Annotated in this window: 64 protein-coding genes and 1 tRNA gene (2 of these 65 only partly in view); 13 read left to right on the forward strand and 52 right to left on the reverse strand. The window is 57.6% G+C overall.

Annotation, left to right across the window (positions count from 1 at the left end; translation table 11 throughout):
* On the forward strand, positions 1–307 hold the end of the coding sequence (locus KO536_RS16940) for a class II 3-deoxy-7-phosphoheptulonate synthase (RefSeq protein ID WP_133077870.1). The gene continues 1,040 nt to the left of window position 1, outside the view; only the last 307 of its 1,347 coding nucleotides appear in the window; the start codon falls outside the window, past its left edge; its stop codon occupies positions 305–307.
* Between the two features lie 76 nt (positions 308–383).
* Here the strand turns inward: KO536_RS16940 and KO536_RS16945 are convergent, their stop codons facing one another.
* On the reverse strand, positions 384–563 hold the full coding sequence (locus KO536_RS16945; protein WP_133077871.1) for a DUF1127 domain-containing protein: 180 nt from the start codon (positions 561–563) through the stop codon (positions 384–386).
* A gap of 96 nt (positions 564–659) precedes the next feature.
* On the opposite strand from KO536_RS16945, the gene KO536_RS16950 reads away from it, so the two are divergent.
* Positions 660–1,517: a LysR substrate-binding domain-containing protein gene (locus KO536_RS16950; RefSeq protein ID WP_133077872.1), complete on the forward strand. Its 858-nt coding sequence runs from the start codon at positions 660–662 to the stop codon at positions 1,515–1,517.
* Here KO536_RS16950 and KO536_RS16955 read toward each other — a convergent pair.
* The 3 genes from KO536_RS16955 to earP all read right to left on the reverse strand — a co-directional run bounded on the left by KO536_RS16955 (position 1,507) and on the right by earP (position 4,149).
* Positions 1,507–2,259 (reverse strand): sulfite exporter TauE/SafE family protein, encoded by a 753-nt coding sequence (locus KO536_RS16955; RefSeq protein ID WP_133077873.1) that lies wholly within the window; start codon positions 2,257–2,259, stop codon positions 1,507–1,509. The genes KO536_RS16950 and KO536_RS16955 overlap by 11 nt on opposite strands.
* 134 nt (positions 2,260–2,393) lie before the next feature.
* Positions 2,394–2,966, reverse strand: coding sequence for an elongation factor P (locus KO536_RS16960; protein WP_016780001.1), 573 nt, complete (start codon positions 2,964–2,966; stop codon positions 2,394–2,396).
* A gap of 49 nt (positions 2,967–3,015) precedes the next feature.
* Positions 3,016–4,149, reverse strand: a complete 1,134-nt coding sequence (gene earP, locus KO536_RS16965) for an elongation factor P maturation arginine rhamnosyltransferase EarP (protein WP_219262505.1) — start codon at positions 4,147–4,149, stop codon at positions 3,016–3,018.
* A gap of 124 nt (positions 4,150–4,273) precedes the next feature.
* On the opposite strand from earP, the gene KO536_RS16970 reads away from it, so the two are divergent.
* Positions 4,274–4,756: a GreA/GreB family elongation factor gene (locus KO536_RS16970; protein WP_219262506.1), complete on the forward strand. Its 483-nt coding sequence runs from the start codon at positions 4,274–4,276 to the stop codon at positions 4,754–4,756.
* Positions 4,757–4,788: 32 nt separating this feature from the next.
* On the opposite strand, the gene KO536_RS16975 is transcribed toward KO536_RS16970, so the two are convergent.
* Positions 4,789–5,040, reverse strand: a complete 252-nt coding sequence (locus tag KO536_RS16975; protein ID WP_133077876.1) for a hypothetical protein — start codon at positions 5,038–5,040, stop codon at positions 4,789–4,791.
* Positions 5,041–5,218: 178 nt separating this feature from the next.
* Here KO536_RS16975 and KO536_RS16980 point away from each other — a divergent pair, with 178 nt between their 5' ends.
* The 3 genes from KO536_RS16980 (at position 5,219) to KO536_RS16990 (ending at position 7,289) form a co-directional block, all read left to right on the forward strand.
* Positions 5,219–5,536 carry a YqjD family protein gene (locus KO536_RS16980; RefSeq protein ID WP_133077877.1) on the forward strand — a complete coding sequence of 106 codons (318 nt, stop codon included), beginning with the start codon at positions 5,219–5,221 and terminating at the stop codon, positions 5,534–5,536.
* 147 nt (positions 5,537–5,683) lie between these two features.
* The gene (locus KO536_RS16985; RefSeq protein ID WP_219262507.1) at positions 5,684–6,886 is read left to right on the forward strand and encodes an MFS transporter; all 1,203 of its coding nucleotides are present in this window, start codon (positions 5,684–5,686) and stop codon (positions 6,884–6,886) included.
* Between the two features lie 106 nt (positions 6,887–6,992).
* Positions 6,993–7,289, forward strand: coding sequence for a DUF6388 family protein (locus tag KO536_RS16990; protein WP_133077879.1), 297 nt, complete (start codon positions 6,993–6,995; stop codon positions 7,287–7,289).
* 62 nt (positions 7,290–7,351) lie between these two features.
* Here the strand turns inward: KO536_RS16990 and KO536_RS16995 are convergent, their stop codons facing one another.
* Positions 7,352–7,870, reverse strand: coding sequence for a DUF4142 domain-containing protein (locus KO536_RS16995; protein ID WP_219262508.1), 519 nt, complete (start codon positions 7,868–7,870; stop codon positions 7,352–7,354).
* 210 nt (positions 7,871–8,080) lie between these two features.
* Between KO536_RS16995 and KO536_RS17000 the strand changes: the two genes are divergently transcribed.
* Positions 8,081–8,416 carry a hypothetical protein gene (locus tag KO536_RS17000; protein WP_133077881.1) on the forward strand — a complete coding sequence of 112 codons (336 nt, stop codon included), beginning with the start codon at positions 8,081–8,083 and terminating at the stop codon, positions 8,414–8,416.
* A gap of 102 nt (positions 8,417–8,518) precedes the next feature.
* On the opposite strand, the gene KO536_RS17005 is transcribed toward KO536_RS17000, so the two are convergent.
* From KO536_RS17005 to KO536_RS17030, 6 genes are all read right to left on the reverse strand, one after another.
* Positions 8,519–9,730, reverse strand: a complete 1,212-nt coding sequence (locus KO536_RS17005) for a ThiF family adenylyltransferase (protein WP_219262509.1) — start codon at positions 9,728–9,730, stop codon at positions 8,519–8,521.
* 64 nt (positions 9,731–9,794) lie between these two features.
* Positions 9,795–10,586 (reverse strand): hypothetical protein, encoded by a 792-nt coding sequence (locus KO536_RS17010; RefSeq protein WP_133077883.1) that lies wholly within the window; start codon positions 10,584–10,586, stop codon positions 9,795–9,797.
* Positions 10,587–10,632: 46 nt separating this feature from the next.
* The gene (locus KO536_RS17015; protein WP_219262510.1) at positions 10,633–10,908 is read right to left on the reverse strand and encodes a MoaD/ThiS family protein; all 276 of its coding nucleotides are present in this window, start codon (positions 10,906–10,908) and stop codon (positions 10,633–10,635) included.
* A 2-nt stretch (positions 10,909–10,910) separates the two neighbouring features.
* Positions 10,911–12,086: an acyl-CoA dehydrogenase family protein gene (locus KO536_RS17020; RefSeq protein ID WP_219262511.1), complete on the reverse strand. Its 1,176-nt coding sequence runs from the start codon at positions 12,084–12,086 to the stop codon at positions 10,911–10,913.
* A 363-nt stretch (positions 12,087–12,449) separates the two neighbouring features.
* Complete coding sequence (locus tag KO536_RS17025; RefSeq protein WP_133075617.1) at positions 12,450–12,968, reverse strand: hypothetical protein; 519 nt, start codon at positions 12,966–12,968, stop codon at positions 12,450–12,452.
* A 164-nt stretch (positions 12,969–13,132) separates the two neighbouring features.
* Positions 13,133–13,222 (reverse strand) — tRNA-Ser (locus KO536_RS17030).
* Positions 13,223–13,529: 307 nt separating this feature from the next.
* On the opposite strand from KO536_RS17030, the gene KO536_RS17035 reads away from it, so the two are divergent.
* The 3 genes from KO536_RS17035 (at position 13,530) to KO536_RS17045 (ending at position 16,277) form a co-directional block, all read left to right on the forward strand.
* Positions 13,530–14,219, forward strand: coding sequence for a crotonase/enoyl-CoA hydratase family protein (locus KO536_RS17035; RefSeq protein WP_133075618.1), 690 nt, complete (start codon positions 13,530–13,532; stop codon positions 14,217–14,219).
* 220 nt (positions 14,220–14,439) lie between these two features.
* On the forward strand, positions 14,440–15,222 hold the full coding sequence (locus tag KO536_RS17040) for a 1-acyl-sn-glycerol-3-phosphate acyltransferase (RefSeq protein WP_219262512.1): 783 nt from the start codon (positions 14,440–14,442) through the stop codon (positions 15,220–15,222).
* Positions 15,223–15,305: 83 nt separating this feature from the next.
* Positions 15,306–16,277, forward strand: a complete 972-nt coding sequence (locus KO536_RS17045; RefSeq protein ID WP_133075620.1) for a magnesium and cobalt transport protein CorA — start codon at positions 15,306–15,308, stop codon at positions 16,275–16,277.
* A gap of 110 nt (positions 16,278–16,387) precedes the next feature.
* Here KO536_RS17045 and KO536_RS17050 read toward each other — a convergent pair whose 3' ends face one another.
* The 11 genes from KO536_RS17050 to KO536_RS17100 all read right to left on the reverse strand — a co-directional run bounded on the left by KO536_RS17050 (position 16,388) and on the right by KO536_RS17100 (position 25,503).
* Entirely contained in the window at positions 16,388–17,110 is a 723-nt protein-coding gene (locus KO536_RS17050) for an amidotransferase (RefSeq protein ID WP_133075621.1), read from the reverse strand.
* Between the two features lie 642 nt (positions 17,111–17,752).
* Positions 17,753–18,094 carry a ribonuclease E inhibitor RraB gene (locus KO536_RS17055; protein ID WP_019827425.1) on the reverse strand — a complete coding sequence of 114 codons (342 nt, stop codon included), beginning with the start codon at positions 18,092–18,094 and terminating at the stop codon, positions 17,753–17,755.
* 264 nt (positions 18,095–18,358) lie between these two features.
* A complete protein-coding gene (locus tag KO536_RS17060; RefSeq protein WP_133075622.1) occupies positions 18,359–18,967 on the reverse strand; it encodes an START domain-containing protein in 609 nt (202 codons plus the stop codon).
* Between the two features lie 47 nt (positions 18,968–19,014).
* Positions 19,015–19,269: a YkgJ family cysteine cluster protein gene (locus KO536_RS17065; protein ID WP_133075623.1), complete on the reverse strand. Its 255-nt coding sequence runs from the start codon at positions 19,267–19,269 to the stop codon at positions 19,015–19,017.
* A gap of 153 nt (positions 19,270–19,422) precedes the next feature.
* On the reverse strand, positions 19,423–19,896 hold the full coding sequence (locus KO536_RS17070; RefSeq protein ID WP_219262513.1) for a translation initiation factor 2: 474 nt from the start codon (positions 19,894–19,896) through the stop codon (positions 19,423–19,425).
* A 71-nt stretch (positions 19,897–19,967) separates the two neighbouring features.
* Positions 19,968–21,440, reverse strand: coding sequence for a PLP-dependent aminotransferase family protein (locus tag KO536_RS17075; RefSeq protein ID WP_133075624.1), 1,473 nt, complete (start codon positions 21,438–21,440; stop codon positions 19,968–19,970).
* Between the two features lie 247 nt (positions 21,441–21,687).
* Entirely contained in the window at positions 21,688–22,503 is an 816-nt protein-coding gene (locus tag KO536_RS17080) for an OmpA family protein (RefSeq protein ID WP_133075625.1), read from the reverse strand.
* The gene (locus KO536_RS17085) at positions 22,500–22,856 is read right to left on the reverse strand and encodes a DUF4398 domain-containing protein (RefSeq protein ID WP_133075626.1); all 357 of its coding nucleotides are present in this window, start codon (positions 22,854–22,856) and stop codon (positions 22,500–22,502) included. The genes KO536_RS17080 and KO536_RS17085 overlap by 4 nt, the downstream gene beginning before the upstream one ends.
* Positions 22,857–22,865: 9 nt before the next feature.
* Positions 22,866–23,684, reverse strand: coding sequence for an ABC transporter substrate-binding protein (locus KO536_RS17090; protein WP_219262514.1), 819 nt, complete (start codon positions 23,682–23,684; stop codon positions 22,866–22,868).
* Positions 23,685–23,821: 137 nt separating this feature from the next.
* Positions 23,822–24,751, reverse strand: coding sequence for an electron transfer flavoprotein subunit alpha/FixB family protein (locus KO536_RS17095; RefSeq protein ID WP_133075628.1), 930 nt, complete (start codon positions 24,749–24,751; stop codon positions 23,822–23,824).
* A 2-nt stretch (positions 24,752–24,753) separates the two neighbouring features.
* Complete coding sequence (locus KO536_RS17100; RefSeq protein WP_133075629.1) at positions 24,754–25,503, reverse strand: electron transfer flavoprotein subunit beta/FixA family protein; 750 nt, start codon at positions 25,501–25,503, stop codon at positions 24,754–24,756.
* 547 nt (positions 25,504–26,050) lie between these two features.
* Here KO536_RS17100 and KO536_RS17105 point away from each other — a divergent pair.
* Complete coding sequence (locus KO536_RS17105; protein ID WP_219262515.1) at positions 26,051–27,715, forward strand: electron transfer flavoprotein-ubiquinone oxidoreductase; 1,665 nt, start codon at positions 26,051–26,053, stop codon at positions 27,713–27,715.
* Positions 27,716–27,868: 153 nt separating this feature from the next.
* On the opposite strand, the gene KO536_RS17110 is transcribed toward KO536_RS17105, so the two are convergent.
* Positions 27,869–28,762, reverse strand: coding sequence for an AraC family transcriptional regulator (locus KO536_RS17110; RefSeq protein ID WP_219262516.1), 894 nt, complete (start codon positions 28,760–28,762; stop codon positions 27,869–27,871).
* Between the two features lie 179 nt (positions 28,763–28,941).
* Between KO536_RS17110 and KO536_RS17115 the strand changes: the two genes are divergently transcribed.
* Entirely contained in the window at positions 28,942–30,006 is a 1,065-nt protein-coding gene (locus tag KO536_RS17115; protein WP_133075632.1) for an NAD(P)-dependent alcohol dehydrogenase, read from the forward strand.
* 10 nt (positions 30,007–30,016) lie between these two features.
* Here KO536_RS17115 and KO536_RS17120 read toward each other — a convergent pair whose 3' ends face one another.
* The 25 genes from KO536_RS17120 to KO536_RS17240 all read right to left on the reverse strand — a co-directional run bounded on the left by KO536_RS17120 (position 30,017) and on the right by KO536_RS17240 (position 53,202).
* Entirely contained in the window at positions 30,017–30,802 is a 786-nt protein-coding gene (locus tag KO536_RS17120) for an IclR family transcriptional regulator (protein WP_219262517.1), read from the reverse strand.
* Between the two features lie 63 nt (positions 30,803–30,865).
* Positions 30,866–32,176, reverse strand: a complete 1,311-nt coding sequence (locus KO536_RS17125; protein ID WP_133075634.1) for an MFS transporter — start codon at positions 32,174–32,176, stop codon at positions 30,866–30,868.
* Positions 32,177–32,324: 148 nt separating this feature from the next.
* Positions 32,325–33,473: a galactonate dehydratase gene (gene dgoD, locus KO536_RS17130; protein WP_019827958.1), complete on the reverse strand. Its 1,149-nt coding sequence runs from the start codon at positions 33,471–33,473 to the stop codon at positions 32,325–32,327.
* Between the two features lie 40 nt (positions 33,474–33,513).
* Positions 33,514–34,143 (reverse strand): 2-dehydro-3-deoxy-6-phosphogalactonate aldolase, encoded by a 630-nt coding sequence (locus KO536_RS17135; RefSeq protein ID WP_219262518.1) that lies wholly within the window; start codon positions 34,141–34,143, stop codon positions 33,514–33,516.
* A gap of 1 nt (position 34,144) precedes the next feature.
* Entirely contained in the window at positions 34,145–35,134 is a 990-nt protein-coding gene (locus KO536_RS17140) for a 2-dehydro-3-deoxygalactonokinase (protein WP_219262519.1), read from the reverse strand.
* Between the two features lie 264 nt (positions 35,135–35,398).
* Positions 35,399–36,367 carry an L-arabinose ABC transporter permease AraH gene (gene araH, locus KO536_RS17145; protein ID WP_133075637.1) on the reverse strand — a complete coding sequence of 323 codons (969 nt, stop codon included), beginning with the start codon at positions 36,365–36,367 and terminating at the stop codon, positions 35,399–35,401.
* A 25-nt stretch (positions 36,368–36,392) separates the two neighbouring features.
* Entirely contained in the window at positions 36,393–37,913 is a 1,521-nt protein-coding gene (gene araG, locus KO536_RS17150; RefSeq protein WP_219262520.1) for an L-arabinose ABC transporter ATP-binding protein AraG, read from the reverse strand.
* A complete protein-coding gene (locus KO536_RS17155) occupies positions 37,904–38,908 on the reverse strand; it encodes a substrate-binding domain-containing protein (RefSeq protein ID WP_133075639.1) in 1,005 nt (334 codons plus the stop codon). Before KO536_RS17155 ends, araG begins: the two co-directional genes overlap by 10 nt.
* Before the next feature lie 60 nt (positions 38,909–38,968).
* Entirely contained in the window at positions 38,969–39,787 is an 819-nt protein-coding gene (locus KO536_RS17160) for an SDR family oxidoreductase (protein ID WP_219262521.1), read from the reverse strand.
* Between the two features lie 254 nt (positions 39,788–40,041).
* Positions 40,042–40,602 carry a DUF1285 domain-containing protein gene (locus KO536_RS17165; RefSeq protein ID WP_133075641.1) on the reverse strand — a complete coding sequence of 187 codons (561 nt, stop codon included), beginning with the start codon at positions 40,600–40,602 and terminating at the stop codon, positions 40,042–40,044.
* A gap of 15 nt (positions 40,603–40,617) precedes the next feature.
* Positions 40,618–41,223 carry a DUF4823 domain-containing protein gene (locus KO536_RS17170; protein ID WP_219262522.1) on the reverse strand — a complete coding sequence of 202 codons (606 nt, stop codon included), beginning with the start codon at positions 41,221–41,223 and terminating at the stop codon, positions 40,618–40,620.
* A 101-nt stretch (positions 41,224–41,324) separates the two neighbouring features.
* A complete protein-coding gene (locus tag KO536_RS17175) occupies positions 41,325–42,293 on the reverse strand; it encodes a GTP 3',8-cyclase MoaA (RefSeq protein WP_133075643.1) in 969 nt (322 codons plus the stop codon).
* Positions 42,294–42,418: 125 nt separating this feature from the next.
* Positions 42,419–43,060 carry a TetR/AcrR family transcriptional regulator gene (locus KO536_RS17180; protein WP_019827947.1) on the reverse strand — a complete coding sequence of 214 codons (642 nt, stop codon included), beginning with the start codon at positions 43,058–43,060 and terminating at the stop codon, positions 42,419–42,421.
* Positions 43,061–43,490: 430 nt separating this feature from the next.
* Positions 43,491–44,282: a TatD family hydrolase gene (locus KO536_RS17185; RefSeq protein WP_133075644.1), complete on the reverse strand. Its 792-nt coding sequence runs from the start codon at positions 44,280–44,282 to the stop codon at positions 43,491–43,493.
* 32 nt (positions 44,283–44,314) lie between these two features.
* A complete protein-coding gene (locus KO536_RS17190; protein WP_219262523.1) occupies positions 44,315–45,301 on the reverse strand; it encodes a DNA polymerase III subunit delta' in 987 nt (328 codons plus the stop codon).
* Positions 45,294–45,926 (reverse strand): dTMP kinase, encoded by a 633-nt coding sequence (gene tmk / locus KO536_RS17195; RefSeq protein ID WP_219262524.1) that lies wholly within the window; start codon positions 45,924–45,926, stop codon positions 45,294–45,296. Before tmk ends, KO536_RS17190 begins: the two co-directional genes overlap by 8 nt.
* 12 nt (positions 45,927–45,938) lie before the next feature.
* Complete coding sequence (gene mltG, locus KO536_RS17200) at positions 45,939–47,033, reverse strand: endolytic transglycosylase MltG (RefSeq protein ID WP_133075674.1); 1,095 nt, start codon at positions 47,031–47,033, stop codon at positions 45,939–45,941.
* A 3-nt stretch (positions 47,034–47,036) separates the two neighbouring features.
* Positions 47,037–47,855 carry an aminodeoxychorismate lyase gene (gene pabC / locus KO536_RS17205; RefSeq protein ID WP_133075675.1) on the reverse strand — a complete coding sequence of 273 codons (819 nt, stop codon included), beginning with the start codon at positions 47,853–47,855 and terminating at the stop codon, positions 47,037–47,039.
* Entirely contained in the window at positions 47,855–49,099 is a 1,245-nt protein-coding gene (fabF, locus tag KO536_RS17210) for a beta-ketoacyl-ACP synthase II (RefSeq protein WP_133075676.1), read from the reverse strand. The genes pabC and fabF overlap by 1 nt, the downstream gene beginning before the upstream one ends.
* A 111-nt stretch (positions 49,100–49,210) precedes the next feature.
* Positions 49,211–49,447, reverse strand: a complete 237-nt coding sequence (acpP, locus tag KO536_RS17215) for an acyl carrier protein (RefSeq protein WP_016779952.1) — start codon at positions 49,445–49,447, stop codon at positions 49,211–49,213.
* A gap of 191 nt (positions 49,448–49,638) precedes the next feature.
* Positions 49,639–50,382 carry a 3-oxoacyl-ACP reductase FabG gene (gene fabG / locus KO536_RS17220; RefSeq protein WP_133075677.1) on the reverse strand — a complete coding sequence of 248 codons (744 nt, stop codon included), beginning with the start codon at positions 50,380–50,382 and terminating at the stop codon, positions 49,639–49,641.
* 16 nt (positions 50,383–50,398) lie between these two features.
* Complete coding sequence (gene fabD / locus KO536_RS17225) at positions 50,399–51,337, reverse strand: ACP S-malonyltransferase (RefSeq protein WP_133075678.1); 939 nt, start codon at positions 51,335–51,337, stop codon at positions 50,399–50,401.
* Between the two features lie 126 nt (positions 51,338–51,463).
* Positions 51,464–52,474, reverse strand: a complete 1,011-nt coding sequence (gene plsX, locus KO536_RS17230) for a phosphate acyltransferase PlsX (RefSeq protein WP_133075679.1) — start codon at positions 52,472–52,474, stop codon at positions 51,464–51,466.
* A 4-nt stretch (positions 52,475–52,478) separates the two neighbouring features.
* Entirely contained in the window at positions 52,479–52,661 is a 183-nt protein-coding gene (rpmF, locus tag KO536_RS17235; protein WP_003442519.1) for a 50S ribosomal protein L32, read from the reverse strand.
* 13 nt (positions 52,662–52,674) lie between these two features.
* On the reverse strand, positions 52,675–53,202 hold the full coding sequence (locus tag KO536_RS17240; protein WP_019827935.1) for a YceD family protein: 528 nt from the start codon (positions 53,200–53,202) through the stop codon (positions 52,675–52,677).
* Between the two features lie 105 nt (positions 53,203–53,307).
* Here KO536_RS17240 and KO536_RS17245 point away from each other — a divergent pair, with 105 nt between their 5' ends.
* Positions 53,308–53,886, forward strand: a complete 579-nt coding sequence (locus KO536_RS17245) for a nucleoside triphosphate pyrophosphatase (RefSeq protein WP_219262525.1) — start codon at positions 53,308–53,310, stop codon at positions 53,884–53,886.
* A 208-nt stretch (positions 53,887–54,094) separates the two neighbouring features.
* On the opposite strand, the gene KO536_RS17250 is transcribed toward KO536_RS17245, so the two are convergent.
* The 3 genes in view from KO536_RS17250 to rluC are tightly spaced (at most 20 nt apart) and all read right to left on the reverse strand, a layout consistent with a single transcriptional unit that may run on beyond the window.
* Positions 54,095–55,084, reverse strand: coding sequence for a S49 family peptidase (locus KO536_RS17250; protein WP_133075681.1), 990 nt, complete (start codon positions 55,082–55,084; stop codon positions 54,095–54,097).
* A gap of 20 nt (positions 55,085–55,104) precedes the next feature.
* Positions 55,105–55,770 carry an HAD-IA family hydrolase gene (locus tag KO536_RS17255; protein ID WP_219262526.1) on the reverse strand — a complete coding sequence of 222 codons (666 nt, stop codon included), beginning with the start codon at positions 55,768–55,770 and terminating at the stop codon, positions 55,105–55,107.
* Positions 55,757–55,823, reverse strand: partial view of a 23S rRNA pseudouridine(955/2504/2580) synthase RluC gene (rluC, locus tag KO536_RS17260; RefSeq protein ID WP_219262527.1) — the final stretch only. It continues 893 nt past the right edge of the window; 67 of the gene's 960 nt are visible here — the last part of the coding sequence; its start codon lies off the right edge, out of view; its stop codon occupies positions 55,757–55,759. Before rluC ends, KO536_RS17255 begins: the two co-directional genes overlap by 14 nt.

Raw genomic sequence — 55,823 nt, forward strand, 5'->3', positions numbered from 1 at the left:
CTGCGACCCGATGCACGGCAATACGATCAAGGCCAGCAGCGGCTACAAAACCCGCGACTTTGCGCAGATTCTTGGGGAAGTGAAGCAGTTCTTCCAGGTTCACGAGGCTGAAGGCAGCTACGCCGGCGGGATTCACATCGAGATGACCGGCCAGAACGTCACCGAGTGCATCGGCGGCGCCAACCCGATTACCGAGGATGGCTTGTCGGACCGTTACCACACCCACTGCGACCCGCGCATGAACGCCGATCAATCGCTGGAACTGGCATTTTTGATTGCCGAGACGTTAAAGCAAGTTAAACGCTGATCCACACACCTTGCGGATGAAACTCCTGTGGGAGCGGGCTTGCTCGCTCCCACAGGTGGGTTGAGGTGAGCCCGCCTCACCTGTTGAACGGATCATCCCAAAAAGCCCGATGGCTTTCGATCTCGATATCCGCCCTGCTCAGCCCAAGATCCTTGAGCGCCGCATCACTGATCTGCCTCAGATTCGCCCTTTCCCGCGACAGCTGATACCAGCGGGATATACGGGCAAACCACATCACACTTTTTTGACCTTTCATCACCTGAGCCCTCCTGAGGTATGGCTCAAGTCTCGGCCCGGGCTTAAGATCAATCCAACGAATGTTTCTTATGCGATACATCTGCGAGATTGATCAATGGCCGAATTTCCCAGTATCGACACCGACCTGCTGCGCACCTTTGCTGCGATCGCCGATCAGGGTGGTTTCACCCGTGCCGCCGAAGTGGTCAACCGCACCCAGTCAGCGGTCAGCATGCAGATGAAGCGACTGGAAGAGGACGTGCTGCAATGTGCGCTGTTTCAGCGCGAAGGACGCAACGTAAGCCTTACCCCCGAGGGCCACGTGTTGCTCGGTTACGCACGACGTATCCTCAAGCTGCACAGCGAAGTGTTCAACACACTGCGTCAGCCGCAGATGGTGGGCACCGTCAAAATCGGCTCGCCTGATGATTACGTGATGCGGTTTTTGCCTGGCGTGCTGTCGCGTTTTGCCCAGGACTATCCGCTGATCAACGTCGAAGTGCACTGTGAACCGTCATCGCAACTGTTGCAGCGCAATGACCTGGACCTGACCATTGTGACCCGCAAACCCGGCACCGAGATGGGCCAGATCCTGCGTCAGGAGCGGTTCGTGTGGATGGTGGCACAAGGTTTCTCGCCCCACGAACAAACGCCCCTGCCACTGGCAATGTTCAATACCGACTGTTTTTGCCGAACCTGGGCCTGCAATGCACTGGATATCCAGCAGCGCGAGTATCGGGTTGCCTACACCAGCGCCAGCCTGGCAGCCATCAATGCCGTGGTGAGCACCGGGCTGGCCGTGACCGCGCAGTTGCAGAGCCTGCTGACGCCCGACCTGCGCATTATCGGCGAGGCGGAGAACCTGCCCGTGCTGCCCTCCGCCAGTATTGTGCTGCTACGCAAACCCAACAGTGCGTCGTCGCCGATCATTGAGTGCTTTGCCGAGTACATCGTCGAAGGCTTTAAGCTTTGATTGCCAGCAAGCCCGCACACAGCAACAAAAAGGCGCAGTACAAGCCACGCAATACCCGCTCCGGCATGGCGTGGGCGGCCCTGACCCCCCAACTGATGCTCAACAGCCCGCCAATGGCCAGCGGCACACCCATGACCCAGTTGACCTCGTCATGCACCGCGTACGTCAGCAGCGTCACCGCAGTGCTCGGTGCAGCCAGGGCCAGCGACAAGCCCTGAGCCACCACTTGGGTGGTACCAAACACACTGGTCAGCACCGGCGCCGCCACTACGGCACCGCCGACACCAAACAACCCGCCCGTGGTGCCTGCCAAGGCGCCCAGCGCGCCATACCAGGGCCAGCCGTAACGCGAGCCTGCAACCGGTTGAGCGGGCGAGCTATAGAGTTTGATCAGGTTGTAGAAGGTAATCGCCAGCAAAAAGACGATGAAACCCCAGCGTATGCTGCGCGGATCCACCCCCACCGCGAGCATTGCCCCCAGCCAGGCAAAACAAAAGCTCATCAGCACCAACGGCACGGCCTGGCGCAGATCGATTTTATTGCGCTGGTGATAGCGATACAGGGCAAGAAACACATTGGGCACCGCCATGACCAGCGCAGTGCCTTGCGCCAATTGCTGATCCAGCCCGAACCATAACCCCAAAACCGGGATCGCGATCAAGCCGCCGCCAATCCCGAACAACCCGCCCAGTGCGCCAAGGGCGAGGCCCAGGGCTGTATACATTGCAAAATCGATCAGCATTACAGCCCCTCATGATGAGCGCCCATGCTAACCAGTCCCCTACTCAGGGCAAAGCTCTAAACCAGGCTTTTTGACAGGCAAAAAAAAGCCCGGCCATAAGACCGGGCTTTTTCATCGTGCGGTTAACGCAAGGTTTAAACCTTGGCGCGGCCCTTGTAGGAACCACCGTCACGGGTATCGATTTCGATCCAGTCGCCGATTTCTACGAAATCAGCAACGCTCAGCTCGGTACCGTTTTTCAGTTTGGCAGGCTTCATCACCTTGCCCGAAGTGTCGCCGCGAGCGGAACCTTCGGTGTAGTCAACCTGACGCACGATGGTGGTCGGCAGCTCTACGGAAACCAGACGGTCTTCGAAGAAGATCGCTTCGCAAACGTCGGTCATGCCTTCTTCCACGAATGGCAGAACGGCTTCGATGTCTTCAGCGTTCAGCTCGTACATGGTGTAGTCAGTGGTGTCCATGAACGTGTAGGTGTCGCCGCTGATGAAGGACAGGGTCGCTTCTTTGCGATCCAGGATCACGTCTTCGAGCTTGTCGTCAGCGCTGTATACGATTTCAGTCTTGTAGCCAGTCAGCAGGTTTTTCAGCTTGGTCTTCATGATTGCGCTGTTACGACCGGACTTGGTGAATTCAGCTTTCTGAACCAACCAAGGGTCGTTTTCGAGCTTGATGACTGTACCGGGTTTAAGCTCTTTACCAGTTTTCATTGCGAGTATCCGAATTTGGATTGAGATTTACAAAAATCTAGGCCGCGTATCATATCCAATTTCTATAAAACAGTACTAGCGCTTGCGCAAGATCGGCCTGCAATGACTGTTCCAGACACCACTGCTCCGCATGCGCAGTGATCTCGGGCCAGTGCTCAAGCAGCAGATTCCAGCTTTGAGCCATATCGCAGCCACCATTCCAGGCGTGCCATAGTCCGGTAAATGCCTGGGCTGCGGCCGGCGTAAGGTCTTTGACATACAGCGCGAGGAACGCATTGAGCTTGACCCAATGGGCGTCTTCTTCCTGCTCATAAATATGCCAAAGCAGTGGCCTGCCTGCCCATTGAGCCCGCACAAACGAGTCTTCGCCGCGCACCGCATTGAAATCACAGCTCCACAAAAGGTGGTCGTAATCTTCCTGACGGACGAACGGTAAGGCCTGAACGGTCAAAGCCCCGCGCTGCTGCGCATCCCCCAACCCCAACTGATCCACCTCAAGCCAGCGCAGCAGATCGCCCATGATCCGCCCTTGGGGCACCAACAGATGCGTCGCCACGCTGCCCGCGGCCATGGCATCCAGCCAGCTGGCAAGCCCGGTATTTTCATAGGCAAACAGTGAAATCAGACGTGCGTTGCTTGCAGGGAAAACACCCAGCCCCTGCAAAAACGCCTGCCTGGCCTGGGGATCCTGCTCAAAGGCTCGACGTCGCTGCAACAGGTCGGCTTCGCGCAGCAAGCCACCAGTGCCCGCATCAAAACCCGGAAAGAAGAACATCCGCTTCAAGCCATCGGGGCGCAGGGAAGGCAAACCGTGACAACCACTGACCCAGTCTTCTGCGCTCAGATATTCAAGATTGATCCACAACGCGGGGGTTTCGCGGGCCTTCATCGCCTGCAGGTAGCCTTCGGGCAGTTTGCAGGCGAATGCTTCGACCACCACATCGGCAACGTCGACGGATTGCCACAGCGGCGGCCACTGACACACTTCGACCCCCTGCTGCCATTGGCGCGCCGCGCCGACATCGGCCTCAGGGCACAGCGGCACAAACGCCCGCAAATCATCGACCCACAGACGCACGCCCTGCTGATGCTCGGCCACCAACTGGCGGGCCAAACGCCAGGTCACACCAATGTCGCCGTAGTTATCGACCACACTGCAAAAAATATCCCAGGAGGCTTTCATTCCGGGCTCCAACATTCAAAGGGCTGATTGTCCGCATAATTCAACGCGTACAGAAGGTTTATGGCGGATAAATCTGCGCGACACTCGTGCGACAATCACCGTTCGTCACTATCAAGCTGCGACCATGAACAAGACCGCTGTGCACCTGCTGATGCTGGACAAACTCGAAATCGACCTCGATGTGCTCCAGCGCGCAGCACAAACCGCCTACGAAGCTGCGACCCACGCGGAAAATATTGCCGAGAACAAGTACGACACCCTTGGGCTTGAAGCATCCTACCTGGCTACAGGTCAGGCGCGCCGGGTTGAAGAGATTCGCCAGGCGCTCAAGAGCTGTCGCAGCATGACCCTGGGTCCGTACTGCGCGGCGCAGGGCATTCAAGTCGGGGCATTGGTCAATCTGGAGGCTGAAAACGGCAGCGCGCAGTGGTTGTTCCTGGCTCCTGACGCTGCCGGCCTCAAACTCGAACAGGACGGGCGCTCAGTGACCGTCATCACCCCGCGCTCACCGCTGGGAGCTGCCTTGCTGGGCAAGCAGCTGGATGACGAGGTGCAGATCAATGTGGGCGGGGCGCTGCAAATATTTACCGTCTGCGAGATTCACTGAGCAAGCCCGCTCCGACAGGTTTTGCAGAACGCTTACTTGGCAGCCATCATGCGATTCACTTCACTGCGCACCATGTTGGCGTATTCGGGTGGCGACATGGCGTCCAGCTCCGAACGCACCCATTCAGCCCACTTGCCCTTGCGCTTGGCGCGCTCCCCGAACAAGCGCGCCGCATCCCCTTTGGCCTTGCCCAGATTGCTCTGCCAAAGGTCATACAGTCGGGATTTTTCATCTTCAAGCGCAGCACGCTCAGCGAGAGGCTTGTTGGCGAGGTTGAAGCTCATGAGAATTTCCTGCGGCGTAAATTTAGGGGACATCTTACACCCTACAAAGAAGTGTCTCCGTCTGGTTTTTGACTACGCTGTCAGGTCAGAACAACACCCGGCTCAAAACAGATGCAACTTTTTGGCATTGGGTTGACTCCATTACTCATCACCCATTTCAACTGCAAGGAGTACCGCAATGGCTCGCAAAAATGCCGTACAAGCTGAAGATCAAATCAAGGATCAAGCGTTCAGCGAACTTCAAGACCTGATTGCCGAATCTGAAAAGCTGCTCAAGGAGAGCGTGTCCCTGGTCGGTGAAGAAGGTGAAACCCTGCGTGCGCAGGTTGGTCTCAAGCTCAAGCAAGCGCTGGACTCGGTCACTAACGTGCGTGAACGTACCAAGCCTGTGGTCGATGCCACTGAAAGCTATATCGGTGGCCATCCGTGGCAAACCGTGGCCATCTCGGCCGGCTTCGGGCTGGTCGTGGGCTTGCTGCTGGGCCGTCGCAACTAGGTCACGCATCCAGTCTTAAAACAAAGCCCCTGGCCGTCATAGCCAGGGGCTTTGTTGTTTATAGATTTAAATTATCGACATATTCAGTGACATTCTACGCAGGCATTCTGATACTTCCGCGCACTCCCAATACCGATGAGACAGTCAATGTCCGCTTCTACAACCGCCACCAAACCTTTAAGCACTGCCCTCATTTTGCTGATGGCCACCGCCACCGGCCTGGCTGTTGCCAGCAACTATTACGCACAGCCCTTGTTGCACACCATCGCCCAAGAACTGGGCTTGAGCATGAGCAGCGCCGGTAACGTAGTGATCACCGCGCAATTGAGTTACGGCGCCGGCCTGTTGCTGCTGGTACCCCTGGGCGATCTGTTCGAACAACGTCGGCTGATCGTTACCATGACCGTGCTCAGTGCACTGGGCCTTCTGCTCAGTGCCTTTGCACCGTCGGTAACGTGGCTTTTGGTCGGCACGGCGATAACCGGGCTGTTTTCGGTTTCGGCACAAGTACTGGTGCCAATGGCTGCCAGCCTGACCGACCCCCTGAACCGAGGCCGAGTGGTGGGGACGCTGATGAGCGGCTTGCTGCTGGGGATATTGCTGGCGCGCACCGTGGCCGGGGCGCTGTCGTCGGCGGGTGACTGGCGAACCATCTATCTGGTGGCTGCGGCCTTGATGCTGGTCAGTGCCATCTCCCTGTTTTGCGCCCTGCCCAACCATCACCAGAGCGCTGGCCTGAGCTATCCAAAACTGCTGGGATCGGTGTTCACCCTGTTTGTCGAAGAGCCCATACTGCGCCTGCGCGCGCTATTGGGCCTGCTGACCTTCTCGCTGTTTGCCCTGTTCTGGACCCCGCTGGCCTTTCTGCTGGCAGTACCGCCCTACAGCTACTCGGATGCGGTTATCGGCCTGTTTGGCCTGGCGGGGGCAGTCGGTGCGGTGGCGGCAAACTGGGCCGGACGCATGGCCGATCGCGGCAAAGGCCAACAGGCCACGACCGTCGGCCTGCTGGTCCTGCTGGCGAGCTGGCTGCCAATGGCATTCGCCGGTCACTCGTTGATCGCCTTGCTGATCGGCGTACTGGCCCTGGATTTTGCAGTGCAACTGGTCCATGTCAGCAATCAGAATGCGGTGTTCAAGGTACGTCCTGCCGCCCGCAACCGCCTGAACGCCGGTTACATCACCTGCTACTTCATTGGTGGCGCACTGGGCTCCCTGGCGGGCGCGCAGACCTATCCGGTGTACGGCTGGGACGGCATCGTGGTAGTTGGCTCGGTGGTCGCAACGCTGGCGCTGGCGGTCTGGGGCTACAGCCTGCAACGCGCAAGCAAGATACAAACCGCAGGCTGACCGGTCATATGGCGCTTTTCATCGTATTGCTAACTCGCTAGCATGCGAGAAAACGCCCTGACGACGGTCTGCCCACGCAGGCCGCCCTAACGATCCGAGACGCCATATGATCCCTAAAGAATCCCGTAACGAACTGGCCCTGGATACTTTTATCAAGGCGCACCCTGAACTGATCGAAGAAATGAAAGATCTGAGCGCAGAGGACCGCCAGCAGCAGATTCTGTGGGCCTTTGAAGACGAAGCCGAAAGTCGCGGCCTTGAAGCCTGGGAGCTGGCGCTGGAACTGATCGCACGCTCCCCCGAAGAGCTCAAGAGCATGCGCCTTGAAGTGCATCAGGAAGTCGCCGAGGCGCTGGACATGAGCTGGGAAGAGTACTGCGGTTTCAACGAAATCACCGTCTGAACCAGCCAGCTGCACACACAACGCCCGGTTGATCACTCACCGGGCGTTGTTTTTTCAAGGCATCAGGATTTGTGATGGGCATCCATCAGTTTCCTGGCCATCACCAGATGCATTTCAAGCTTGGGCAAATATTTCTCGGCAAATGCCTGCAACTCGGGCGAGTCAGCATTGCTGGCCTGCTGTTTGAACAACTCAATAGTCTCTTCATGGGTTTTAACCTGATTGGCCGCAAAGGCCGCATCAAAAGAATCCCCCTCCTGCACTTCAAGCATCTGCTTTTTGGCCCTGTCCAGTAACTGCTCGTCGCTGGAAACCTGCAGGTCCAGCTTGCTGGCAATCTCCTTCAAGTCCCGGTTGGCATTGGTATGGTCCTTGATTGCCTCCACGGCATAGCTTTCTATGTCCGTCGAAGAGGTTTTACTGATCGCCATGCGGCTGGTTTCAATCTCGGCAATCCCTGCTGCATGGGCTTCATCAACAAAGTCTGCCGGACTGGCTGCGAATGCTGTAGCTGTCGCGACCAGGGAATAGACCAAGGCACAACTTGCCAGCCAGCGTTTAGGGCCAATCAGGGTTCTCATCACGTCCTCCAAAAAAAGGCAGGTTTATTCCCTGCACAGGATCTGAAGGCCTGTGGGAGCAAAGGTTTAGATAAATACCGTTTTTTCTGACGGGTGGCACTTCAAGCTATCAGCCCTTGCCGAACAACGATCTGCGCTGGACTTGCCATCATGTCAGCGAACCGTGAGCCATACTGTCCGCAAACACTGCCGTCAAACAGGAGAAGTTTTATGGACGTCTTCAAGGACATGCTCAACAACTGGGAATCCAGGTCTCAGGAATCAAGTGAGCGGGTTGAATACACCCTTGAGCTGCACAAACATGACCTGGTCAAAATCAAGGCCTTCGCGCAAGCCTACGGGCTGGATGAGGCCACCATCACCCGGGGCCTGATCCACAGTGCGCTCATGCAAGCGGAAGAGGCCATGCCATACGTGAAGGGTAATGAGGTCATCAGGGTTGAAGAAGGTGAAGACATTTATGCCGACGCTGGCAGGACACCTGCATTCGTCGAGGCAGAGCAAGCCATCTCCAAGGCGCTGGATATCAATCGCCCGTCTACCTGATCATCGCGCTAACCACGACCCTGTGGGAGCAGGCTTGCTTGCGACTGAATGCCAGACAAACCATTGCATTTGCATCGCAAACAAGCCTGACCCACACGTTTTTTACATGCGAGCCTGATGGCTCATGGGACATTCACAGAACACCAGTTCTGCCATCATCTGCGCATAGCTATCTGCGCCCAAAAACGCACTCAAGCCGCCTTTCAAGCTGAAAATCGGTGACCTGAGCGCTTGCTGCGCGAGGATTCTCGCCGCCTTCTGGCTGCGAACCCCCGACTGGCAGTAAATCACGATCGGCCTGTCGTCCAGGCACTGTGCTGCCCACTCGCCCACCTGCCCTAACGGTACATGTTCGCCACCGATCGATACCTGTTCGCGCTCATGCCCTTCACGCACATCAATCAGATGGATCGACGTTTCACCGATCAGCGCGGCAAAGTCGTCAATGCTCAGCATAAAGTCATCGGTGACGCCTTGCGCGCTACAGACTTGTGCCATCTCTTCCAGCACTGGCGGGCGCAGCGGGTCCCTGAGGGGGTTATCGGCGACAGGTGAAAAACCGATCTCCCGGCTCGTGGCCTCAAGGGCGTCGTAGACCATCAGGCGGTTGATCAGCGGCCGCCCGATCCCGGTAATCAGCTTGATCACTTCATTGGCCTGAAAGCAGCCAATCATGCCGGGCAGCACGCCCAGCACCCCGGCTTCTGCACAGTTTGGCGCCAACGCGGCGTCAGGCGGACCATCGTAGAGATCACGATAATTGGCGCCACGACGGCCTTGCTCATCCAGCGCGTTGAACACCGTGACATGCCCCTCGAACTGCATGATGGCACCATACACCAGCGGCTTGCCGCCATAGACACAGGCATCGTTGATCAAGTACTTGGCGGTAAAGTTGTCAGTGCCATCGACAATGATGTCGTAATCGGCCACAAGTGCCTGGGCATTGTCGAGGTTAAAGCGCTCGATCCAGGTTTCGATCTCGATGTAGGGATTGAGTTTTTGCAAACGCCGCTTGGCGACATCGGCCTTGTTCTGACCTTTATCGGTGATGCGAAACAGCACCTGGCGGTGCACATTGGACACATTGATCTCGTCGGCATCGATAATTCCCAGCCGCCCCACCCCGGCAGCCGCCAGATAAAGCAGCGCCGGGCACCCCAGGCCGCCCGCTCCAATCATTAGTACGCTGGCATTTTTCAATGCCAGCTGACCTTTGACGCCGATCGCGGGGATCAGCAAGTGACGGGAATACATCCCCATCTCACCCGCGGTAAGCTGGTCATACTCGATCGCATTAGCCTCCCTGCTCATGGTGTTGCTCCCTTCACTTTTTCAGGATCGGGTTGACGAGACAGGCAAAAAACCTGATTCGCATTTAAAACGCTTCAATCACGATCGCTGCCAATGTATTGGCGCGCGTCAGGTTGAAAACATGATGTGCAAAATACAGTTTGCCCTGCAGCCGATAAGCCTGGGTTTTAACACGGCCCTTTTCCAAAAGATAAAAAGGGCAACGCCATTCCATGTAAATAGTATTCAGGGCCAAGCCCAGTGAACTGGCAAGTTCACCTGGGTCTTCCTGCAGGGAATCTATTAATGACTCCCTGCTTTCCGAGGCCAGTGTAGGCAACTCAAAGAACGCCCATTGATCAGCCACTTCACAGCGATGTCGGAACAGGGTGAAGTCATGTTCAAACTCGGCACAGAGTTGCCCATGCTCTTTCAAGTTTTCCAGCTGTGCCAGCAAAGGCCGTTCAACCCGTGAAGGGTCAACTTCTTCGGGAAGAAACTTTTGCAAAAAAGCGGGCCGAATAACTCCTGGGGTTGCGGACAGTGCTTCATCACCATCCAGTTCCAGCAGTTTCCAGCGAACCTTGACCCTGGCAACCACAATGCCCTGGGCACGAATCAGGTGCAGTACTTGAAACACAGAGTTGCCCTGGCGCACCTTGAACTCATCGACCGACACCGAGAACTCGTCGGCCGAGAACATTTCAAAAGGTTCGACATATTCAACTTCGGCCCCCACAGCCACCATGCCCTGATGATATTCCCTGATCATCCCCGGAAAGGAAACTGACAGGTAGGTACTGCCCCAGGACCACATCGAACTGAAACTCAGCAACATCAGCGAATGGGCATGAAACTGGAAAGGACCAAACAGCATGGACTCTACCGGATGGGAAACCTTTATTGTTCTGGTTTGCATAGCATCAACCCCCGGCTATTGCAGTGAAAATATCAATACAGTCACCCTTACCGCCTTGACTTACCTGAGCTGCCGCGTCAACTTTTTCGCCATTCAAAGAAATCAAATAGCCTTTTTTAACGTTGCGATCCTTATCGAAAATAATGTCCTTCAATACCGGATAACTCACCACCAACGCGTGTAGCGCATCGCCCACGGTCTGAATACCATCACCCTCCAGTTGCAACTCTTTTTTGTAGTTAACAAAACGTGCCAAATTGCCTGACAACTTGATCTTCATGTTCAACTCTCCTTTTTTGAAGAACGCCGGGACATCATGTCCAGGTCGTGCACCATCCGAATCCCCATATCAACCTTGAGCTTTTCCTGCGGATCGGCCCCTGCCACCAGGGCCGTAAAGTCACGGTGCGCCCGGCCGATACCGCTGCTTTCGGTATAGCCCCAGCCACCCGTCAGGTTCAGGGCCTGGAGGGCTATTCTGTTCACATCCTCCACCGCCTGATACTTGGCCATTGAAGCCACTGCATCCCAGTACACGTCAGACTCTTGCCTGACCTGACGCTCCAGTGAGTAATGGACCAAGGTGCGGGATGACTCAAGCGCCATATACATTTCACCGATACAGGCCTGAACATGCTGCATATCGATCAACTGCTGATCGTAACGCACAGTGTTTTGCAAATACGCCACGGTGGTTTCAATCACGGCGCGGGCGCGCCCTAAAAACAAGGTGGTTTGCAATGAGCGCCTGCAATTAAGAAAATAACGCTGCGCAAAACTCAGGCCGTCCGTGGCCAGCAACAAGCGGTGTTTATCCAGGCGCACATCTGTCAATGTCAAACAGGCAATCCCTGTTGATCGACAGCCATGCATTACGCTCGGTGTCACCACAACACCCGGATCGTCGGCGTGCACAAGAAACACTTGCATGTCCGCGGTATCACCATGGACAAACAGTAAAAAATAATTCGCCGTCTCACCGCCGGTAACGATCTTTTTCACGGCATTAACCGTATAGGTTTTACCGTCCGCAGAGGGCACGGCACGGGAGATAAAAGAAAAAGCATCGGCATCTTCTGTATAAGCAAATGCACCACCTGTTTTACCCTCAATCAGGTGAACCAGGTATTCGTTATTTATATCCTCTCGCCCCACCGCAATTAAAAAAGAAATAAATGACATCCTCACGGATATCAAAAATGGAAACGATAAGTCCGTGGATAAATACCCGAGCTTTTCCAGCACACGGCCCCACTGGGCATAACCAACTTCCTGGCCGCCCCACACGGCGGGCAAGTTGTATTTATACAACCCCCACCGTGCAAACTTTTCTATCAGCGCGTTGGAAATAGGAATAGAGAGACGGTCACGTTCTTCGACGGTGCAATTAAGCTCCTTGTCGATCAGTGTGCCGAAAATAGCCTGAATATCACCCGCACCTTGCCAGTCAACATTCATCGTAGTTCCTTCTACGTCAAACGATTGGAAAGCAGGCGCGACAGAAAACCGGTCCTGGAATCGTGTCGCGCTGCTTAGTGCGAACAGATATTAGGTCAGAACTAAAAACATGCAAGGCGCCTTATCGCAAATAAACCCGACCCGTTAAATATGACACTGCTCATACTCTTCTAAGTTACCGATAACGCTCATTATTAAAGATGAGACTGTTGGCATTATTAACGTGACCCGCTGGCGCGGCGATCACACATCCAGCCATTAGGATTTAGCGGGTGCCTTGCAGCAGCACATTGTGCGACGACTGCGTCGACCGACGCAGCCTCACTCCGCTTGTTAGCGACTACACGTCCTTTCCTGCAACAATCAACGCGCCGTAAACGGCAACTTGTCCAGAGCACAATCGTTCTTGAGCGTTGACGGCTCGAGCATCAACAGAGGCGCTCCGGTGTCCTCGTTGAAGATTTTGACCTGGCACGAATCGTAAGTCTCGGGGCTCTCGACAATGCCTCCCTTAATGACATAACGGGCAGCCGGGGCGAACTCGCTGACGAATTCGATCTTGCATCTACGGCCGGCATTAGCTGCGCCATCCACTACCAAATGGATGGGTTTTGCCGCTTCTACCGGGATAAAGCCTGCTGGCCGGGATGTTTTGTCCCGCACGGCGAACAATTGCCGACCTGGCTTCACCGCCACGGTTCTGCCGTACTTGCAGCCCACAATCGGAGCTTCGGTCAGGGTCAGGTAGTTTCGATAATTGCTCAAAGCGTCCATTTCGCTGCGGATCTGCGCCTGAGGGGCACCGGGAGGGGGCGTGTACTGCTGGACCTGGACGCAACCTGCAGTCAGCAACACCAGCACACCAAGGGGGAGCACTTTCATAATCGTCTAAATCCATTTGAGTTCGAAGAAGAGCCTTCAAGCAGAATACGGGCCGTTCAGCGGTCGTGCTCCCATATTGTTCCCATACTGCCCTTTTCCAGACGCCAGAAACCACAAACCCCCGATTTTCTCTAGGAAAATCAGGGGTTTGTGTTTACTTAATGTGGCGGTGAAGGAGAGATTCGAACTCTCGATACAATTTCTTGTATACACACTTTCCAGGCGTGCTCCTTAAGCCACTCGGACACTTCACCGTATCTCTTCAAACAAGTTCTGTCTGTCGAGGCGCGCTAATGTAGTCGAAAGCTTTCGATATGACAAATGTTTTTTTCAGAATTTTCATGTGCTTACGAAAATAGTCGTTTTTGAGGCATGCCCTTCGCGGGTGATTCTGCCAAATTCCGGTTCTGACGCGCTGCTCTCTCGACCCCGATCGCTGCCCCGCTGCCTTCTATATAGAGGGCGAAGGCCAATCCCATGACTCACCAGTCAGTCATAGCCCTTTACCTGTGCCGTGGGGCTGGGTAACGTCTGCCCCACTTCATAACAAGGAATTGCGCCATGAGTGACTTGATTGCCTACCACCTGGAAGACGGTATCGCCACGCTGACCTTGAGCAATGGCAAGGTCAATGCCATTTCACCGGATGTGATCACTGCGTTTAATGCCGCGCTGGACCGCGCCGAGCAGGATCGCGCGGTGGTCATTATTACCGGGCAACCTGGCATTCTCTCGGGCGGTTATGACTTGAAGGTGATGACGGCCAGCCCCGAGCAAGCCATTGAGCTGGTCAGGCAGGGGTCGACCCTGGCTCGCCGCATGCTGGCGCACCCATTCCCGGTGGTTATCGCTTGCACCGGCCATGCGGTGGCCAAGGGCGCATTCCTGTTGTTGTCGGTGGATTACCGCATCGGCGTCGAAGGCGCATTCAGCATCGGCCTGAACGAAGTGCAGATCGGCATGACCATGCACCACGCCGGCATTGAACTGGCCCGCGACCGGCTGCGCAAATCCGCATTCCATCGCTCGGTCATCAATGGCGAAATGTTTAACCCGCTCACCGCCGTCGACGCAGGCTTCCTCGACAAGGTGGTCAAGCCGGAAGAATTGCAGGCCGCCGCCCTCGAAGTGGCCCGTCAGTTAAAGAAGATCAATATGAAGGCTCACAAAAACACCAAACTGAAGGTACGCAAAGCGCTGCTGGAGACGCTGGACAAGGCCATCGAGGAGGATCAACTCCACCCGCTCTGACCCTGCCCCCCTGTCGACGGATCCCGATTGCAGCCTGCGGTCGGGATTCTCCCTCCCCTGGCCTTGAGCCATATCTTGCTGAACATCTCTAGCCCGCCCCTCAACCAGCACGTTGAAACAACTGCTTAAACTTCAGTCATCTCCTAGTTGTATCGGGGTAATTGCTGAATACAGTGCACATCCGTACACTGCGCCGACTTTTGTTTTCGCGAGCCTGTAAATGCTACTTTCGATACGTATGTTGTTGATGTGTCTGCATTTTATGATCGCAGGCGTGCTGGGTGTACTGCTGGGTATCTGTCGTCCTTTCAACCCGGACAACAGTCGTCTGTGCGCACGACTGTATGCCTGGCCATCCAGATGGATCCTGGGCTACAAGCTCAAGACCGAGGTTGGGCCGTTGATGGACAAGCCGCAAAGCTGTGTGGTCATTGCCAACCATCAATCCAACTACGATCTGTTTGTGTTCGGCAACGTAGTGCCGCACCGCACGGTGTGCATCGGCAAGAAAAGCCTTAAGTGGGTACCGTTGTTCGGCCAACTGTTCTGGCTGGCGGGCAACGTGCTGATTGATCGGGGCAACGCCCAGAAAGCCCGCAAATCGATGCTGACCACTACCCGCACCCTGCAGGAAAAAGACACGTCCATCTGGGTTTTTCCGGAAGGCACGCGCAATCTGGGCAAAACCCTGCTGCCCTTCAAAAAAGGCGCATTCCAGATGGCAATTACTGCCGGAGTGCCTATTGTGCCGGTGTGTGTCAGCACCTATAGCCAGCACCTTAAGCTCAACCGCTGGCACAGTGCCGATATCCAGATCCGCTCCTTGCCCGCGATCCCGACCGCCGGCCTGACTCTGGACGACATCCCGCAACTCATGGAGCAGTGCCAAGAGCAGATGCGCGAGTGCATCGAAGCCATGGATCGTGAGTTGCTGAGCCAACAAAACCGTCACGTGCCGCCCGTGGCAGGGGGCAACTCGACTGCGTCCAACCCGAACCTCTGAACGTTTGTAGACTCAAAGTGGTGGATTGCGCGCTAAGCTGCATCTTCGTGCCATAACCCTTTGAAGAAGAAGCGATTAGAACTATGGGGAGAGTTGTTGCTGCTGCGGTTTACAGCGCAGGCAAGAAAGTCACCAATATCACTCTGGACGAAGGGATCGAGTGGGCCAAAAAGCCCGACCACTTCGTCTGGATTGGTCTGGAGCAGCCCGACGCGCAAGAGCTGAGCAACTTGCAGCGCCAGTTCAATCTGCATGAACTGGCCATCGAAGATGCCCTTGAGCAACATAGCCGGCCCAAACTCGAAACCTTCGGCGACGCGCTGTTTATCGTTATCTACTCGCCCATTCGCCATGAAGGCCAGCTGGAGTTTGTAGAAACCCATATCTTTGCTGGCAACGGCTACATCATCACCAGCCGCAATGGCCACTCGGCTTCGTACAAGTCCGTGCGCCAGCGCTGTGAGGCTCGCCCGCTGCTGCTGGAGCATGGCGAGGACTTTGTCCTGTACGCCCTGCTCGACTTCGTGACTGAGAGCTATCAGCCCGTCAGCCAGGCCATCCACGCCGAAATCGAACAGCTTGAACAAAGCATCATGGGCAACGCCCTCAATGAAGCTGACATCGTGCACTTGCATGGCCTGCGCCGCGACGTGCTGCGACTGCGCCGTTATGTGGCGCCCATGGTGGAAATCAGCGAAGAACTGCAACGCCTGACGTTCCCCTTTATCGACAAGAACATGCGCCCGTATTTTCGCGATGTGCAGATTCATGTCACCCGCCAGATGGAAGACCTCACCAACCTGCGTGATATCGCCACCCAGACGATTGAGATCGTCGTGTTGCTGGAGTCCTCACGCCAGAGCATCGTGCAGCGCAAATTCGCAGCCTGGGCGGCCATTTTGGCCTTCCCCACTGCAGTGGCGGGCATTTACGGGATGAACTTCCAGAACATGCCGGAGCTAAGCTGGCATTACGGTTATTTCGGCGTACTGGGGTTTATTGCGGTGGGCGTGACCGGCCTGTGGGCGAGCTTCAAGCGCTCTGGCTGGCTGTAACCTGCCCCGTGGGAGCAGGATTGCTCGCGATTCAAACAACTCGGTGCATCAGCGATACCGAGTAGAAACCATCGCGAGCAAGCCCGCTCCCACAAGAGCCAAACCGGGTATCAGGCGGTTTGCGGCTTGTGCGAAACAAAACGCATCATCCACTCGGCAACCGTGCGCCCATGATGGTCTTGATCCAGGCTGGCGATGCCGGAGCTGTAGATCTGCTCGCCCAAATGTTCCTGGCGCAGGTCAAGCAAGGCCCGCGAATAGTCGTGGATAAACTCGGGATGCCCCTGGAAGCACAGCACCTGGTCGTTGATGTGGTAAGCGGCATACGGGCAGAAATCGCTGGAGGCGATTACCGTGGCGTTTTCCGGCAAGGCCGTGACCTGGTCCTGGTGGCTGATCAGTAGCGTCAACTCTTCAACCACAGGGCTCATCCACGGCGCCTTGGCGGCCAGCTTGTACTGATGGGTTCCGACACCCCAGCCCTGGATAGCGCGCTCGCTCTTGCCGCCCAGCAGAAGCGCCAGCAATTGATGACCAAAACAGACACCGAGCAGCTTGTCGCCTCGTTCATAGCGGGTCAGCAAATAGGTTTTCAAGGTCTGGATCCAGGGATCGGAACCAAACGAGTCAGCTTTGCTGCCGGTTACCAGATAAGCATCGAAAGACTGGTCGTCAGACGGATACTCGCCATGCATCACGTTGAAAACACTGAATTGTGCCGCGATAGGCTGCGTGGAGAACAGGCGCACGAACATCTGCCCGTAACCCTGATATTGATCAACAAACTCTGGACGCAGAATGTCGGTTTCCAGAATGCAGATGCGTAGCGACATAAAAGTACCTGGCACGATAAAGGCGAAAGTAGTGATAGCAACTCGACAGAGCCTGCCTTGAAAGGGCAATTCATGACAAGTACTGAACGTAGTAATACCCCCTCAAGCCTGACGGCACCGGGCTTTTGCAGGGTAAAACCTGGCTGGACAATGCTCCCGGACGAACGGTAGGGCGCTAAGAATATTCACGACCAAAGAGCCCGTTGCGTCTAGCAACGGGCTGACAGGGCGAACTCAAGAAACCTAATAGCGTTTTAGAAACTTACTGCACTTGAATGATGTTAAAGGGTTCTAAGCCATATCTTATGGGGGCTCTAAGGTTAAGCCTGTCGTCAGGACCGCTTTGTTTTCAAGGCGTGGCGCTCTTGGCGCAGGCATTGTCGTTCAGGAATAACAAAAAAAGGCAGATAGCCATGTTTAAACATACGAAAGTACGCCAGGCCGGACTCATCCTCTTTGCTACCACCTTGCTGCTGATCTTGCCGAACTTGACCAAGGTCATCGGCTAAAGACTCGCCCAAATACCGAAGACGCGCAGCTGCTGCGCGTCTTCGTCGACTACAGGTTGCGAGGGCTCAATTGCCTGGCGCAAAAACCAGAACGGCCAGCCCTGAGGCCAGCCGCTAACCGGTCAAACATCTATCAATTCAACAGGCCCCGCACCTCCTGCTTTACACCCCAGCCTTCAATAATGCCGCCCAGGGGTACCACTACAGCTTCAAAGTCCTGCTCAAAATCACCGATACCACCATAGGTGGCGTACATCACTTTACTTAATTCCAGATACCACGCCCCGTCATCACGCACATTGATTTGTGCGTTCAGGGATTCACCACAAAATTTACCTGCAGCCCTGCGCGCCCGCTCCTCGTCCGGGAAGATCGCGTAAAACTCGATTGGATGGATGCGTGAAAAATCAAAACCGCCTTCTTTCATGCGGCGCAGCACATAGCTGCTGAGGTCTTCTTGATGGGCTGTGCTCATGAAACGTCCTCCTCGCAATGGATAGACATTCAGCGCTCCCCTATCGGCAGCAGGTATGCCGTGACAAGGGGAGTAATAAGCATGTAGCGAACAAGATCAGAGCCAGTCGATTACTTCGCTGGTCTGGATGCAGAGTAGCTCCACGGCGCAGCGCCTGCCAAGGGGGTAAGCCATGAATTTCAACAGGTTTTACGCTTGCCTGCAAAACCTGCACCCGGCACCTGGACAGATGCGCTGCCCAGGACCAGACATGCCCGATCAGCGTTATGGCTTTTCAGCACGCTCCTTAAGCCCCTTGAGGGTATTGAACGGGGCATCGACCACAAACTTGTTGGCCAACCAGGAAGGCACGCTGCCGCCCGGCTCGGTATGAACCTGATACGTCACCTCGGTCAAGTTGTCGCCTTTAGGCACAAGCTTCCAGAAACCATTGACCTGAGCCACCCGCACAAAGCCCTTTTCTTCCGGGACGTAGGTCGGCATGCCTTTGAGCGTACGGGTCAGGCTGCCATCTGCGCCCTGTGCAGTCGTCACCAGCAGCACCGAGTCCCGCGGGGTGACCGGCCAAGGTGTTTTGAACTGGGTGTAGGTCCAGCTCTGATCGCCTTCATGCTTGAGCAACTTTTGCGATTGGCATTCATGGATCCAGGCGCAAGCGCCCGCCACGTCTTCCTGTATTTTGCTGATCTTGGCCAGCGGCGCCTTGATGGTCGTCACGCCCTGGTAGGCCTTGTATTGGGAGCCGGCGACTTCACTCAGCGAGACCTTGATGCCGTCCTGATCCTTGGCGACCTTCCAGTCTTCGGCCTGGGCCACGCCCACCAGCAGAACACTCAAACCACATACCAATGCCACTCGATGCAACGAACCCATTGTCTTATTCCTTATTGTTGAAGGTCTGTTCACTGGTCACAAACACACTATGCCGCGGTCATCTGCTCCCACCAACCGATCAGGTTAATGGCTTCTTCCCGGTTATTGCCGCATACCTCGATGTCGGCCTTGAAGTCGCCACAGACTGCAGGACGTTGTGGCTGGCCGAACAAACCACACAAGTAGTCGGCTGAAAGATGCAGGCAGCGTTCCCCGGCCGGCTTGCCATTGGGCATGCCTGGCAGCGGTGTACTGATGGAAGGGGCGATGCAGCAAGCGCCACAGCCTTCACGGCAATTCATGACGTTAGCACCTCATTCGGGGCAAAGTGTGTTGATGACAAGGGATAGTACTCGCTGGAACAGGTGTTTGAAATTGACCGTTCAGCAGAATGTGCTGATAAACGACAGTGACTGAGCAGTCAGTTTAGAAGCCTGTTTTTGAGCACTCGACACTTATTGCTTGAACTCGAAATCCAGCGCAGCGCCTTCGATTTCATTGTGACGGGCCTCATTGCGCAACTGCAGGTTCATCTCATTGCTGAGCAACCGCCCGTTGAGCTGAAAAGGGCTGTCTTCGGCGGGTTTCTCGCCAAACATGTTGGGCAGCAACGGCTTGTGCACAGGCATGGGAACAGTGCCCAAAGGATGCAGCTGCTTGACCATCTCGGGCGGCAAACGCAAGTCGAGAGTCGCCGCAGGCAATCGCTTCTTGGCGATTTCATGGGCCGACTTGGATTTGGATGCGATGGGTGCACGCTTTTTGACCGGTGCCTTTTTCGCACTGGCGCCAGGCTTGGCGGGCGAGTGGGCAGATTGCGCCTGACTGGAGGTTGATGGAGGTTGTACAGGTGCCGCTGTCGCGGCCACAGCATTAAGCGCACTCAAGGCGCCCACCAACAAAAGGCCAACACAAAATGTCGCTCTCATAACTCCCACAGCTTTAACGGTTCAGGTGCGTATGCTCGCGCTTTACGCACAGGGTGACAAGGTGATTATGGTCAAAATGCCATCCCGACAGCTGCCGAGCTTCCTCCGTACAGGCCTGCGGCTTCCTGGCACAGCTGATTGGCAAGCATGCCAAGGGTCATCAGGGCCCGATCGGCTTCCCGGTTCCAGGGTGTGGCACAGTTAAGTCGTATGCAGTGGTTAAACTGCTCGGTATTACTGAAAATCAGTCCCGGCGCGATGCTGATACCTTGCTGCAATGCCCGGACATGCAGTTCCTGGGTGTTGACCCGGCCCGGCAAACTGACCCACAAGATAAAGCCCCCGCTAGGCCGTGACATCTGCGTCCCTTCCGGAAAGTGCTGCTGAACAGCCAGCTGGAACGCACTCAGGTTCTTTCTGTATTCCTGGCGGATGTAACGTAAATGGCGATCGTAACCGCCGTTTTCAAGGTAAGCCGCCACCCCCATCTGCGTCACACTGCATGCCGAATGGGTGGTAAAGGTTTGCAGACGCTGGATTTCCTGCTGAAACTTGCCGGCGATCATCCAGCCGATACGCACACCGGGGGACAGGGTTTTGGAAAAACTCGAACAATAAATGACCCGATCCAGACGATCATAGGCTTTCAGCGCCTTGGTGCGCCCAACCTCAAACATCAACTCGCCGTAGATATCGTCTTCGACAATCTGGATATCAAAATCGGAAGCCAGACGCAGCAACTGCTTTTGCCGCTCTTCCGGCATGGTCCCGCCAAGGGGATTGCTCAGGCGCGTGGTCAGTACCAAGGCCTTGATCGACCATTGATTGGCCGCCAGCTGCAAGGCTTCCAGGCTCATGCCAGTAGCAGGATCGCTGGGGATCTCGATGACTTTCAAGCCCAGCAGGTCAGCCAGCTGCAGCAGCCCGTAGTAAGTCGGCGACTCAGCCGCGATCAGGTCTCCGGGACGGGTCAGCACGCGCAACGACATTTGCAGCGCATCGACACAGCCGTGGGTAATGATCACTTCGCTGGGATCGACCACCACTCCAGCGTCACGCATGCGGATTGCCACCTGCCGGCGCAACGGCTCAAAACCCGGACTGAACATGTAGCTGAACGCCCGCGGGCTATGAAAGCGCGTGACCTTGGCCAATTGCTGATGCAGCGCCCGTACAGGCAAGTAATCGACACTGGGCACGGCTGCGCCCAGCGGGAACACGCCTTCGCGACGGGATTCGACCAATACTTGCTGGATGATGCTGCTGCGGGTGACCAGGCCCGGACGCTCCACGCGTGCGATATCAGGCGTGGGCGCAGTCAATGCGGGGGTCTGGTGCACGTAATAGCCGGACTGCGGCCGTGCCCTGATCAAGCCCTGATCTTCAAGATTGGCGTAAGCCTGCAACACCGTGGCATGGCTCACGTTGAGCTGAGAGCTCATCTTGCGAACCGAAGGCACACGTTCGCCAGGCTGATAAACGCCACGCCGAATATCCTCAGCCAACTGCTGAGCGATACGTTGATAGAGCAAAAGGTTGGTCATGGCGCCGCTCTCGATGTTCAAACTTTATTTTTGTGGAGAACAATACCGGAACAGTTTAGAAGTGTACGGGCACAGTTGTCACTTAACTAAGCCGTACAGGGGGTGTGCGGGGGAAAACTGTATGGGCGACAGAACCCGTTGTGGGAGCGGGCTCGCTCGCGATTTCGCCGCCGCGATGCGCCAGGCACACCGCTTTGATTCAATCGCGGGCAAGCCCGCTCCCATATTCAGCCAGCGATATCGGGCTTTAGCGCGCTGCGCCCAGTTGGCCTTTTTCGTCAGAGAAGACGATTTCAACCCGGCGGTTCTGTGCCCGGCCGCGCTCCGTGGCATTGACATCAACCGGGTACTGATCGCCATAACCTTCCACCTGGATACGCTTCTCGTCGATACCCAGATCGACCAGCACATCGGCCACGGCCTGCGCGCGGTCACGGGACAACTTGAGGTTATCCTCCTTGCCTCCGGTGCTGTCGGTGTAGCCCTCGATCCGCACAATGCGCTTGGGGTTCAGTTGCAGGAAACGCACCAGCTTGAGTACCGTGCGGTTGGCCGAGTTTTTCAAGTCGGCTTCGCCAGTGTCGAACAACACGTCACCCAGGGTCATGACCAGACCACGGTCAGTCTGAGTAGTGGCCAGGCTGATGATTTGCTCTTCCAGCCATTGCCCCTGTTGCTGAACACTCAACAACTTGGCTTCACGCAACGCCAGTTGCAGACGCTGACGTTCGAGCTCCAGCTTGGCCCCACGCTCCTCATTGAGCACCTGTTGCGTGTGCTCACGGGCGATTTCACTGTAGCGCTGGCTCAAATAGGCGTAATGCGCAACGTCTTCACCACTGCCCCAGAAGCTGGACAAACGGTCAGCACGGGCCAGGGACTCACCGGCACGGATCACGTCCTTGGGCGCGATGCGCAGCACATTGGTGTCTTCCTTCACGGTCTGAAAGTCCGTGCTGGCCTGCTGCAAGGCCAGTTCGCTGTTGTGATGCCCGGCGCATCCGGTCAGGCTGACGCAACCCGCAACCAGCACCCCCATGAAAGCTCTGTACGTAAGGCTCATTGCGCCTCCGCCAGCTGTTTGCGCAAGCGCGAAATACGGGTATTGAGCACGTTCAGTTGTTCCTGGCTTTTCTGCGTCAGCACACGGGCTTCGGCCAATCGGGCATCCAGTTCGGCTTGTTCGGCCTGCATGCGCGCGTCTTTGTAGGATTCATCTGCCATATCTGCCAGCGCTTGGGCCAGCTTGTCTTCGGCTTGTTTCAACTCAGCCAAGTCATCGGCTTTGGCACCCACGGCCTTGGCTTGCTCCAGGGCTTGTTCGGTCAAACGCAATTGTTCATTCGGCGCAGGATCGGCTGCACACCCCGCCAGAGCCAAAACGGCCAGGGCAGCGAAAAGAGGTCGAATTGTCACTAGGGATTCCTACTGTTTTGGGGCGCTGAGCGGTTGTAGCAATTGGGCTTTCCACCGCTCTAGATTGCGTTGCAGTACCGCCTCGGTCAGGCCGGACGCGGGCAATTCTGTCATCTTTTTGGCGAGCTGTCCGCGCAACCACGGTTCATTGCAGGCCGAGTCATGGGAAATGGCCAAAAACAGCCCGGGCTGATCAATGGGCTGCGAGCGCGCTATCAGGTCATCGGCAATGCCCAGGGTTTGCGCAGTGGCCATACCGGAATAGCGCCCGGCCAGAACGTATTCGACCTGGCCGAGCAGCAATTTCTGGAAAGCCTGGGTCAAGCCGGATTGACGCTCCTGGGTGAGCTGATGCTGAGCGAACTCATTGAATGTCTCGCTTAACCGGGCTTTCTCAGAAACGGCGCCCACATGCCCATGCAAGTCGGCAGGCGTTTCGTAGACCAGGGTGGAGTCCTTGCGGGTCCACACCAGATAGTCGTTACGCACCAAGGGCGGGTGAATGTAGTCGAACGACGAAAGTCCGCCAACCGTCAGCGGCGCATCCAGCAACATGTCCATGCGCCCGGCACGGACTTCGTCCTGGGCCTGGGCACGCTTGCCACCGTAGAGCACTTCAACCTTGATCCCCAGCTCATGACCCGCCTGCTGGATCAGATCAGCACTGGCGCCGATCAAGTGCGCAGGGTCGGCTGGGTCGCGCCACAAATAAGGCGGTGCATCGGGACTGCCAGTGACGATCAGGCGCTCACACTTGCCCGCCGCCTCAGACAACACAGGCAATAACGCCAACCCCAATAGCAACCTGCTCAGTTGACGCACATCCATAGCCCTACGCTCCACACACAATTGAGACCCACAAAAAAGCCCGGTCACCCTGGCCATGAAGACGGTGCAAGACACTGAGTGCCCTGCCCTTCCCCACAGCCCGGATGACCGGGCTCTTTATAAGTGAAGCGACTGGATTAAACCAGCTTCTCCAGCTCAGGTACGGCTTCGAACAAGTCCGCTACCAGGCCGTAATCGGCCACCTGGAAGATCGGTGCTTCTTCGTCCTTGTTGATCGCAACGATCACCTTGGAGTCTTTCATGCCGGCCAGATGCTGGATCGCGCCGGAAATGCCCACCGCGATGTACAGCTGTGGCGCAACGATTTTACCGGTCTGACCGACCTGCATGTCGTTAGGCACAAAACCTGCGTCCACTGCTGCGCGAGATGCGCCAACAGCAGCGCCCAGCTTGTCAGCCAGGGTGTAGAGCAGTTTGAAGTTGTCACCGTTCTGCATGCCGCGACCGCCGGAAACGACGATTTTGGCAGCGGTCAGTTCAGGACGGTCCGACTTGGCCAGTTCTTCGCCAACGAACGACGAAGTGCCTGCATCGTGAACCGCTGCAACCACTTCAACCGCTGCCGAACCACCTTCTGCGGCAACCGGGTCGAAACCGGTCGCACGTACGGTGATCACTTTTACCGGCGCAGTGGACTGCACGGTGGCAATGGCGTTACCGGCATAGATCGGACGCGTGAAAGTATCAGCGCTGACGACCGAAACGATCTCGGAGATCTGATCCACGTCCAACTGCGCAGCAACGCGCGGCAGGATGTTTTTGCCGTTGGACGTGGCAGCCGCCAGGATGTGGCTGTAGCCAGCACCCAGCTCAGCAACTAGTGGTGCAACGTTTTCAGGCAACTGATGGGCGTAAGCCGCGTTGTCGGCGACCAGCACTTTAGCCACGCCAGCGATTTTCGCGGCGGCTTCGGCTACAGCGCCAATGCCCTGGCCTGCAACCAGAACGTTGATGTCGCCACCGATTTTAGCGGCAGCGGCTACGGTGTTCAGCGTGGCCGGAGCCAGCGTCTTGCCGTCGTGTTCTGCGATTACCAAGATAGTCATGATTAGATTACCTTCGCTTCGTTTTTCAGTTTCTCGACCAGTTCAGCCACCGACTTGACCTTGATGCCAGCGCTGCGTGCTGCAGGCGCTTCAACTTTCAGGGTTTTGTTGGTCGAAGCCGTGGAAACACCCAGCGCGTCCGGGGTCAGCACTTCAAGCGGCTTCTTCTTGGCTTTCATGATGTTTGGCAAGGACGCATAACGCGGCTCGTTCAAACGCAGGTCAGTGGTGACGATCGCTGGCAAGCTCAGCGAAACAGTTTGCGCGCCGCCATCCACTTCACGGGTCACGGCAACCTTGTCACCTGCCACTTCGACTTTGGAAGCGAAAGTGCCCTGACCGAAACCGGTCAGCGCAGCCAGCATCTGGCCGGTCTGGTTGTTGTCGCTGTCGATGGCCTGTTTGCCCAGGATCACCAGTTGAGGCTGTTCCTTGTCGACAACGGCCTTGAGCAGCTTGGCTACGGCCAGGGAGGTCAGGTCTTCGGCGGACTCGACGAGAATGGCGCGATCTGCACCCAGTGCCAGCGCGGTACGCAGCTGTTCCTGAGCAGTGGTCGGGCCGATGGAGACGACGACGATTTCAGTCGCAACACCTTTTTCTTTCAGGCGTACGGCTTCTTCCACAGCGATTTCGCAGAAGGGGTTCATCGACATCTTGACGTTGGCGAGGTCAACGCCGGAGTTGTCCGCTTTGACGCGTACTTTAACGTTGTAATCGACCACTCGTTTGACAGCTACAAGAACCTTCATGGATTCCTCGTTACTCTCCGGTGAAAAGAAAGTCGCCTAGGCGAACCTGGCGGTTGATGCTCATCAGCACAAGGGCACCTCCAAAGATCGTTGCTTTGCTTATAGACGAGTACCGACGATTCCCCGTGCGACCGTCTGTCCGATGTGACTAACAAGTCATACACCGAAAGGACGTGTAAACTCCGCTCAAAAAATGGCAGGCTCCTACAGGCTTGTGCCTATGCCCTGTCTTTAGAGGTGCTCTTGAAACCAACAATCAGCCTACGGCGAGCGCAAAACCGCCCGTATCTTGACCGGAACGCCTTTTGCGGTCAATACAGCAAATGGGCCAGTTTTGAGCCGCGCGTCTTTGATTTATCTGGCTTGCAGCGGATTCAAACAAACGTTTGTATTGGACGCTGCTAGTGGTGTAGATATAATGCCCGCCCATCAGAGAGAGCGGTGCGTCATCCATTGATTCTTCAACCTCGGGGTCGAGGGCGTAATGGATGAAGTGCCAAACCTCCAATTAGAAAAATACCGTTGAGCCTTGAGTAGGAGAGAACCTGTGGAACGCGAATACATGGAATTCGACGTGGTCATCGTCGGCGCCGGCCCTGCCGGTTTGTCCGCCGCCTGCCGCTTAAAGCAGAAGGCCGCCGAAGCCGGTAAAGAAATCAGCGTCTGCGTGGTTGAGAAAGGCTCCGAAGTCGGTGCTCACATTCTATCTGGTGCTGTTTTCGAACCCCGTGCCTTGAACGAATTGTTCCCGGACTGGAAAGAACTGGGCGCTCCGCTCAACACTCCAGTGACCCGAGACGACATCTATGTACTGCGCAGCGATAGCACTGCGACCAAGGTACCTGACCTTTTTGTGCCTAAAACCATGCACAACGAAGGCAACTACATCATCTCCCTGGGCAACCTGTGCCGCTGGCTGGCGCAACAGGCCGAAAACCTGGGCGTAGAAATCTACCCCGGCTTCGCTGCTCAAGAAGTCCTGTTCGACGAAAACAATGTGGTTCGCGGGATCATCACCGGCGACCTGGGCGTTGACCGCGAAGGCAACCCTAAAGAAGGCCTGTACACCCCGGGCATGGAGCTGCGTGGCAAGTACACCCTGTTCGCTGAAGGCTGCCGTGGCCATCTGGGCAAGCAACTGATCGAACGCTTCAAGCTCGACAGTGAGGCCGACGCCCAGCATTACGGTATTGGCCTGAAGGAAATCTGGGAAATCGACCCGGCCAAACATCAGCCAGGCCTGGTCGTCCACACCGCTGGCTGGCCGCTGGACATCATCAGCAGCGAAAACACCGGCGGCTCTTTCCTGTATCACCTGGAAAACAACCAGGTCGTTGTCGGCCTGATCGTTGACCTGTCCTACAGCAACACGTTCCTGTCACCGTTCGACGAGTTCCAGCGCCTCAAGCATCACCCGGTGCTCAAGCAATACCTCGAAGGCGGCAAACGCATCAGCTACGGCGCCCGCGCCATCTGCAAAGGCGGCCTGAATTCACTGCCGAAAATGATCTTCAACGGCGGCGCATTGATCGGTTGCGATCTGGGCACCCTGAACTTCTCCAAGATCAAAGGCAGCCACACCGCAATGAAGTCCGGCATGCTCGCAGCTGAGGCCGTGGCTGACTCGTTGCTCGCAGACTCCGAAGGTGGCGATGCACTCAACACCTACGTTGAAGCCTTCAAAGCCAGCTGGTTGTTCGACGAACTGTTCGCCAGCCGCAACTTCGGCCCGGCACTGCACAAGTTCGGCCCCATCGTAGGCGGTGGTTTCAACTGGCTCGACCAGAACATCTTTGGCGGCAAGATGCCGTTCACCCTGCACGACACCAAGCCAGACTATGCGTGTCTGAAACAGGCCAAAGACTGCAAGAAAATCGACTACCCGAAACCTGACGGCAAGCTCAGCTTCGACAAACTCAGCTCGGTGTTCATCTCCAGCACCAACCATGAAGAAGAGCAGCCGTGCCACCTCAAGCTGCGCGACCCGAGCATCCCGATCAGCGTCAACCTGCCGCTCTACGACGAGCCGGCACAGCGCTACTGCCCGGCGGGCGTGTACGAGGTGATCACCCAGGAAAGCGGCGAAAAGCGCTTCCAGATCAACTCGCAAAACTGCGTTCACTGCAAAACCTGTGACATCAAGGACCCATCGCAGAACATCACCTGGGTAACCCCTGAAGGTGGCGGCGGGCCGACTTACCCGAACATGTAAGTCAAAAAGGCTCCTTCGGGGGCCTTTTTTATTGCCCCCGGATTTGTGGGAGCGGGCTTGCTCGCGATGGGATCGCCCAGGTTTGCCTGACAGACTGCGCTGCCCGCGTCGCGAGCAAGCCCGCTCCCACAACACGCCCGTCACACCGGCTGGCTAGCACCCTACCCCTTCATGCCCCGGGCTGCGCTCGAAGTAGCGCTTGTACTCGCGACTGAACTGCGAAGTACTTTGATAGCCCACGCGCTCCGCCACCTGCGCCACACCCAGTCCCTCGCTCAATAACAATTGCTGTGCCCGCAACAGCCGCAAACGCTTGAGGTACTGCACCGGCGACAGCAAAGTGCTGCGCTTGAAATGTTCGTGAAACGTGGATGCACTCATGTTCGCGCAACGGGCCAGGGTCTCGACATTCAGCGGCTGCGCGAAATGCTCATGCAAGTAACTCAACGATGCCGCCACCCGAGCAAACTGCCCTTGCTGCTCGACCAATGCCCGCAACACACCCGCCTGCGGCCCGCGCAATGCCGCGAACAGCACTTCGCGCAGCCGTGCCTGGCCCATGATCCGGCACTCCATCGGATCATGCAGGCAACGCAGCAGGCGCTCGACGGCGTGGCGCATGTCGTCATCCAGTACCGCCGACGTCATCGACTCAGGCGTCTGCGCCACGGCACTGCGATCCGGGGCCAGCCCCATCGCCAGCACCAACTCCCCCAGCACGGCGCGATCAATACTGATTGCCACCCCCAGCAGAGGCGCGTCCTCGGAGGCAAAGGTTTCACACTCAAAAGGCACTGACAGCGCCTGCACCAGATAATGCCCTGCACCGTATTCCATCGTGCGCTGCCCCAGGTAGGCCAACTTACTGCCTTGGGCAATCACCATTAGGCTAGGCTCATAGATCTGCGGCATACGGGCCACTACCCGGCACGCAGAAACAACCCGAACTTCAGGTAACAAGGTGGACACAAAACCGGTTTGTGTCGCCAGCGGTTCGATCAGAGACACCAGCATGGCGTTCTCGTCCCGGTGACGGGTCAAAAGCATGGAGAAATTTTCACAGGAGGAATAGACAGCTGCATCTTCGCAGAATTGGTCAATAAAGCGACAGCAGACCTGTTACTCCGGAGTATTAGGCATGACACACGGAGGAATCGTCATAGTCCTGCAAAGCATCCAGGCGCAAAATCCCCCCCTCTACACAGTCAACGTTTCGCGAGGTTCTCATGTCCACTGTCACTTATAACGCTATCGGTTATGCCGCTCAGAACGCCAAGGCCCCACTGGCGCCGATGCAGTTCAACCGTCGCGCCCCCCGCCCGGACGACGTCGCCATCGAAGTGCTGTACTGCGGCGTTTGCCATTCCGACATCCACCAGGCGCGCAATGACTGGGGCTTCGCGACTTACCCCCTGATGCCTGGCCATGAAATCGTCGGCAAGGTGACGGCCATTGGCGACAAAGTCACCAAACACAAGGTCGGCGACCTCGTCGGCGTGGGCTGCATGGTCGACTCGTGCCGTACCTGCTCGGCCTGCAAGGAAGATCTTGAGCAATACTGTCTGGAAGGCATGACCCAGACCTACGCCAGCCCGGACCGTATCGACGGCACGCTGACGATGGGCGGTTACTCGGACAACATGGTGGTCAGCGAACACTTCGTGCTGAGCATCCCGAAAAACCTCGACCCGGCCAGCGCCGCACCGCTGCTGTGCGCCGGCATCACCACCTACTCGCCACTGGTTCATTACGGTGTTGAGCCGGGCGACAAGGTCGGGATTCTGGGCATGGGCGGCCTGGGCCACATGGGCATCAAGTTCGCCAAGGCCCTGGGCGCTGAAGTGACGCTGTTCACCCGCTCCCAGGCCAAGGCCGAAGAAGCCTACCGCCAAGGTGCAGACCACGTGATCGTGTCCACCGACGCCGAGCAGATGAAAGCCGCTGCAGGCACCTTCAACTTCCTGCTGGACACCATTCCGGTGCCGCACGACCTGAACCCGTACCTCGAAACCCTGACGTTTGACGGCGTGCACATTCTGGTGGGTCTGATCGAACCGGTTGAACCGGCACTCAACGCCTTCAACCTGGTATTCAAGCGCCGCGTGCTGGCCGGTTCGTTGATCGGTGGCATTGCCGAAACCCAGGAGATGCTGGATTTCAGCGCCGAACACGGGATTACCTGCGACATCGAAATGCTCGACATCAAAAACATCAACGAAGCCTTTGAGCGTGTAGTTAAAGGCGACGTGAAATACCGTTTCGTGATCGACATGAAAACCCTGAAAGCCTAAGCCAAGGGTTTTAGCCGCCCAACTCCGCCGATATCTGTTGTGCGGCATGGGTAATGACCGGGATCAACCCGGTCATTTTCTCATGGGGCATATACGGCACAGTGCTGGCGATACTGATGGCCGCGACGATCTGCCCGCTGGCATCACGTATGGGCGCAGCCACACAGCGGATCGACGGTTCGTTGTCTTCCAGGTCAAACGCATACCCTCCCGCCACATACCCGCGCATGCGCTCCTCGAACTGCTCCCACGACGGTTCCTGATGATCGGGCCACAACGGTTTTTTGCCGCCTGCGCTCTGGCCGGCTTCATACAGGCGCCGCCATTCGTCCAGGGGCGCATCCAGCAACATGGCCTTGCCAATGCCGGTACGTGCCATCGCCATCCGGTGCCCCACCCGCGAACGCATCTCCGGGCCATTTCGCCCCGGGTTCTTGTGCAGGTACAGCACCTCATCCCCCTCGCGCACCGCCAAATGAATGGTATCGCCGGTCAAGGCTGACAATTGATCCAGATACGGCTCGGCCAGCGTCACCAACGGCAGCTCTTCACGGGCCTGAAAACCCAGCTCGATCAGCTTGGGCCCCAGCAAATATCCCACTTTGGGCAACACCCGCAAATAACGCTCATCCACCAGGCAACTGGCCAGGCGATGGGTGGTGCTGCGCGTGGTCCCGATCACCCGGGCGATGTCCTTGAGGTCACGCGCGCCATTGGCCACGGCCTGAACCACCGCCAGGCCGCGGAGCAAGGTTTGGGTACCGGTCGGAGCGATTTTCGTGGAGTCGTCCTGCATAGCCAGCCTTTCCATTGATAGGTGAGAACCGGGCAGCATTATGGTCGCCCGGCTGACTGACGGCTACAGCTCGATCCGCTCGACCTTGCCCACCAGCAAGATGTAGGACAACGCCCCCAGCAGCGCCAGCACCGAAATATAGGTGATTGCCGGGGCAAACGAGTCGCCGGTGGCCAAAAAGCCGATCACGATGGGCGTGGTAATCGCCGACAGGTTACCGATCAAATTGAACACCCCGCCGGTAAGCCCCAGCAGCCGCGCCGGTGCCAATGTCGACACCAGGGACCAGGTAATCGACGCCAGCCCGTTGCCAAAAAACGCCAGCGCCAGAAACGCAATCACCAGCGGCGTCGAGTCGACAAAGTTGGCGCCAATGATCGAGGTCGAAATCAGCAACCCGCCGATGATCGGCAGCTTGCGAGCAAAGCCCACCGAGTAACCGCGACGAATCAACCAGTCAGAAAAGAACCCGGAACACAGCACGCCCACAAACGCCGCCAGAAACGGCAACGAAGCCAGCAAACCGGACTTGATAAAGTCCATGCCGCGGTATTTCACCAGGTAGGTGGGGAACCATGTCAGGAAAAACCACAGCGTCGAATTCAGGCAGAACTGCCCCAGGTAAATGCCCCACAGTTTACGTTTGGTGAGCACGATCCCCAGGTCCAGCCAACTGAACGCCGCCTTGCGCTTGGCGGTCTGGCTCTGGATATCCACCAGCCCGCCCCCCTCGGCGATCAAATCGATTTCAGCCTGATTGACGCCCTTGAAGTCCCGGGGTTCGCGGTACACCGCATACCAGATAGCGGCCCAGGCAATCCCCACCGCACCGGTGCTGACAAATACCATATGCCAGCCCCAGTGATGCTGCAGCCAGGCCAGTACCGGCGTCAGAAACGCCAGACCGACAAACTGCCCTGAGGTGTAAAAACCGATGGCCGTAGCGCGCTCGCGCTCCGGGAACCAGGTGGTCACCACCCGGCTGTTGATCGGGTACGCCGGGGCTTCCAGCGCACCCACCGCCATGCGCAAGACGAACAGGGCGATAAAGCTCGCGGCAAAGCCGAGCATCACCGTGGCCACCGACCACAGAAGCAAGGCGACGCTGTAGAGAATACGCGGCGGCACCCGATCCACCAGCCAGCCGCCGGGGATTTGCATGGCGGCGTAGGTCCAGCCGAAAGCCGAAAAAATCAGCCCCACATGCACCGGGTCCAGCCCCAGGTCGGTGGTCAGTGCGGGGGCGGCAATCGACAGGTTGCTGCGGTCCAGGTAGTTGATCACCACGGTGATGAACAACAGCACCATGATGAAAAAACGCTTGCGGCTAGGCGCCACTAAAATCGCGGGCGCGACAGTGCTTGCAGATGACATGGGCATGCCTCTTTCTTATGTTTATTGAGGTCGTGGGGGCAGAACCTGTAGTCGCTGCCGCAGGCTGCGAAGGGGCCATCGGTGCTTGCGATATAACGTGTTGCTACGCAACCCTTCGCAGCCTTCGGCAGCGACTACATGAGTGGCATTACCACTCGGCAAAGCTGCCATCGGCATGGCGCCAGATCGGGTTGCGCCAGCGGTGGCCGATCAACGCACGCTCCTGCACATACTCTTCGTTGATCTCGATACCCAGGCCCGGACCGTTGGGGATTTTTACAAAGCCTTTGTCGTAATCGAATACCGCCGGGTCTTTGACGTAGTCCAGCAGGTCGTTGCTTTCGTTGTAGTGGATACCCAGGCTTTGCTCCTGGATAAAGGCGTTGTAGCAGACCGCATCCAGTTGCAAGCAGGCCGCCAGTGCAATCGGCCCCAGGGGGCAGTGCAAGGCCAGGGCCACGTCATAGGCTTCGGCCATGTTGGCGATTTTGCGGGTTTCGGTGATCCCGCCCGCATGGGACGCATCCGGCTGGATGATGTCGACATAACCTTCGCTGAGCACCCGCTTGAAATCCCAGCGTGAAAACAACCGCTCGCCCAGGGCAATCGGTGTGCTGGTCAGCGGCGCCAGCTCTTTAAGCGCCTCGTAGTTTTCGCTCAGTACCGGTTCTTCGATAAACATCAGTTTGTACGCGTCCAGCTCCTTCATCAGGATCTTGGCCATCGGCTTGTGAACACGACCATGGAAATCCACCCCAATGCCGACATTGGGGCCCACCGCATCACGCACCGCCGCCACGTTGGCCAGCGCCAGATCGACCTTTTCAAAGCTGTCGACAAACTGCAGCTCTTCGGTGCCGTTCATTTTTATCGCGGTAAACCCGCGGCTCACGGCCTCTTTGGCTGCCCTGGCCGTGTCGGCCGGACGGTCGCCGCCGATCCACGAATAGACCCGGATCTTGTCCCGCACCTGGCCACCCAGCAAATCGCTGACCGACACCCCCAGCGCCTTGCCCTTGATATCCCACAGTGCCTGGTCGATACCGGCCAGGGCGCTCATGTGTACCGCCCCGCCACGGTAAAAACCGCCGCGATAAAGCACGGTCCAGATGTCTTCGATATTGCGCGGGTCCTTGCCGATCAAGTAGTCCGACAGTTCATCCACCGCAGTGGCCACGGTGTGGGCGCGGCCTTCGACCACGGGTTCACCCCAGCCGGTCACGCCTTCATCGGTTTCGATCTTCAGGAACAACCAGCGCGGCGGAACCAGATAGGTGGTGAGTTTGGTGATTTTCATCGTGTTGTCTCTCTTGTTCGATGGGGCGCCACAGCGCCAGTCAGTTGGCCTGACGCCGGGCATTCCAGGCGTGCACGTAGGCTTTGGCGTTAACCGCCACTTGATCCGGGCTCATCCCGGGCTTGAACAGGCCGGAGCCTAAACCGAACCCGGATACCCCGGCATCGACAAACACCTGCATGTTGTCCGGGGTTATGCCCCCAACCGGGATCAGCAGCGTACCGGCGGGCAACACGGCCAGCCAGGCCTTGACCACGGCCGGGCCCATTTGCTCGGCCGGGAACATCTTCAGCACATCGGCACCTTCGGCCAGCGCAGCAAAGGCTTCGGTGGGCGTGGCGACACCCGGCGACAGGTACAAGCCCGCTGCCTTGGCCGCACGCAGCACGGTGGGGTCGCTGTGGGGCATGACAATCACCTGCCCCCCCGCCGCTTTCACCTGCTCGACCTGTTGCGCCGTCAACACCGTGCCCGCGCCGACCAGGCAGTCGGCAGGCAAGGTGCTGCGCAAGATACGGATGCTTTCATAGGGCTGGGGAGAATTAAGCGGTACTTCCAGGGTACGAAAGCCCTCGTCATACAGCACTTTGCCGATAGCTTGCGCCTCGTGTGGACGCAAACCGCGAAGAATCGCGATCAGTCCGTTTTTTGCCAGTGCTTGCTTGAGCATCTCAGGCCTCCAGATCAGTGTGTTGGAGCAACCCGGCCGCCTGGGCCAGGTGCCATAAACCTTGCTCGGTAGCCTGTTCTGCCAGGCTCACATCGGCGAATCCGCAGGCACCCAGTGCACGCCGGTAGCGCTCACAGAGTTGCGTATTGCCAATCAGAATGATCGCTGGCAGCGGTTTCCCGCCCCGGCGTCGGCGTAACACATTGCCCAGCGCGGCCAGCTCATGGCCAATCAGCAGACCGGACACATAGTCAGGCTGCTGCACGGGGCTTAGCTGCCCGGTAAGGCTCAGGGTACGTGCGCTGAACAGCGTCGACAGCGGGCCACGCTCGCCGTCCGGGGACAGCGCCACCTCTACGCCACGGGCAAATGCAGCGGCGTCAAACTGCGCAGCAGGCTGCTGGGTACGGCCCAGAATCGTGTGCTCGCAGACGGCGGCATACAACTCGCCAGTCATGAAGGTATCGAAATGCACCAGACGGCCGTCCTGCACCTGCACCCATTTGGAGTGGCTGCCTGGCAGGCCGATCAAGCATTCGTTGAGATGAGGATGGGTTTGCAGGACGCCCAGTACCTGGGTTTCTTCGCCGCGCATGACGTTGGGCAGGGTTGAACGCTGGATCACGCCCGGCACGATATGGACATCAACTCCCCGCACGCTGCGTACCGTCTGCAAGGCTGTGCTCAAGTCCGCGAGGCTGGCAGGTGTCTCGCGGTAAGCCGCCTCAATCCAGCCCTGGGCGCTACCGACCATGCCGCAGGCAATGACCGGGATGCCGGGGTTGGCTTGCAGCCAGTCGGCACATGCCTCATCGAACGCCAGCTCAAAGCCGTCGGTACACCAGTGACCTGCAATTAACCGGGCGGTATCCGGCAACTGCATGATCCCGCAAGCCAGCGAGCGCATTTTCAGCACCTGCCCGGCGGGGCCGAGTAAATAAGCACGAAGGGAGGTCGTACCCCAATCGAGCGCGATCAATTGCGCCTGCATCGCTTCACCTGTTTTGTTTTTAGCAGTGAATGCTGTGAGTCCGTGCAGGAGACTATAAACCGCCAGCGCTACAAATCTCAATATATAAATATGCATCTCATATATAGGGATTTAATACGCTTTAAACTCTGTAACTGCTGCCGCAGGCTGCGATAGGGCTGGTGCGCCACTGCGACGTAGCGACCTTAATCTTTTGATCAGGAATGAAGGCCCTTCGGCCCTTATCGCAGCCTGCGGCAGCGACTACAGAAACAGGGCCAGGACTCAGCGTTGCTTCAGGCGATCGATCACCACAGCCAGTAGCAGGATCGAGCCGCGAATCACGTACTGGTAAAACGTGTCGATGTTCTTCAGGTTCATCGCATTTTCGATAATGGCCAGAATCAGTACGCCAGCTATCACGTGGCGAATCATCCCCACCCCACCGCTCAGCGATACACCGCCCAGCACGCAGGCCGAGATCACGGTCAACTCGAAGCCCTGGCCGATCATCGGCTGGCCAGAGGTCATGCGAGAGGCAAGGATGACACCGGCCAGCGCACCTACCAGCCCGTGTACGGCAAAGATGATGATTTTGTTGCGATCAACATTGACCCCCGCCAGCAGGGCCGCTTCCGGGTTGCCGCCAATGGCCATGGTGTTGCGCCCATAGGTGGTGTAGTTGAGCAGCCAGCCGAAAAACACAAAGCACACAAGGGTGATCAGGATCGGCACCGGTACACCGAACCACTGGCCGTTGCCAAAGACAAAGAACGATTCCTGGGACACCCCCACCGCCTTGCCGTTGGCAAAGATGTAGGCCAGACCACGCACAATCTGCATGGTCGCCAACGTGGTGATCAACGCGTTGACCCGCAGCTTGGCGATGACTATTCCGTTGATCAGGCCAACGATCAGGCCCATGCCCAACGCAGCGCTGACACCCAGGAAGACGCTGTCTGTGTCACGCATGACCACCGCCGCCACGACGCCGGAGCAGGCGATTACCGAACCCACGGACAAGTCGAAATGACCCGACGCCAGGCAATAAAGCATGGTACAGGCGGCAATCCCGGTGGTGGAAATCGCCAGCCCCAGGCCCCGCATGTTCAGCGGCGACAAAAAGTTGTCGATCAGCAAGGTACAGAGCAGGAAGATTGCCAGCGCCGCCAGCAACATCACCCAGTCGTCGAGGAAGCGACGCACGTCCAGGGGCTTACGCGCAGGCGGCAGTGATGTGTTTTGAATTGTCATGTAAACCTCTCAAGGGATCACGCCTTCAACCGCGCTGGCGGGGCAAGGCCATCAGCAACAGGTTGGATTCATTGGCCCGATCGCGAGGCAGTTCGCCGCACACCGCGCCTTCACACAGCACCAGAATGCGATCGCTGATGCCCAGCACCTCCATCAGGTCGCTGGACACCACAATGACCGCAATACCACTGGCCGCCAGGGTGTGGATGATCTGGTAGATCTCGGCCTTGGCGCCGATATCGATGCCTCGCGTCGGCTCGTCGAGCAGCAGCACCTTCATGGGCATCGACAACCAGCGCCCGAGAATGGCCTTTTGCTGATTGCCACCGGACAGGTACATGATTTTCTGCGCCGCGCTCGGGGTCTTCACTTTCAGCGCCTTGATCTGCTTGTCGGCATTGGCGCGCTCCCACTTGCCACGCAGCAGCAAACCCAGGATCGAATGAGCGCCACGGGCACTGATATTGATGTTCTCGGCGACGCTGGCGAGGGGGATGATGCCTTCCTTCTTGCGGTCCTCCGGGCACAGCAAGACCCCGGCACCGATCGCATCACGGGGCGAGCGCAGCGTCAGTTCGGCCCCCTGCAATTCAAGGCGACCGGCGCTGTTGCGGGCCAGCCCGCCGAGCAGGCGCAACAGTTCGGTACGCCCCGCCCCCACCAGCCCGAACAGGCCCAGTATTTCGCCCTGGCGCACTTCGAAACTCACCGGTTCACGCAGGCCCGGACCGAGCAACCCCTGGACTTTGAGCGCGACCGCGCCGTGCTCGCGAGGTCGATAGTCATAAATATCCTGAATATCGCGACCGACCATGCACGTCACCAACTGATCGTGGGTCAGGTCACTCATCTGCTCGAAGGTGCGCACGTAGCGGCCGTCCTTGAACACCGTGACCGCATTGCAGATACGGAACACTTCCTCCATCCGGTGCGAGACGTAGAGCACCACTTTTCCTTCGTCACGCAGGCGGGCAATGATTGCCATCAACCGATCGATTTCGCGGGCCGAAAGGCTGCTGGTGGGTTCATCGAAGGCAATCACGTGGGCGCCACGGGACAGCGCCTTGGCGATTTCCACCAATTGGCGCTGCCCCAGTGACAGACGTGCAATTTTCTCCTGCGGATCGATTTCATCCGCCAGGCCCTTGAGCAAGTCCAGGGACTGCTGACGCAGCAAGCGGCGGTTAATCAAGCCAAAACGCGCAGGCAAATGCCCCAGAAACAGGTTCTCGGCCACGGTCATTTCAGGTACCAGATGCAACTCCTGATGGATGACCGCGACCCCGCTGGCAATGCTTTCAGCAGTGGACTTGAAGGTCAGCGCCTGCTCACCGATTTGCAAATGTCCGCTGCTGGGCTGATAGGCGCCACCGAGAATCTTCAATAGGGTTGATTTACCGGCGCCGTTCTCACCCATCAATGCATGAACCTGCCCCGGGTGAGCGACGAAACTGATATTGGCCAGCGCCTGAACACCGGGAAACTGCTTGCCGATGCCGTTGAAGCGCAGGCTGGCGGCGCCACTCCCCGGCGCGTTCAATTCCACAGACCGATCTTGGTCAGTTCTTCCTTGAAGTTGTCACGGGTAATCAGCGTTACCTCATCCATCGCGGTGTACAGCGGCGGTTCTTTACCCTCGGTGATCCACTCAAACATCATGGTCGCCGTCTTGTAGCCTTCAATATGCGGGCTGGGGAGCATGGAGCCGAAAAAGCCACTGTTGGCCTTTTTCAGTTCACCAATGGCGTCGGTGCCATTGATGCCGATGCCGATCACATTGGCGGGCGCAAACCCGGCACTTTCCGTGGCACGCACTCCACCGAGTACAGTGCTGTCGTTCATCCCGCCAATGATCAGGTTCTTCGCGCCGCCGGGCAGTTTGACCAGCGCCGAGTTGGTGGCGTCCATGCTGCCGGGCACGTCGAGGGTTTTAAGCGCGGAGTACAAAATGTGATCGTCTGGCAAGCCCGCATCCTTCAAGGATTTGACTGAGCCATCCGTGCGCTTTTTAGCCGTATCCAGCTCGTTGAAGGTGTTGATCACCGCATAGGTGTCTTTCCAGTCCCAATTGCGATTTTTCGCTTCAGTGACCATCGCACTGCCCTGTTTCTGGCCCACCTCGAACGCCGCCATGCCCAGGTACGGCACCTCTTCCATAAACTTGCCGCTGGCGTCGACAAAGCGGTCATCCACGGCGATCACTTTCAAGCCGTTAAGCTTGGCCTTGGCCATGATGGCAGGGCCAAGGCCCACATCCGGCGGACAAATCACAAAACCCTGGGCGCCGTTGGCCGCCAGGCTATCGATGGCTGACAGGGTCTTCTCGCCGTCCGGCACGGCGATTTTGATCAGGGTAAAGCCTTTATCCTGGGCGGCTTTTTCAGCGAAGGCCCATTCGGTCTGGAACCAGGGTTCCTCCGCCTGCTTGACCAAAAAGCCGATCTTCACCGGGTCGCCCGCCTGCAGCCCACTGCTGAGGCTGAAGGCGGTAGCGGCCAGGGCCGCACAACACAGGGAACGGATACCGTGACGACGTTTCATGGCTGACTCCTTGTTTTTATTTTTAACGGTCTGCAGAACCTGTTGTGTCCGGGCAAGCGATCAATCGTGGTACATCACTGAGCGCCCGCCATCGAGGGTGATGCACGAGGCATTGATAAACGGTGCTTCATCGCTGGCCAGGAACACGGCAGTCATTGCCACCTCAAGCGGCTGGCCGATGCGCCGCGGCGGGTGCAGGTCGAGTGCACGCTGACGCTCGGCATGGGGGTCGGCGAAACCGTTCCAGTAATCGACGTTGAGCTGCGTCTCGATATACCCCGGCGCGATGGCGTTCACCCGGATGCCCTTGGGTGCGTATTCGATACCCAGGGCACGGGTCAGGCCCATCAGGCCGTGCTTGGCCACCGGGTACGGGAAACAACCTGGAATGATGTGGCTCGAATGGGTTGAGGCAATGTTGATGATGCTGCCGATGCCTTGCTCGATCATCTGCGGCAAAACCGCCTTGCAGCCGTACCAGGCGCCATCCAGATCGATGGCGAAACAACGGCGCCAGTCTTCTTCGGTCATTTCCAGAGGGTCGCGGAACACGTTGACCCCGGCGCAATTGATCAGCACATCGACCCGACCGTGCAGTTGCAACGCCAGTGCGGCCTGGGCATGCAGGTCAGCCTGGCAAGACACATCGGCTCTGATTGCCCGCACATCCGCGCCTTGATCACGCCAATGGGCGGCAACTTTCTCCACCTTTTCGGCCTGGATATCGCTGATGACCATTTTCGCCTGTTGCGCCACGAAGCTGGCCACGATGGCTTCCCCAATACCTTGGGCGGCGCCAGTCAACAGTACGACCTTGTTCTTCAGGCGCTCACCACGGGGTGGTTCGGCTACGGGTGGCAATGCAAGAGGTTCAGCCATTGATCAAGACTCCTGGACACGACAAAAACCGGGCATCTGTCGATGACCGGTTAAAAAGCATGGGGGATTGGGCGGGACGTGCAGACGCGCTAGTGCGCAGGAGCACCCTGGGATAGTTCGGCATCACTTCACCTGTTTTGTTTTTTTAAGTGTGAGTGCGTAGAGCTGAAGCCGACTATAAACCCAGGGCTAATTGAATCTCAATATATAATTTAACATCCCATATTGTGGGAGATTATTGTTCTAGGGATGGCCTAGGCAGGCCCGATCGGGAAAAACTCCCCGCCACTCCACACGCCCAGCCAGTTCCGCCCATCGATCTTGCGCTCCACCGCCAGCTCTACCAGCTGGTAGAACACATTGCGGTGGATCAGGGCTTCAAGATTGCGCCGCACATGCACATAAGGCGCGGGCTCCTGGGTCTGGGGGTCAATGACGAAACGCAGCGGATGCTCGGAGCCGGCATTGATCGACTCGTCGACATGGGTGGTAAAACGCAGGACTTGCTGCTCGCCCTGCCCCTCCACGTCCAAAGTCACCGCGACAAAAGGCGCGTCATCGACTTTGATGCCGACTTTTTCTACCGGGGTAATCAGAAAGTAATCATCGCCGTCGCGGCGAATGATCGTCGAGAAGAGCTTGACCATGGGCTTGCGGCCAATGGGCGTGCCCATGTAGTACCAGGTGCCATCGCGGGCAATACGCATGTCGATATCGCCGCAAAAGGCGGTATCCCACAAGTGAACGGGCGGCAGGCCTTTGTCGGCCCTGGGAATTTGCGCCAACAGGTTGCTGACGTCTACCGGCTCGCTCATGTTGCTCTCCTCGACTTATTGATCGCTCAAGCCTATCAAGCTGCGAGCGTACTTGGCGAGCGGCGGTCCGATCAGGTCTGCGGGCTTGTTGTCATGGAACGTCAGCAAACCGCCGCGGCTGCGAATGGTGGCGGTATCGATCAAATACTGGGTACTGGTCTCGATCAGCATCACCTGGATCACGCCACTGTCGATCCCCAGTCGGCTGATCTCTTCCTGGTCGAGCCATTCGTCGCTGTTGCCGATGCGGTCATCGGCCCGGGCAAAACGGGTGAACAGCAAGTAGTGAGCGCCAAAGCCCCTGGCTTCGGTCATTGCCTGATCGAGCCCGAGCGGCGCTTTGGCACGGCGCACCATGGGAAAGTATTCGACAAAACCGTTGAAAGCCTCTTCGGCCACCACATTGGGGCGCACGTACGGATCGCCGACAGGGGCAAATGGCCCTTGGGCGATGTAGATAAAGGAGTCTGGCTGAATGCGCAGCGAGTTGCTGCGCCGGGTGTTGCTGTGATCGAGCATGCCGGCGTCACTCAGCTGATAACGCGCGCCCTCACCCAGATCGCTGAGCTTCATGCAGCCGCCGAGCGCCAATAAAGCCAGCCAAACAATCAGACCACGCATCCCGTTCTCCCGATGCCGGTGACAAAAAACCGGCGAATAGTCCCGTAATGCAGATTGCGCGCCAGTTTTAGCAGGTCACTGTTTGGCTGTGAGAACGGGCTTTAGCCGCCGATGATCTTCATCACCGTGGCACCACCGGAGAAAGCCACGTCCTGTTTGTCACCCAGGGCTTTCATCAGCAGGCCTTGCAGCGCAGGCAGCGCCTGGTGGCGAGGCTTGTTGAGCAGATCACCCACATAATGGCGATTGCTCGACGACAGGCAACCATGTAGCCATCCCGTGGAAGACAGTCGCAGCCGTGAGCACGTACGGCAAAACGGCACGCTCTCGTTGGCGATCACCCCGAAATAACCATGATCCGGGATCTGGTAGCGCACCGCCGTGGCATCGATTGGCGCATCGGCCTGCAAGTATTCGTAGCGTTCGCCAATCAGCGACAACAGCTGTTGCAAGCTGACGAACTGCTGCAGGAAGGCATTGCTGTCACTGGCCAGGTGGCCCATGCGCATCAGCTCGATAAAACGCAGTTCATAACCGCGCTCAAGGCAGTACTCCAGCAGCGGCATCACCTGATCCAGGTTCTGTCCGCGCAAGGGCACCATATTGACCTTGATCTTGATCCCCGCTTCCCGGGCCCGCTGCATGCCATCGAGCACGGTCGGCAGATCACCGCCACGGGCAATGCTGCGAAACGCTTCTGGATCAAGGGTGTCGAGAGAGACATTGAGACGGCGGATGCCCGCATCCAGCAGCAACGGCAACTTGCGTGCAAGCAATTGGCCGTTAGTGGTCAGGCTGATGTCGCTCAAGCCCAACTGCCCGACTTCACGCATAAAGGTTTCAAGCTTGGGGCTGACCAGCGGTTCGCCGCCGGTAATGCGCAAGCGCTCGATGCCAGCAGCCTCAATCAGATAAGCCACCCCGCGCACCATCGCTTCGGCCGACAGCTCATCCTGCGCGGCAACCAACCGCTTGCCGTTAGGCACACAGTAGGTGCAGGCATAGTTGCAAGCGGAGGTCAGACTGATACGCAAGTTGCGAAAACGTCTGCCTTGGCGATCAACGATCATGGATGACTCCGGCGCGGGGGAAATGGGCCGCCGCAAAACCTGACTCATAAATCAGGTTTTGGCAAGACCCAAGCCTGATTATAAGCCTCAAGGCCATAAGCCATGAAGGCAAATACTGGCCGGGGTTACTCTACAGCCGGGGTATCGGTGTCACGCTTGCGCTTGTTGCCCATGCGTACGCCAATGTCCATCAGGAACTGAAAGAAGCCTTCCTGATCTTCCAGCACATTGCTCCAGAACGGCGAGTGATACAGCGCCACAGCGCCGTGCACCAGAGCCCACGCTGCGCAGTAATGGAAGTATGGCGGTACGTCTTCGAGCTTGCCTTCACTGATACGCCCCTTGATCAGCAGGGTCAGGCGCTCAAAGTTCGAGGCGCGGATCTTGTGCAGCTCTTCGACCAGTTCTGGCACCTGGTTGCCCTTCACCACCTTTTCTTCAAGGCGATCAAACAACCGGTAGCGCTGCGGATCACGCATGCGAAACTCAAAGTAGGCACGGGACAGCGCCTCTTTGTCTTTATCCACGTCGGCGGAATGCAGCAGCTCGTTCAAATCGCGCTCGTAGTCGAGCATCAGGCGCAGGTAGATCTCGGCCTTGGACTTGAAGTGCTTGTAGATCGTGCCTTTGCCGATACCCACGGCATCAGCAATCATCTCGACGGTGACACTGTCTTCACCCAGGTCGAGGAACAGCTTGAGCGCGGTATCGAGAATTTCTTGCTCGCGGCGACGAAACTCACGGACCTTACGGGGTTCTTTGTGCATAAGAAAAGGTCTGTTCGGGTCAAAATCGAAGCGGAGTATTATGCATTAGTCACACTAAATTGCACGGATCATCCTGCATATCGATGTGTTCAAACGATTTACCCGCGGCTCGCAGAGCACTCAAGCGAAGCTCGGGTATTCCAAATCTGTTTAAAAAACGATCAATCCTGGCTGGACGTTCGACAAAGCTGGCCAATACTTAACGTGTCGGCGTGACATCCCCCCCAAAGTGTCTCGCCGATTTAGGCAGCAACGGAATGTGTGCCTTTGTTTTACTCCTAATGGTCTTAACCCGAATTCCCCAGAGTTCGGGTTTTTTTTGCCTGCCCGTTTACTTTAAAAACTGTGGGAGCGGGCTTGCTCGCGATGCTGGCGCTGCGGCCTGAATGGATGCGCGCGGTGATGCTATCGCGAGCAGGCCGCTCCCACGTCAGATTGACTGTGCAACCCGAGCCAGCGGAAACAGGCGCTTGAAGTTTTCGGTGGTTTGCTCTGCAAAGCGCTCGTAAGACTCACCGCGCAACATGGCCAGAAAATCGGCGACTTCACGCACGTACTGCGGCAGGTTAGGTTTGCCGCGATAGGGAATCGGGGCGAGGTAAGGCGAATCGGTCTCGACCAGCAGGCGATCTGCAGGCACCTGACGGGCCACATCGCGCAGGGCATCGGCATTGCGAAAGGTCACAATCCCCGACAGCGAGATGTAGTAACCCATGTCCAGCGCCGCCTTGGCCATGTCCCAGTCTTCAGTGAAGCAGTGCAACACGCCAGCCTGGGGCAATGCCGCCTCACGCAGCAAGTTCAGGGTATCGGCGCGGGCGCCACGGGTATGAATAACCACCGGTTTGCCGGTCTGTTGCGCCGCTTCCAGATGCACCCGGAACGACAATTGCTGCAACTCGGCGGCTTCAGGCTCGTAGTGGTAGTCCAGACCGGTTTCACCGATCGCCACCACCCTGGGGTGATTCAGCTCGCTCAACAACCAGTCCAACGCTGGCGCCGCTCCCGGCTGTACGTCCAGGGGGTGGACGCCCACCGAGCAATCCACATCGGCATACCGATCAGTCAGGGCTTTGACATCGGCCGCGTTGTCGGCGCTTACGCCGATACACAGAAAATGCCCGACACCGCGTTGACGCGCGGCCTCCAGAGCCGCGTCCAGCGAGCCGTCATGGGCGCTCAGATCAAGACGATCGAGATGACAATGAGAGTCAACCAACATACAAAAATTACCTGCTTATCAATTCAATCAAATCAGCGCTGGCCGGGCAGGCTTGCCCACTGCACCAGTAACGCCTCGACCAACAGATCACGGTTAAGGTTGGCCTTGCTCAAGACCTTCTGGCGCTGGGCAAGAATCCAGTCCTGAATGTTCAGAACCTTGTCCTGCGGGGTTTTCTGCGCCAGGTATTGCAGCACTTTGCGCATGTCTTCCAACCCGAGCCCGGCTTCGTCCTGGGTCAGTTGATAGCGCAGGATCAGGTTCGACCAGTCGCAAAACCAGTCAAACAGCAACAGCAGCGGGATGGCTTTCCAGCTTTCCGCCAGTTGACTGGCCGACAGCTCGCGCTTGAGCACCTTCTTGACGCCCTCCACCACCGCTGCCCGTTGTTCGCGAACACCCTGGGCCTGCAACTTGACGGCTCCCAGAGGCGATCCGGCGGCAAGGGTCAATAACTCGACCCGTTCAGCTTCGCCAGTATCAGGCAGGGCCTTGGCCAGCCATTCAAGGCTCAATGCCTGGCTCGGCAACGGACAAGCCTGCTGCACGCAGCGACTGCGGATGGTCGGCAACAGTCGACTGGACTGATGGCTGACCAGCAGCAGGATGGTGTTGCCGGAGGGTTCTTCAAGGCTTTTGAGCAAGGCGTTGGCGGCGTTGATATTCATCGACTCTACCGGCTCGACCAGTACCACCTTGCGCCCGCCCAACTGGGCGGTCTGCACCACAAAACTGACCAGATCGCGCACCTGGTCGACCTTGATTGCCTTGTCAGCTTCTTCAGGCTCAAGAATGTAATGATCGGGGTGACTTCCCGCCGCCAGCAACGAGCAGGATTTGCATGTACCGCAGGCTTCAAGCCCGACCGGCTGCTTGCACAGCAGACTGGCCATCAGTCGTTCGGCCAGAGCCCGCTTGCCGATGCCCGCCGGCCCGTGCAGCAAATAGGCGTGGGCATGCTGCGCTCGCCCTGCCATTTGCTGCCACAGGCTGTCTTGCCACGGATAGGCCTCAGCCACGGTGCAAGCCCAGCAATTCTGGCAACAAGGCGTCCAGTTGCCCTTGAACCTGTTCGAGCGTCTGCGCGGCATCGATCAGGCGATAACGCGCAGGCTCTGCCTTGGCGCGTTCAAGGTAGGTGCTGCGCACCGCATCGAAGAACGTGCGACCTTCCTGCTCGAAGCGGTCAAGTCGACCCCGGGCACTGGCCCGGGCCATGCCGACTTCAATCGGCAGATCAAACACCAGGGTCAGATCAGGACGCAATGGACCCTGGACAAAGGTCTCTAGAGTCGCGATGCGTTCAAAGGACAACCCCCGACCGCCGCCCTGATACGCATAAGTGGCATCGGTAAAGCGATCACACAGCACCACCGCACCCCGGACCAACGCCGGGCGAATGACTTCGGCCAGATGCTGGGCGCGGGCTGCAAAGACCAGCAACAGCTCGGTGTCGGCACACATCGCGTCATCGCTGGGCGTGAGCAGCAGCTCGCGGATACGCTCGGCCAGCGGCGTGCCGCCGGGTTCGCGTGTCAGTACCACGTCGATACCTTCGGCGCGCAAGCGCTCTGCCAGGTACTCACGGTTGGTGCTTTTTCCTGCGCCTTCGGGGCCTTCCAGGGTAATAAACAAGCCAGTCACAGGCAGCAATCCTTAATCAGTGTCTTTCGGGCCTTGCGGCTCGGCCGGGGGACTCTCCGGCTCGGCAGCAGGGGTCGGCGCGGGGCTCGAACGGTAATCGGCCCTGCGCTTGATCTGGAATTCGCGCACCGCATTGTTGTGCGCATCCAGGTCATCGGAAAACGTGTGGCTACCATCGCCCTTGGCCACAAAGTACAGGCTGGAGCCACTGACCGGGTGCAAAGCGGCATTAATCGCTTCACGCCCCACCATGGCAATGGGCGTAGGCGGCAAGCCAGGAATCGTATAGGTGTTGTACGGCGTGGGTTCGCGCAAGTGGGCCCGTGTCAGCTTGCCGTTGTAACGCTCGCCCAGGCCATAGATCACCGTAGGATCGGTTTGCAGCGGCATGCCGATTTTCATCCGGCGCACAAAAACCCCGGCAATTTGCCCGCGCTCCTGTGGCACACCGGTTTCCTTCTCCACCAGTGACGCCATGATCAGCGCCTGATAAGGGTTGGCATAAGGCACGCTCGGATCACGCTGTTCCCACTCCTGGGCAAGCACTTTCTCAAGACGGTCGTAGGCTTTTTCCAGCAACTGGGCATCGGTCATGCCGCGCACAAAGCGATAGGTGTCTGGAAAGAATCGACCTTCCGGAAATTCCCCGGCATGACCCAGCTTGGCCATGAGTTCGCTATCGCTCAGGCCATCGAGGGTCTGTTCGATTTTTTCATGCTTGGCCAAAGCGCTGCGCACCTGGCGAAAATTCCAGCCTTCAACCAGAGTCAGGCTGTATTGCACCACTTCGCCACGCTGCCACAGACCAATAAGGTCCTGGGCGGTCATGCCCGGGGTCATGCGGTATTCACCGCTGTGCAACGGCTGGCCTTCAAGGTTGAAGCGCCAGTACACGCGCAACCAGAACGCGTCACGCAGCGTGTCGTCAGCTTCCAGACGATTGAACGTACCGGTCGGCGTGGCGCCAGCCGGTACATCGAGCAATTGTTCCTGCGTCAGATTGAGCGGTTGGTCGAGCGCAGAATTGAGCTTCCAGGCGCTAGCGCCCAGCAGCAAGCCCGCCAGCACCAGACCTGTCTCCAGCAGCACCAAGAATTTACGTTTCACGAATCAAACATCCAGTAGGGTGCGAGCAATGCCTTGCAGTTTACGGGTGAGTGGCCCCACCGGCCAGCTCAGGTCTGCAAATGCGCGCACGGGCCAAACGCCATACACGCTGTTACAGAGGAAGAGTTCATCGGCCTGTTGCAGCTGCGCAAGGCTGATGTCAGTAACCAGACAAGGAATGGCCAGGCGTTCGGCCTCGACCAGCAGTGCAGCCCGCATCACGCCGGCCACGCCACACCGGTGCAGGTCGGCGGTCATCAGAACCCCGTCACGCACCATGAACAGATTGCTGAACACACCTTCAATCACCCGTCCCGACGTGTCGCGCATCAAGCCCTCGGCGTAGGCCGGGTCTTGCCATTCGGATCGCGCAATGACCTGTTCGAGTCGATTGAGATGCTTGAGCCCCGCCAACAACGGCTGTTCAGCCAGACGGGTGGCGCAATCAAACAGCGCTATCCCTTGCAGCGCGTACGCTTGGGGATAAGCCGCAGCCGGACTGGCCTGAAGAATTCGTCGAGGCAAAGCCCCGGTGGACGCGCCATAACCACGCTGACTATCGCCACGGGTCAGGATGAGCTTGAGGACGCCCTCGCCCATCGCTTGCGCATATGCCAGCAATTCGCTGCGGATCAATGCCTGATCCGCAACAATCGCCAGCCGGGAACAACCGAGCGCCAGACGCTGCATATGCAGTTCCAGCAGCAGCGGTGTGCCAGCCTTGACGGCAATGGTCTCAAACAGACCATCACCATAGGCCAGCCCACGGTCTTTGAGCGACGCAAGAGCGTTCGCCGGCTGACCGTCGACCCAGCTTTGCATCAGTCGGCGTACCGACGGAACACCAACGAACCGTTTGTGCCGCCAAAACCGAATGAGTTGGACAGCACCACGTCGATCGGCATTTCACGCGCGGTGTGCGGCACGAAGTCCAGATCGCAGCCTTCATCAGGCTCGTCGAGGTTGATGGTCGGCGGGGCAATCTGGCTGTTGATGGCCAGTACGCTGAAAATCGCCTCGACCGCGCCCGCTGCACCCAACAGGTGACCGGTCATGGACTTGGTCGAACTCACCGCCAGTTTGTAGGCGTGATCACCAAACACCGACTTGATCGCCGACACTTCTGCCAGATCGCCAGCAGGGGTCGAGGTGCCGTGGGCGTTGATGTACTGCACTTGATCAGCGTTCAGCTGGGCGTCACGCAGGGCATTGGTAATGCAGCGGGCCGCACCTGCACCATCGGCCGGAGGCGAGGTCATGTGGAAAGCGTCACCGCTCATCCCAAAACCGATCAGCTCGGCGTAGATGGTCGCACCACGCGCCTTGGCATGTTCAAGCTCTTCGAGCACCAGCGCACCGGCACCGTCAGACAATACAAATCCATCACGGCCTTTGTCCCACGGACGGCTGGCACGGGTTGGATCGTCGTTGCGGGTCGACAACGCACGGGAGGCACCAAAGCCGCCCATGCCCAGGCCGCAGGCGGCCATTTCGGCGCCGCCGGCAATCATCACGTCGGCTTCGCCGTAAGCAATGTTGCGAGCTGCCATGCCAATGCAATGCGTACCAGTGGTACAGGCAGTCGCGATGGCATAGTTAGGCCCCTGTGTACCCAGATGGATAGACAGAAAACCGGAAATCATGTTGATGATCGAACCGGGCACGAAAAACGGAGAAATCCGTCGCGGGCCTTGCTCGTGCAAGGTACGGCTGGTTTCTTCGATATTGGTCAGACCGCCAATACCCGAACCCATTGCCACACCGATGCGCTCACGATTGGCGTCGGTAACTTCAAGGCCGGAATTACGCACAGCCTGAAACCCAGCTGCCAAACCGTATTGAATAAACAGGTCAAGTTTTCGGGCTTCTTTGACGGAGAGGTAATCCTCAACGTTAAAGCCCTGTACCGAGCCGCCAAAACGGGTGGAATAGGCAGAAAGATCCGTGTGTTCGATCAGACCAATGCCACTTCGGCCTGCCAGAATGCCTTGCCAGGTGCTCGGAACATCCGCACCCAGTGGCGACAACATCCCCATACCGGTGACTACGACGCGTCTACGCGACACAGCACTCTCCTTTATTCTATTGACGACACTTTGCATCACGCCTAAAGAAAAAACCGCACGCCAGAGCGGCAGTGCGGTTTTTCCATGACAGCGAGCAACGATTACAAACTATTACGCCTGGTGGCTAGTAACGTAATCGATAGCGGCTTGTACAGTAGTGATCTTTTCAGCTTCTTCGTCAGGAATCTCAGTCTCGAATTCCTCTTCCAGAGCCATCACAAGCTCAACGGTGTCAAGGGAGTCGGCACCCAGGTCTTCAACGAAGGAAGCGGCATTGGTCACTTCTTCTTCTTTAACGCCCAGTTGCTCGGCAACGATTTTCTTGACGCGCTCTTCGATGGTGCTCATACCTTGTTTTCACTCCTAATGGACAAATTCAGGCAGCTGGCCAGTGGGCAAGTGTATCGAAAGCCTTTTCAGTTTTTCAACTGAAAGCTTTGCACTCACACCGCAACAACCGGCTGCCTATAAATAGATTGCAGCTTTATAACGGATTTTAGACAGCTCGTATGACATTTTTTTGAAGCAATCCGTCACATTTAACTCATGTACATCCCGCCGTTGACCGGGATTGTAGCCCCTGTCACGTAGGCTGCACCGTCAGATGCCAGGAAAGCGACCACGTTTGCGATCTCTTGAGCCTGGCCCAAACGGCCCAGCGGAATCTGCGTCTGCAAGGCTTCGCGCTGTGCCTCTGGCAATTCACGGGTCATATCGGTATCGATAAAGCCCGGAGCCACCGAGTTGACAGTGATCGAGCGCGAGCCCACTTCACGTGCCAGCGCACGACCGAAACCTTCAAGGCCTGCCTTGGCGGCGGCGTAGTTTACTTGGCCTGCGTTGCCCATGGCACCCACAACAGAGCCAATATTGATAATTCGTCCCCAGCGGGCCTTGGTCATGCCACGCAAAACCCCCTTGGACAGGCGATACAGACTGTTCAGGTTGGTATCGATAACGTCATGCCATTCGTCATCTTTCATGCGCATCATCAGGTTATCGCGGGTGATACCGGCATTATTGACCAGAATCGCCGGAGCACCGAACTGCTCCTGGATGCTCGCCAGCACCGCAGCAACCGATTCGCTGCTGGTGACATTGAGTTCCATGCCAGTGCCCTGAACACCGTTTTCTTTCAGGGTGGCAGCAATACGCTCGGCACCGGCTTGCGAAGTCGCAGTGCCGATGACCACGGCGCCCTGACGACCCAACTCCAATGCAATAGCCTGGCCAATGCCACGGCTTGCGCCTGTTACCAGTGCAACTTTACCTTGCAAGCTCATGCAGGCTTCTCCTGATTCAGACCAGAGCCAATCGCGCAGCGGCGAAGGCATCCGGGGTATTCAAATTGTGGGTCGTCACGCCTTCAGCGCAACGCTTGCTGATGCCTACCAGGACCTTGCCCGGACCGCACTCAACCAGATCAACCGGGCCGCCAGCCGCAAGCACCTGTACCGACTCAACCCAGCGCACTGGCTTGTACAACTGTTCGAGCAAGTCGCGCTTGAGGGTTGGCAAATCGGCTGCAACAGCGGCACTGACGTTCTGCACCAAGGCAATGGTCGGCATTTTCCAGTCGATCGCCTCGATGGACTCGGCAAAACGCTCAGCGGCAGGACGCATCAGCTCGCAGTGCGAAGGCACGCTCACCGGCAACGGCAATGCACGCTTGGCGCCTTTGGCCTTGCACAGCTCCATGGCGCGCTCAACAGCAGCCTTGGCGCCAGCGATCACGACCTGGCCCGGCGAGTTGAAGTTCACTGCGCTGACCACTTCACCTTGCGCCGCTTCGGCACAGGCCGCCAGCACGTCAGCATCTTCCAGGCCCAGGATTGCTGCCATGGCACCCTGGCCGGCCGGTACGGCTTCTTGCATCAGTTGACCGCGACGCTCAACCAGTTTGACCGCCTCAGCCAATGTCAGGCATTCGGCAGCAACCAACGCGCTGTACTCGCCCAGGCTATGGCCTGCAACAAAGTCAGGGCGCTTGCCTCCTTCGGCCAGCCACAGGCGCCACAGGGCAATCGAGGCGGCCAGAATGGCAGGCTGGGTAATGTCGGTTTGATTCAGCTTCTCTGCAGGACCTTCCTGGATCAGCGCCCACAGGTCGTAACCCAGAGCAGCGGAAGCTTCTTTAAATGTTTCCAGGACCAGCGGATGCTCCGCGCCCAGCTCGGCCAACATGCCGAGGGACTGCGAACCCTGCCCTGGAAAGACAAATGCGAGGGATGTAGACATGTAACAAGCCCCTAATGATCTTGTCGTCGGAGAATTGACGTCCTACCGTAGTGGACGCAAGAAACTGACAGTTGGATGGCTGATTGGACCGAGCGGTCACATTTAAGCATCAGCCCGGCAAAACGCCTACGGCAACAACCCTTCAAGGCGCCCATACAAACGCTTTGGCAGGTCTTCATGGATTTCAATCAATGCGCGCTCTATCGCACTCTGAAAGCCCTGAGCACCTGCCGAACCGTGACTCTTGATCACAATCCCCTGAAGCCCGAGAAAGCTCGCACCGTTATGACGCGCGGGCGCCAGGTCGGCCTGAAGGCGCCGCATCAACGGCAACGCCAGCGCACCTACACAGCGACTGAACAGGTTACGCCTGAACACCGCCTCAAGCCTGCTCGAAATCATGGTCGCAAGACCTTCGCTGGACTTGAGCATGATATTGCCGACAAACCCGTCACACACCACCACGTCAGCCTCGCCACGGTACACACCATCACCCTCGACAAAGCCGATGTAGTGCAGCCCGGACGCCGCCTGCAACAACGCAGCCGCCTCTTTGACCTGCTGATTGCCCTTGACGTCTTCGGTGCCGATATTGAGCAAGGCAACCCGTGGACGAAGCACACCCAGCGCCTGCGCCGCCACCGACCCCATGACTGCAAACTGGAACAACTGCCCGGCCGTGCAATCGACATTCGCGCCCAAGTCCAGCAACTGACAGTAGCCCGTCTGGGTCGGCACCGCCGCCACCATCGCCGGACGATCGATCCCCGGCAAGGTCTTGAGCACATGACGGGACAACGCCATCAGTGCGCCGGTATTGCCGGAACTGACACAGGCTTGCACCTTGCCATCACGGAGCAACTCCAGCGCCACACGCATGGAAGAGTCAGGCTTGCTGCGCAAGGCATTGGAAGGCCGCTCATTCATGGCAATCACTTCAGAAGCAGGGGTAATCGTCAGGCGCGAGCGATCCACAGCCGAATGGCCAGCGATCAAGGTTTCAAGTATGGAGGGTTGACCGACGAGGGTCAGGTGTAACGAGGGAGTAGCAGACAGGCAGGCAATGCAGGCCTGAACAATGCTGCGGGGACCGAAGTCCCCGCCCATTGCGTCGATCGCGATGACCTGAGCGGACAAGTGATTACTCGTCAGCGCCCTTGTCGATCACTTTACGACCACGGTATACGCCTTCTGGCGATACGTGGTGACGCAGGTGAATTTCACCGGTGGTTTTTTCTACGGACAGAGTGCTAGCCGAAAGAGCATCGTGCGAACGACGCATGTCACGGGCAGAGCGGGATTTTTTGTTCTGCTGAACAGCCATAATTAATTAACTCCTAAACGTTTGGGTCACGCTTTAACTGCGCCAATACACTGAACGGGTTGGACCGCGTTACCTCGTCCTCGCCTGGCTCGGGCTCATCGAGACCCGCCGGCTGCTGGCATTCTTCCGGATGATGAGCAGGCACAATGGGCAAGGCAAGCAAAAGCTCTTCCTCGATCAGTGACTGCAGATCCAATGGATCTTCGCCCAGTTCCAGCACGTCATAACCTTTCGGTAACGACTGGGTATTTGCACCCTCCTTCACCACAGCATAACTGCACTCGCTGTGAATCGGCAGGGTGACCAGCTCAAGACAACGCTGGCAAACCATCTTGACCTCAACGTCGATGGAGCTGTGTATTACCACAGATCTTCGCTCGTCTCGCTCAAAAACAAATTTAGCCTGGACCGTACCGACATTGTCGGAAAGCGGGTCGCAGAGTCTCTCCAAATCAGCCAGCAGCACTTCACCTTGAAGGGTAGTGCCACGATCAGCTAATTTGCGCGGGTCAACGTGAGGTGGAATCGGGTCATTCAACATAGGCGCAGCATTCTAGGGACGACCCCTCCACCTGTCAAAGGAAATTGTGCCTGTGCGACATCCCGTACGCCCGCTAGAATCGCCAACCACCCACAGGAGCCGCGCATGCTACCTTTATTACTCGCTTCAAGCTCGGTTTACCGCCGCGAATTACTGACTCGCCTGCGCCTGCCTTTCAGCTGCAGCTCACCCGACATTGACGAAAGCCACCGCCCCGGCGAGACCGCCATTGAACTGGTCAAGCGCCTATCCCTGGAAAAGGCACGAGCACTCGCCAACAGCCATCCAAACCACCTGATCATTGGCTCCGACCAGGTCGCCGTGCTCGACGGACAGATCATCGGCAAACCCCACACCCACGACAAGGCCCGCCAACAACTGATGAGCGCCAGCGGTGCCAGCGTGAGCTTCCTGACCGGCCTGACCCTGCTCAACAGCCAGACGGGCCACCACCAGACCGATTGCATTCCCTTCACCGTGCACATGCGCACGCTAAGTGCCGAACAGATCGAACGCTATCTGCTCGCAGAACAGCCCTACGACTGCGCTGGCAGCTTTAAAGCCGAAGGCCTTGGTGTGACCCTGTTTCAACGCACAGAAGGCGATGACGCCACCAGCCTGGTCGGCTTGCCACTGATACGCCTGGTGGACATGCTGCTTGCAGAAGGCGTACACCTGCCCTGAATAAGCCGCAATACTCTGTAGTCGCTGCCGAGGAACGAAGACTGCGATCGGCCGCGAAGCGGGCGTAGAACCTGACATATTCGAGCGCTCCATTTTGCGAACGCTTCGCGCTCGATCGCAGCCTTCGTTCCTCGGCAGCGACTACAGAACGCTCGACACCACAAAAAAAAACGACCCGAAGGCCGTTTCTTGTGAGCAGAGAGAGCAATCAGCGCAGTGTTGGCCCCTGAAAGCCCATCCACATCGCCAATTGCTCAGCCACGCTGGCACCGAGCTTTTTCGAGAAGCGATCGAAAGCCGACTCCTGGACAGTGAAATCCACCAGATCCTTTGCACCGATCACATCACGGGCAACCGAACTGGTATTGCCCAGCCCGTCAATCAACCCCAGAGGCAGCGCCTGCTGACCGGTCCAGACCAACCCCGAGAACAACTCAGGATGCTCCTTGTCTTTCAGGCGATCACCACGCCCCTGCTTGACGCTATCAATGAACTGCTGGTGAGTCACATTCAGAACACCCTGCCAGAACTTGGTTTCGTCCGGTTTTTCCGGCTCAAACGGATCCAGGAACGCCTTGTGGTCACCCGAAGTGTACGCACGACGCTGAATCCCCAGCTTGTCCATCGCCCCGACAAAGCCAAAGCCCGCCGCCGTCACGCCAATCGACCCGACAAGACTGGCCTTGTCGGCGTAAATCTCGTCAGCAGCACTGGCAATGTAATAGGCACCGGAAGCTCCCAAATCGGAAATCACCGCATACACCTTGGTGTCGGGATGCAAACCGCGCAAACGACGAATCTCATCGTAGACATAACCCGACTGCACCGGACTGCCGCCCGGACTGTTGATGCGCAATACCACACCCTTGACCCTTGGATCATCGAATGCAGCCTGCAGACTGGTAACCAGGTTATCGGCACTGGCAGGCTCTTTATCTGCAATCGGGCCGCGCACATCGATCAACGCGGTATAGCTCGAACCGCCCACCGCACTTCGCTCCATGCTCAGCAGCGGGGTAAACAGCAGCAACACCGCAATGAGGTAACAGAACATCAGGACCTTGAAGAAAATCCCCCAGCGGCGCGAACGGCGCTGCTCCTGAATACCCGCCAACAAGGTTTTTTCCAGCAGTTGCCAGCTTTTTGCATCACCGACAGTCGACTCAGCCGCAGAGGGCGCTTTCCATTGATCAACCATGCACTACCCCAGCAAAGACTTTAATTAACCTGACGATCCAGCCAGGCGCGCAACTCGGGAAAACTGTCAATCGCCAACCGAGGCTCAAACGCCAGCAAGCGCTCCATTGACTGAGCACCATAGCCTACCGCAACAGAGTCGATACCCGCGTTGCGCGCCATCAACAAATCAAAGGAAGCATCACCCACCATCAACGCCTGATCCGGGCGCACATCGCAATGGGCCAGAATCTGATTGAGCATCAAGGGATCGGGTTTGCTTGCAGTCTCATCTGCTGCACGGGTGATATCGAAAAAATCTTCCCACCCATGGGCCTTGAGCACACGATCCAGCCCGCGACGCGCCTTGCCCGTAGCAACCGCCAGGCGATAGCCCTGCTCACGGAACACCTCAAGCGACTCCCTGACCCCGGCGAACAACGGCGAAGGCTCGGCATCCATGGCGATGTAGACATCAGCATAGTGCTGACGAAATGCAATCACCTGCCCTGGCGTCATGTCGGGATAGAGCGTCAGAATCGCCTCGGGCAGGCCCAACCCGATAATCCCCTTGACTGCTGGCGCATCGCGCTCAGGGCGACCCGCTCGCTGCGCTGCAACCTGCATTGCAGTAACAATCCGACCAATGGAGTCGGCCAACGTGCCGTCCCAGTCAAAAATCAGCAGCTTGTAGTCAGTAGGGGGCACTCAGTCGCTCCACGGTCTTGGCCCACATTTCATCTACCGGGGCCTGGAATTTC

Source organism: Pseudomonas sp. NKUCC02_KPG (assembly GCF_019345465.1).
Lineage (GTDB): Bacteria > Pseudomonadota > Gammaproteobacteria > Pseudomonadales > Pseudomonadaceae > Aquipseudomonas.

Coding starts and splice junctions, on each gene's coding strand:
- KO536_RS17000 (WP_133077881.1), top strand. CDS start 8,081: ATGGACGTCTTCAAGGACATGCTCAACAACTGGGAATCCAGGTCTCAG.
- KO536_RS17160 (WP_219262521.1), bottom strand. CDS start 39,787: ATGGCTGAACCTCTTGCATTGCCACCCGTAGCCGAACCACCCCGTGGT.
- KO536_RS16960 (WP_016780001.1), bottom strand. CDS start 2,966: ATGAAAACTGGTAAAGAGCTTAAACCCGGTACAGTCATCAAGCTCGAA.
- KO536_RS17010 (WP_133077883.1), bottom strand. CDS start 10,586: ATGCTGTTTGGTCCTTTCCAGTTTCATGCCCATTCGCTGATGTTGCTG.
- KO536_RS17170 (WP_219262522.1), bottom strand. CDS start 41,223: ATGCGTGGTCTGATTGTTTGGCTGGCTTTATTGGCGCTCGGCGGCTGC.
- KO536_RS17095 (WP_133075628.1), bottom strand. CDS start 24,751: ATGACTATCTTGGTAATCGCAGAACACGACGGCAAGACGCTGGCTCCG.
- KO536_RS17025 (WP_133075617.1), bottom strand. CDS start 12,968: ATGAAAGTGCTCCCCCTTGGTGTGCTGGTGTTGCTGACTGCAGGTTGC.
- KO536_RS17125 (WP_133075634.1), bottom strand. CDS start 32,176: ATGTCATCTGCAAGCACTGTCGCGCCCGCGATTTTAGTGGCGCCTAGC.
- KO536_RS16995 (WP_219262508.1), bottom strand. CDS start 7,870: ATGAGAACCCTGATTGGCCCTAAACGCTGGCTGGCAAGTTGTGCCTTG.
- KO536_RS17110 (WP_219262516.1), bottom strand. CDS start 28,762: ATGCTTTTGACCCGTCACCGGGACGAGAACGCCATGCTGGTGTCTCTG.
- KO536_RS17060 (WP_133075622.1), bottom strand. CDS start 18,967: ATGGGTTCGTTGCATCGAGTGGCATTGGTATGTGGTTTGAGTGTTCTG.
- acpP (WP_016779952.1), bottom strand. CDS start 49,447: ATGAGCACCATCGAAGAGCGCGTCAAGAAAATCGTTGCCGAGCAACTG.
- KO536_RS16955 (WP_133077873.1), bottom strand. CDS start 2,259: ATGCTGATCGATTTTGCAATGTATACAGCCCTGGGCCTCGCCCTTGGC.
- dgoD (WP_019827958.1), bottom strand. CDS start 33,473: ATGAAAATCACCAAACTCACCACCTATCTGGTTCCGCCGCGCTGGTTG.
- KO536_RS17040 (WP_219262512.1), top strand. CDS start 14,440: ATGCTACTTTCGATACGTATGTTGTTGATGTGTCTGCATTTTATGATC.
- KO536_RS17080 (WP_133075625.1), bottom strand. CDS start 22,503: ATGAGCCTTACGTACAGAGCTTTCATGGGGGTGCTGGTTGCGGGTTGC.
- KO536_RS17100 (WP_133075629.1), bottom strand. CDS start 25,503: ATGAAGGTTCTTGTAGCTGTCAAACGAGTGGTCGATTACAACGTTAAA.
- KO536_RS17245 (WP_219262525.1), top strand. CDS start 53,308: ATGCTACCTTTATTACTCGCTTCAAGCTCGGTTTACCGCCGCGAATTA.
- fabD (WP_133075678.1), bottom strand. CDS start 51,337: ATGTCTACATCCCTCGCATTTGTCTTTCCAGGGCAGGGTTCGCAGTCC.
- KO536_RS17020 (WP_219262511.1), bottom strand. CDS start 12,086: ATGAATGTTGACTGGCAAGGTGCGGGTGATATTCAGGCTATTTTCGGC.
- KO536_RS17090 (WP_219262514.1), bottom strand. CDS start 23,684: ATGGATGTGCGTCAACTGAGCAGGTTGCTATTGGGGTTGGCGTTATTG.
- araH (WP_133075637.1), bottom strand. CDS start 36,367: ATGACAATTCAAAACACATCACTGCCGCCTGCGCGTAAGCCCCTGGAC.
- KO536_RS16950 (WP_133077872.1), top strand. CDS start 660: ATGGCCGAATTTCCCAGTATCGACACCGACCTGCTGCGCACCTTTGCT.
- KO536_RS17065 (WP_133075623.1), bottom strand. CDS start 19,269: ATGAATTGCCGTGAAGGCTGTGGCGCTTGCTGCATCGCCCCTTCCATC.
- KO536_RS17045 (WP_133075620.1), top strand. CDS start 15,306: ATGGGGAGAGTTGTTGCTGCTGCGGTTTACAGCGCAGGCAAGAAAGTC.
- KO536_RS17135 (WP_219262518.1), bottom strand. CDS start 34,143: ATGCTCAAGCAAGCACTGGCAAAAAACGGACTGATCGCGATTCTTCGC.
- fabG (WP_133075677.1), bottom strand. CDS start 50,382: ATGAGCTTGCAAGGTAAAGTTGCACTGGTAACAGGCGCAAGCCGTGGC.
- KO536_RS17015 (WP_219262510.1), bottom strand. CDS start 10,908: ATGAAGATCAAGTTGTCAGGCAATTTGGCACGTTTTGTTAACTACAAA.
- KO536_RS17155 (WP_133075639.1), bottom strand. CDS start 38,908: ATGAAACGTCGTCACGGTATCCGTTCCCTGTGTTGTGCGGCCCTGGCC.
- KO536_RS17185 (WP_133075644.1), bottom strand. CDS start 44,282: ATGTTGGTTGACTCTCATTGTCATCTCGATCGTCTTGATCTGAGCGCC.
- KO536_RS16990 (WP_133077879.1), top strand. CDS start 6,993: ATGATCCCTAAAGAATCCCGTAACGAACTGGCCCTGGATACTTTTATC.
- KO536_RS17250 (WP_133075681.1), bottom strand. CDS start 55,084: ATGGTTGATCAATGGAAAGCGCCCTCTGCGGCTGAGTCGACTGTCGGT.
- KO536_RS17005 (WP_219262509.1), bottom strand. CDS start 9,730: ATGAGCAGGGAGGCTAATGCGATCGAGTATGACCAGCTTACCGCGGGT.
- KO536_RS16970 (WP_219262506.1), top strand. CDS start 4,274: ATGAACAAGACCGCTGTGCACCTGCTGATGCTGGACAAACTCGAAATC.
- KO536_RS16975 (WP_133077876.1), bottom strand. CDS start 5,040: ATGAGCTTCAACCTCGCCAACAAGCCTCTCGCTGAGCGTGCTGCGCTT.
- rpmF (WP_003442519.1), bottom strand. CDS start 52,661: ATGGCTGTTCAGCAGAACAAAAAATCCCGCTCTGCCCGTGACATGCGT.
- KO536_RS17055 (WP_019827425.1), bottom strand. CDS start 18,094: ATGAGCACAGCCCATCAAGAAGACCTCAGCAGCTATGTGCTGCGCCGC.
- KO536_RS17035 (WP_133075618.1), top strand. CDS start 13,530: ATGAGTGACTTGATTGCCTACCACCTGGAAGACGGTATCGCCACGCTG.
- KO536_RS16945 (WP_133077871.1), bottom strand. CDS start 563: ATGAAAGGTCAAAAAAGTGTGATGTGGTTTGCCCGTATATCCCGCTGG.
- KO536_RS17140 (WP_219262519.1), bottom strand. CDS start 35,134: ATGCAGGCGCAATTGATCGCGCTCGATTGGGGTACGACCTCCCTTCGT.
- KO536_RS17120 (WP_219262517.1), bottom strand. CDS start 30,802: ATGCAGGACGACTCCACGAAAATCGCTCCGACCGGTACCCAAACCTTG.
- KO536_RS17175 (WP_133075643.1), bottom strand. CDS start 42,293: ATGATCGTTGATCGCCAAGGCAGACGTTTTCGCAACTTGCGTATCAGT.
- KO536_RS17165 (WP_133075641.1), bottom strand. CDS start 40,602: ATGAGCGAGCCGGTAGACGTCAGCAACCTGTTGGCGCAAATTCCCAGG.
- KO536_RS17070 (WP_219262513.1), bottom strand. CDS start 19,896: ATGAGAGCGACATTTTGTGTTGGCCTTTTGTTGGTGGGCGCCTTGAGT.
- KO536_RS17050 (WP_133075621.1), bottom strand. CDS start 17,110: ATGTCGCTACGCATCTGCATTCTGGAAACCGACATTCTGCGTCCAGAG.
- KO536_RS17240 (WP_019827935.1), bottom strand. CDS start 53,202: ATGTTGAATGACCCGATTCCACCTCACGTTGACCCGCGCAAATTAGCT.
- KO536_RS16985 (WP_219262507.1), top strand. CDS start 5,684: ATGTCCGCTTCTACAACCGCCACCAAACCTTTAAGCACTGCCCTCATT.
- pabC (WP_133075675.1), bottom strand. CDS start 47,855: ATGCAAAGCTGGGTCGACGGTCAGCCGGCGAACGCTCTTGCGTCGCTC.
- KO536_RS17075 (WP_133075624.1), bottom strand. CDS start 21,440: ATGACCAACCTTTTGCTCTATCAACGTATCGCTCAGCAGTTGGCTGAG.
- KO536_RS17180 (WP_019827947.1), bottom strand. CDS start 43,060: ATGCACAAAGAACCCCGTAAGGTCCGTGAGTTTCGTCGCCGCGAGCAA.
- KO536_RS16980 (WP_133077877.1), top strand. CDS start 5,219: ATGGCTCGCAAAAATGCCGTACAAGCTGAAGATCAAATCAAGGATCAA.
- KO536_RS17115 (WP_133075632.1), top strand. CDS start 28,942: ATGTCCACTGTCACTTATAACGCTATCGGTTATGCCGCTCAGAACGCC.
- earP (WP_219262505.1), bottom strand. CDS start 4,149: ATGAAAGCCTCCTGGGATATTTTTTGCAGTGTGGTCGATAACTACGGC.